At 37.4% G+C, this 56764-nt stretch carries 61 protein-coding genes; 32 read left to right on the forward strand and 29 right to left on the reverse strand.

Annotation, left to right across the window (positions count from 1 at the left end; all coding sequences use genetic code 11):
- Positions 1-169: 169 nt before the first annotated feature.
- A complete protein-coding gene (locus LKL37_RS20985) occupies positions 170-778 on the forward strand; it encodes a master DNA invertase Mpi family serine-type recombinase (protein WP_098971484.1) in 609 nt (202 codons plus the stop codon).
- 44 nt (positions 779-822) lie between these two features.
- On the opposite strand, the gene LKL37_RS20990 is transcribed toward LKL37_RS20985, so the two are convergent.
- Positions 823-1230 (reverse strand): helix-turn-helix domain-containing protein, encoded by a 408-nt coding sequence (locus LKL37_RS20990; RefSeq protein ID WP_431612363.1) that lies wholly within the window; start codon positions 1228-1230, stop codon positions 823-825.
- Positions 1231-1528: 298 nt separating this feature from the next.
- On the opposite strand from LKL37_RS20990, the gene LKL37_RS20995 reads away from it, so the two are divergent.
- From LKL37_RS20995 to LKL37_RS21035, 9 genes are all read left to right on the forward strand, one after another.
- On the forward strand, positions 1529-2026 hold the full coding sequence (locus tag LKL37_RS20995; RefSeq protein ID WP_431612364.1) for a hypothetical protein: 498 nt from the start codon (positions 1529-1531) through the stop codon (positions 2024-2026).
- Positions 2027-2670: 644 nt separating this feature from the next.
- Positions 2671-3420 (forward strand): hypothetical protein, encoded by a 750-nt coding sequence (locus tag LKL37_RS21000; RefSeq protein WP_431612365.1) that lies wholly within the window; start codon positions 2671-2673, stop codon positions 3418-3420.
- Positions 3341-4234: a T9SS type A sorting domain-containing protein gene (locus LKL37_RS21005; RefSeq protein WP_431612366.1), complete on the forward strand. Its 894-nt coding sequence runs from the start codon at positions 3341-3343 to the stop codon at positions 4232-4234. Before LKL37_RS21000 ends, LKL37_RS21005 begins: the two co-directional genes overlap by 80 nt.
- Before the next feature lie 4 nt (positions 4235-4238).
- Positions 4239-7205, forward strand: coding sequence for a hypothetical protein (locus LKL37_RS21010; RefSeq protein WP_431612367.1), 2967 nt, complete (start codon positions 4239-4241; stop codon positions 7203-7205).
- 18 nt (positions 7206-7223) lie between these two features.
- A complete protein-coding gene (locus LKL37_RS21015) occupies positions 7224-10883 on the forward strand; it encodes a DUF6443 domain-containing protein (RefSeq protein ID WP_431612368.1) in 3660 nt (1219 codons plus the stop codon).
- Positions 10884-10885: 2 nt separating this feature from the next.
- Positions 10886-11218 (forward strand): SMI1/KNR4 family protein, encoded by a 333-nt coding sequence (locus tag LKL37_RS21020; RefSeq protein WP_431612369.1) that lies wholly within the window; start codon positions 10886-10888, stop codon positions 11216-11218.
- Positions 11219-11221: 3 nt separating this feature from the next.
- Positions 11222-11638, forward strand: coding sequence for a hypothetical protein (locus LKL37_RS21025; RefSeq protein WP_431612370.1), 417 nt, complete (start codon positions 11222-11224; stop codon positions 11636-11638).
- Positions 11639-11879: 241 nt separating this feature from the next.
- Positions 11880-12473: a suppressor of fused domain protein gene (locus tag LKL37_RS21030; RefSeq protein ID WP_431612371.1), complete on the forward strand. Its 594-nt coding sequence runs from the start codon at positions 11880-11882 to the stop codon at positions 12471-12473.
- Between the two features lie 93 nt (positions 12474-12566).
- Positions 12567-13214 (forward strand): immunity protein Imm33 domain-containing protein, encoded by a 648-nt coding sequence (locus LKL37_RS21035; RefSeq protein WP_431612372.1) that lies wholly within the window; start codon positions 12567-12569, stop codon positions 13212-13214.
- A 234-nt stretch (positions 13215-13448) separates the two neighbouring features.
- Here the strand turns inward: LKL37_RS21035 and LKL37_RS21040 are convergent, their stop codons facing one another.
- Positions 13449-15920 carry a TonB-dependent receptor domain-containing protein gene (locus tag LKL37_RS21040; RefSeq protein WP_431612373.1) on the reverse strand — a complete coding sequence of 824 codons (2472 nt, stop codon included), beginning with the start codon at positions 15918-15920 and terminating at the stop codon, positions 13449-13451.
- Positions 15921-16152: 232 nt separating this feature from the next.
- On the opposite strand from LKL37_RS21040, the gene LKL37_RS21045 reads away from it, so the two are divergent.
- Entirely contained in the window at positions 16153-17292 is a 1140-nt protein-coding gene (locus tag LKL37_RS21045; protein WP_431612374.1) for a 1-acyl-sn-glycerol-3-phosphate acyltransferase, read from the forward strand.
- Between the two features lie 69 nt (positions 17293-17361).
- Here LKL37_RS21045 and LKL37_RS21050 read toward each other — a convergent pair whose 3' ends face one another.
- Together LKL37_RS21050 and LKL37_RS21055 are read right to left on the reverse strand one after the other, a co-directional pair.
- The gene (locus LKL37_RS21050; RefSeq protein WP_431612375.1) at positions 17362-17709 is read right to left on the reverse strand and encodes an NTF2 fold immunity protein; all 348 of its coding nucleotides are present in this window, start codon (positions 17707-17709) and stop codon (positions 17362-17364) included.
- Between the two features lie 110 nt (positions 17710-17819).
- Positions 17820-18869, reverse strand: coding sequence for an alpha/beta fold hydrolase (locus tag LKL37_RS21055; RefSeq protein ID WP_431612376.1), 1050 nt, complete (start codon positions 18867-18869; stop codon positions 17820-17822).
- Between the two features lie 215 nt (positions 18870-19084).
- On the opposite strand from LKL37_RS21055, the gene LKL37_RS21060 reads away from it, so the two are divergent.
- Positions 19085-19630, forward strand: a complete 546-nt coding sequence (locus tag LKL37_RS21060; protein WP_431612377.1) for a hypothetical protein — start codon at positions 19085-19087, stop codon at positions 19628-19630.
- 18 nt (positions 19631-19648) lie between these two features.
- Here the strand turns inward: LKL37_RS21060 and LKL37_RS21065 are convergent, their stop codons facing one another.
- From LKL37_RS21065 to LKL37_RS21075, 3 genes are all read right to left on the reverse strand, one after another.
- Positions 19649-20077 (reverse strand): DUF3592 domain-containing protein, encoded by a 429-nt coding sequence (locus tag LKL37_RS21065; RefSeq protein ID WP_431612378.1) that lies wholly within the window; start codon positions 20075-20077, stop codon positions 19649-19651.
- 112 nt (positions 20078-20189) lie between these two features.
- Entirely contained in the window at positions 20190-21677 is a 1488-nt protein-coding gene (locus tag LKL37_RS21070; RefSeq protein ID WP_431612379.1) for a serine hydrolase, read from the reverse strand.
- 87 nt (positions 21678-21764) lie between these two features.
- A complete protein-coding gene (locus LKL37_RS21075) occupies positions 21765-22340 on the reverse strand; it encodes a helix-turn-helix domain-containing protein (RefSeq protein WP_431612380.1) in 576 nt (191 codons plus the stop codon).
- A gap of 180 nt (positions 22341-22520) precedes the next feature.
- On the opposite strand from LKL37_RS21075, the gene LKL37_RS21080 reads away from it, so the two are divergent.
- Positions 22521-23399 (forward strand): CPBP family glutamic-type intramembrane protease, encoded by an 879-nt coding sequence (locus tag LKL37_RS21080; protein WP_431612381.1) that lies wholly within the window; start codon positions 22521-22523, stop codon positions 23397-23399.
- Between the two features lie 82 nt (positions 23400-23481).
- Here LKL37_RS21080 and LKL37_RS21085 read toward each other — a convergent pair whose 3' ends face one another.
- Positions 23482-24924 carry a hypothetical protein gene (locus LKL37_RS21085; RefSeq protein ID WP_431612382.1) on the reverse strand — a complete coding sequence of 481 codons (1443 nt, stop codon included), beginning with the start codon at positions 24922-24924 and terminating at the stop codon, positions 23482-23484.
- 424 nt (positions 24925-25348) lie between these two features.
- Here LKL37_RS21085 and LKL37_RS21090 point away from each other — a divergent pair, with 424 nt between their 5' ends.
- The 11 genes from LKL37_RS21090 (at position 25349) to LKL37_RS21140 (ending at position 29898) form a co-directional block, all read left to right on the forward strand.
- A complete protein-coding gene (locus tag LKL37_RS21090) occupies positions 25349-25564 on the forward strand; it encodes a RebB family R body protein (RefSeq protein ID WP_047433885.1) in 216 nt (71 codons plus the stop codon).
- Positions 25565-25581: 17 nt separating this feature from the next.
- Positions 25582-26097 carry a hypothetical protein gene (locus tag LKL37_RS21095; protein ID WP_431612383.1) on the forward strand — a complete coding sequence of 172 codons (516 nt, stop codon included), beginning with the start codon at positions 25582-25584 and terminating at the stop codon, positions 26095-26097.
- 38 nt (positions 26098-26135) lie between these two features.
- Positions 26136-26324 (forward strand): hypothetical protein, encoded by a 189-nt coding sequence (locus LKL37_RS21100; RefSeq protein WP_431612384.1) that lies wholly within the window; start codon positions 26136-26138, stop codon positions 26322-26324.
- Positions 26321-27151: a hypothetical protein gene (locus LKL37_RS21105; RefSeq protein ID WP_105703707.1), complete on the forward strand. Its 831-nt coding sequence runs from the start codon at positions 26321-26323 to the stop codon at positions 27149-27151. Before LKL37_RS21100 ends, LKL37_RS21105 begins: the two co-directional genes overlap by 4 nt.
- A gap of 29 nt (positions 27152-27180) precedes the next feature.
- Positions 27181-27564, forward strand: coding sequence for a hypothetical protein (locus tag LKL37_RS21110; protein ID WP_431612385.1), 384 nt, complete (start codon positions 27181-27183; stop codon positions 27562-27564).
- A gap of 22 nt (positions 27565-27586) precedes the next feature.
- A complete protein-coding gene (locus LKL37_RS21115) occupies positions 27587-27814 on the forward strand; it encodes a hypothetical protein (RefSeq protein WP_426479392.1) in 228 nt (75 codons plus the stop codon).
- 461 nt (positions 27815-28275) lie between these two features.
- Positions 28276-28533, forward strand: coding sequence for a RebB family R body protein (locus LKL37_RS21120; protein WP_047378383.1), 258 nt, complete (start codon positions 28276-28278; stop codon positions 28531-28533).
- An 80-nt stretch (positions 28534-28613) separates the two neighbouring features.
- Complete coding sequence (locus LKL37_RS21125; protein WP_164976728.1) at positions 28614-28871, forward strand: RebB family R body protein; 258 nt, start codon at positions 28614-28616, stop codon at positions 28869-28871.
- Between the two features lie 80 nt (positions 28872-28951).
- A complete protein-coding gene (locus LKL37_RS21130) occupies positions 28952-29209 on the forward strand; it encodes a RebB family R body protein (protein WP_047378385.1) in 258 nt (85 codons plus the stop codon).
- A gap of 85 nt (positions 29210-29294) precedes the next feature.
- The gene (locus LKL37_RS21135) at positions 29295-29552 is read left to right on the forward strand and encodes a RebB family R body protein (RefSeq protein ID WP_105703711.1); all 258 of its coding nucleotides are present in this window, start codon (positions 29295-29297) and stop codon (positions 29550-29552) included.
- A gap of 82 nt (positions 29553-29634) precedes the next feature.
- Complete coding sequence (locus tag LKL37_RS21140; RefSeq protein ID WP_047378387.1) at positions 29635-29898, forward strand: RebB family R body protein; 264 nt, start codon at positions 29635-29637, stop codon at positions 29896-29898.
- Positions 29899-29965: 67 nt separating this feature from the next.
- Here the strand turns inward: LKL37_RS21140 and LKL37_RS21145 are convergent, their stop codons facing one another.
- Genes LKL37_RS21145 through LKL37_RS21160 form a run of 4 tightly spaced genes read right to left on the reverse strand, consistent with a single transcriptional unit; the run spans position 29966 to position 32718 of the window.
- Positions 29966-30646, reverse strand: coding sequence for a response regulator transcription factor (locus LKL37_RS21145; RefSeq protein ID WP_431612386.1), 681 nt, complete (start codon positions 30644-30646; stop codon positions 29966-29968).
- 8 nt (positions 30647-30654) lie between these two features.
- On the reverse strand, positions 30655-31404 hold the full coding sequence (locus LKL37_RS21150; RefSeq protein WP_431612387.1) for a sensor histidine kinase: 750 nt from the start codon (positions 31402-31404) through the stop codon (positions 30655-30657).
- The gene (locus LKL37_RS21155; RefSeq protein WP_431612388.1) at positions 31374-32018 is read right to left on the reverse strand and encodes a hypothetical protein; all 645 of its coding nucleotides are present in this window, start codon (positions 32016-32018) and stop codon (positions 31374-31376) included. The genes LKL37_RS21150 and LKL37_RS21155 overlap by 31 nt, the downstream gene beginning before the upstream one ends.
- A complete protein-coding gene (locus tag LKL37_RS21160) occupies positions 32005-32718 on the reverse strand; it encodes a hypothetical protein (RefSeq protein WP_431612389.1) in 714 nt (237 codons plus the stop codon). Before LKL37_RS21160 ends, LKL37_RS21155 begins: the two co-directional genes overlap by 14 nt.
- Before the next feature lie 205 nt (positions 32719-32923).
- On the opposite strand from LKL37_RS21160, the gene LKL37_RS21165 reads away from it, so the two are divergent.
- The 3 genes from LKL37_RS21165 to LKL37_RS21175 all read left to right on the forward strand — a co-directional run bounded on the left by LKL37_RS21165 (position 32924) and on the right by LKL37_RS21175 (position 35411).
- Positions 32924-33559, forward strand: a complete 636-nt coding sequence (locus tag LKL37_RS21165) for a LysE family translocator (RefSeq protein ID WP_431612390.1) — start codon at positions 32924-32926, stop codon at positions 33557-33559.
- A gap of 176 nt (positions 33560-33735) precedes the next feature.
- Positions 33736-34599: a helix-turn-helix domain-containing protein gene (locus LKL37_RS21170; protein ID WP_431612391.1), complete on the forward strand. Its 864-nt coding sequence runs from the start codon at positions 33736-33738 to the stop codon at positions 34597-34599.
- A gap of 89 nt (positions 34600-34688) precedes the next feature.
- The gene (locus LKL37_RS21175; RefSeq protein ID WP_431612392.1) at positions 34689-35411 is read left to right on the forward strand and encodes a siderophore-interacting protein; all 723 of its coding nucleotides are present in this window, start codon (positions 34689-34691) and stop codon (positions 35409-35411) included.
- 112 nt (positions 35412-35523) lie between these two features.
- On the opposite strand, the gene LKL37_RS21180 is transcribed toward LKL37_RS21175, so the two are convergent.
- The 4 genes from LKL37_RS21180 to LKL37_RS21195 form a co-directional block, all read right to left on the reverse strand.
- The gene (locus LKL37_RS21180) at positions 35524-36102 is read right to left on the reverse strand and encodes an NAD(P)H-dependent oxidoreductase (protein WP_431612393.1); all 579 of its coding nucleotides are present in this window, start codon (positions 36100-36102) and stop codon (positions 35524-35526) included.
- Positions 36099-37121: a saccharopine dehydrogenase gene (locus tag LKL37_RS21185; RefSeq protein ID WP_431612394.1), complete on the reverse strand. Its 1023-nt coding sequence runs from the start codon at positions 37119-37121 to the stop codon at positions 36099-36101. The genes LKL37_RS21180 and LKL37_RS21185 overlap by 4 nt, the downstream gene beginning before the upstream one ends.
- A 53-nt stretch (positions 37122-37174) precedes the next feature.
- A complete protein-coding gene (locus LKL37_RS21190) occupies positions 37175-37741 on the reverse strand; it encodes a Crp/Fnr family transcriptional regulator (protein WP_431612395.1) in 567 nt (188 codons plus the stop codon).
- Positions 37742-38274: 533 nt separating this feature from the next.
- Entirely contained in the window at positions 38275-40044 is a 1770-nt protein-coding gene (locus LKL37_RS21195) for an aminopeptidase P family N-terminal domain-containing protein (protein WP_431612396.1), read from the reverse strand.
- Between the two features lie 215 nt (positions 40045-40259).
- On the opposite strand from LKL37_RS21195, the gene LKL37_RS21200 reads away from it, so the two are divergent.
- The 3 genes from LKL37_RS21200 to LKL37_RS21210 are packed head-to-tail and all read left to right on the forward strand — an operon-like array spanning position 40260 to position 42002.
- Positions 40260-40697 (forward strand): DUF6526 family protein, encoded by a 438-nt coding sequence (locus tag LKL37_RS21200; RefSeq protein ID WP_431612397.1) that lies wholly within the window; start codon positions 40260-40262, stop codon positions 40695-40697.
- Between the two features lie 22 nt (positions 40698-40719).
- Positions 40720-40887: a phosphatidate cytidylyltransferase gene (locus LKL37_RS21205; RefSeq protein ID WP_105703723.1), complete on the forward strand. Its 168-nt coding sequence runs from the start codon at positions 40720-40722 to the stop codon at positions 40885-40887.
- Positions 40888-40895: 8 nt separating this feature from the next.
- Positions 40896-42002 carry a DNA topoisomerase IB gene (locus LKL37_RS21210; protein WP_431612398.1) on the forward strand — a complete coding sequence of 369 codons (1107 nt, stop codon included), beginning with the start codon at positions 40896-40898 and terminating at the stop codon, positions 42000-42002.
- A 123-nt stretch (positions 42003-42125) separates the two neighbouring features.
- On the opposite strand, the gene LKL37_RS21215 is transcribed toward LKL37_RS21210, so the two are convergent.
- The 13 genes from LKL37_RS21215 to LKL37_RS21275 all read right to left on the reverse strand — a co-directional run bounded on the left by LKL37_RS21215 (position 42126) and on the right by LKL37_RS21275 (position 54000).
- A complete protein-coding gene (locus LKL37_RS21215) occupies positions 42126-43016 on the reverse strand; it encodes a helix-turn-helix domain-containing protein (protein ID WP_431612399.1) in 891 nt (296 codons plus the stop codon).
- Positions 43017-43174: 158 nt separating this feature from the next.
- Positions 43175-45421 carry a TonB-dependent receptor gene (locus tag LKL37_RS21220; protein ID WP_431612400.1) on the reverse strand — a complete coding sequence of 749 codons (2247 nt, stop codon included), beginning with the start codon at positions 45419-45421 and terminating at the stop codon, positions 43175-43177.
- Positions 45422-45565: 144 nt separating this feature from the next.
- Positions 45566-46453: an urea transporter gene (locus LKL37_RS21225; RefSeq protein WP_431612401.1), complete on the reverse strand. Its 888-nt coding sequence runs from the start codon at positions 46451-46453 to the stop codon at positions 45566-45568.
- A 205-nt stretch (positions 46454-46658) separates the two neighbouring features.
- A complete protein-coding gene (locus LKL37_RS21230) occupies positions 46659-47360 on the reverse strand; it encodes a hypothetical protein (protein ID WP_431612402.1) in 702 nt (233 codons plus the stop codon).
- A 135-nt stretch (positions 47361-47495) separates the two neighbouring features.
- Positions 47496-48284 (reverse strand): urease accessory protein UreD, encoded by a 789-nt coding sequence (locus LKL37_RS21235; RefSeq protein ID WP_431612403.1) that lies wholly within the window; start codon positions 48282-48284, stop codon positions 47496-47498.
- Positions 48285-48923, reverse strand: a complete 639-nt coding sequence (gene ureG / locus LKL37_RS21240; protein ID WP_047094673.1) for an urease accessory protein UreG — start codon at positions 48921-48923, stop codon at positions 48285-48287.
- Between the two features lie 202 nt (positions 48924-49125).
- Positions 49126-49815, reverse strand: a complete 690-nt coding sequence (locus LKL37_RS21245; RefSeq protein WP_431612404.1) for an urease accessory protein UreF — start codon at positions 49813-49815, stop codon at positions 49126-49128.
- Position 49816: 1 nt separating this feature from the next.
- Positions 49817-50326: an urease accessory protein UreE gene (gene ureE, locus LKL37_RS21250; RefSeq protein ID WP_431612405.1), complete on the reverse strand. Its 510-nt coding sequence runs from the start codon at positions 50324-50326 to the stop codon at positions 49817-49819.
- Positions 50316-50963: a hypothetical protein gene (locus tag LKL37_RS21255; protein ID WP_431612406.1), complete on the reverse strand. Its 648-nt coding sequence runs from the start codon at positions 50961-50963 to the stop codon at positions 50316-50318. The genes ureE and LKL37_RS21255 overlap by 11 nt, the downstream gene beginning before the upstream one ends.
- A gap of 110 nt (positions 50964-51073) precedes the next feature.
- A complete protein-coding gene (gene ureC / locus LKL37_RS21260) occupies positions 51074-52795 on the reverse strand; it encodes an urease subunit alpha (protein ID WP_431612407.1) in 1722 nt (573 codons plus the stop codon).
- A gap of 1 nt (position 52796) precedes the next feature.
- Positions 52797-53165 (reverse strand): urease subunit beta, encoded by a 369-nt coding sequence (gene ureB, locus LKL37_RS21265; protein WP_431612408.1) that lies wholly within the window; start codon positions 53163-53165, stop codon positions 52797-52799.
- A gap of 12 nt (positions 53166-53177) precedes the next feature.
- Positions 53178-53480, reverse strand: coding sequence for an urease subunit gamma (ureA, locus tag LKL37_RS21270; protein ID WP_065398656.1), 303 nt, complete (start codon positions 53478-53480; stop codon positions 53178-53180).
- Between the two features lie 154 nt (positions 53481-53634).
- On the reverse strand, positions 53635-54000 hold the full coding sequence (locus tag LKL37_RS21275) for a hypothetical protein (protein ID WP_431612409.1): 366 nt from the start codon (positions 53998-54000) through the stop codon (positions 53635-53637).
- Between the two features lie 407 nt (positions 54001-54407).
- Here LKL37_RS21275 and pruA point away from each other — a divergent pair, with 407 nt between their 5' ends.
- Positions 54408-56033 (forward strand): L-glutamate gamma-semialdehyde dehydrogenase, encoded by a 1626-nt coding sequence (gene pruA, locus LKL37_RS21280; RefSeq protein WP_431612410.1) that lies wholly within the window; start codon positions 54408-54410, stop codon positions 56031-56033.
- A gap of 294 nt (positions 56034-56327) precedes the next feature.
- A complete protein-coding gene (locus LKL37_RS21285; protein ID WP_431612411.1) occupies positions 56328-56549 on the forward strand; it encodes a cytochrome C551 in 222 nt (73 codons plus the stop codon).
- Positions 56550-56764 lie beyond the last annotated feature (215 nt).

Consider the following 56764-nt stretch of genomic DNA (forward strand, 5'->3'; position numbering starts at 1 on the left):
TATATTACTCAGAATAATCCAACTTTCAGAATTTAAAAAAGAAGTATTTACTACAACCTGTCTAAAATAATCGCTCATTTCCTTGTTATTATTATTGCATAGAATTATTTTAGACAGTATAGGTATAAATTAAATCAAAATAGCATAATAATTTTTAACAACAAATACAATGATTTACGGATACATCAGAGTAAGTACAGACAAACAAACAGTAGAGAACCAACGTTTTGAAATCAATCAATTTTGCCAACATCAAGAAACGATAGTAGACAAATGGATTGAAGAAACTATCTCTGGTGCAAAGAATGTGGATGACAGAAAACTTGGTAAGCTCTTAAAAAAGATGAAAAAAGGAGATATCCTTATCTGCTCTGAGCTTTCAAGATTAGGAAGGAATTTATTAATGATTATGGGAATCCTTAATGAATGCATGAATCGGGATATCCAAGTTTGGACGATCAAAGATAATTACCGGTTAGGAAGTGATATCAGCTCTAAGGTGCTAGCCTTTGCTTTCGGACTTTCTGCTGAGATCGAAAGAAATTTAATTTCCCAACGAACTAAAGAAGCTTTAGCAAGAAAACGGGCGGAAGGAGTTATTTTAGGAAGGCCTAAAGGAAGTAAATCTTCAAAAACTAAACTTACAGGTCATGAAAAGAAAATTCAGGAGTTACTTGATAAAAAAGTATCCTATTCTGCAATTGGAAGAATCCTAGGGGTACACAGATTGACTGTAAGCAGCTTTGTAAGCAGACAAGAAAGTCTCCATTTAAATTAAAAATGAAAAGGTTCAGCGTGTGCTGAACCTTTTTTTATCTTAAATTATCTCTTCTCAATCAACCTCTCCAGCCTTCCCATCATCTCATCCTTCTCCTTCAGCATTCTCTCATAAAGTTCCATTTTTTCTTCATGTAACTTCTTTATTTCATCAATTGGACTAAAATTGAAAGTTGAATTTGGATTTCCAACACAAGCATTATCACCAAACGTATTAGAAATAATATTCACCGCCTGCTCCTCATCAAAATTCTGAAACGCTTCCACCGGGATTTTCAATACTTCAGAAATTCTTTTCAGTAGAGGGTCTTCAATAATTTCTTTCTGTTCCAGCAGAGAAACTTTCTTCTGGTTCCAGTCTTCTCCAAGGTCAAGAGCTAATGCCTCCTGCTTGATGCCCAGCATTTCTCTGAATCGTTTTACATTGCGTCCCTGATGTATTGTATGTTCCATGATAAATCAACATTTATGAAGTTTTAAATATAGAAAAATATTTATAAAAACTGTCCTTTAGAAACAGTATAATTACAATGTATATTCATTCTGTTTTTCTTTAGAAACAGAGAATCTACTCTCTTTCACAATTTTCTTTTTTTCACCCTCTTTTTTTCTTCAAAAACCAAGAAAAAATAAACCCCATTATGCCGTTTTCATTTTCTGATGAACACGCCTTAAAAATCTTATAACACCCTATTTTTCTATGATTTACACTCCTTATATTTGATCATACAAACCCAAAAAGCACAATATTATGGCACTAGACAATTTAATCAGTATCAGCTTTACTGCTGAAGAACTTACTCAACTGGATCAGGCATTGCAAACTATTGAAACAGTGTTATCAGGAAAAACCATCAACCTTACTCCGGAAGAAAGACAACAATACGGAAGTATTGCAGAACAGAACAAACTCTTCGTCAACAAAGCTAAAATCTACATGGAGCAATATCCCCAGTATGTTCCAAACTTTTTAGATAAGGTAGAATTCGATAAGGATTATCTGGGAAGAGAACAGGTAGAACAGCGCCTGCAAATCATGGGCTCATTAACAGAACAGCTGTCTGATACTAAAGTTTTACTGGATCACGATAACTATCACAACGCCATCACCTTCTATAGAAACATGAAATTCCTTTCAGGAGAAAATGTTCCGGGAACGAATGTTATTTATGAAGATCTGAAACAGTTTTTCGTAACTACAGCCCCTTCTACCCCTCCGATAACTCCCCCTGATGATGTAAAGAACTAACAACAATTGGTTACACAAGTATCAACAGGTGGTTATAAAGTTCAAACACCTATTTCCATAAGTATCAATACCCCCTTCCCTAAGGGGGTATTATTATTTAAAAACTGCCTGTAGGTATTAAGTGAAATGCCTCCGGCTTATTCTGAAATACCTACCGACACTTAACCAACTTGTTGCAGTTATTTCAAGACCGGTTTTTGATATATTGATAACCTGTTTCAGGGGCTTATCTATCCGGCTGTTGATACTTAAGAAATACTGACTACCACTTTTATACATGTTTAGAGTAATTGTACAAAATTGTGGATTTATCATATCCCAGGTTTTATATATAGCTCAATTTTGGAAGCTTTGTGTTGTATTTTACGGAGTTTCTTTATGTCTCTATGCATGTGATAAATTTTACATGCCTCAAAAAAATAAAATACCTTTTGATTATAATGTGACATGTTCTGTCGCTGTTCTGAGATAGTTTTGCAATATGATAGATTAAGATAATTTAATATAAAAACAAAACATATGAAAAAGGATATTCTATTGAGATAAAATAATATATCATAAAAATCATAGTTGAAATATGGGGTTTTTACGGAGTATATATTTCCCATATTAATAATATTTTTACACGTCAACAACACAAGCCTATGAAGAAAAATTATTTCTGTGCATTTACTTTATGCACAATCTTGAGTTTATCTGCTCAGGAAACGGATGTAATATGGCAAAAAGACATCAAATCCTCTACTCAGGATTTTTTAAGCCAGGTTACCACTACAATAGATCAGCAGTATCTGATCACGGGAAGCTCAATTCAGAGCGACCCTTCGACAGGCTCAGGATTAGCAGGCCAAAAACAAAACAATGGTTATGATTTTCACCTTGTAAAACTCAATCAGCAGGGAGAAGAAGTCTGGGAAAAATATTTCTCGGGGCAAAATCATGATTATTTATCTGCAACAGTTACCACACAGGATGGTGGATTTTTGTTAGCTGGAACCTCTTATTCAGGAAAAGGTCTGGATAAAAGGGATAATTCTAATGGCGGCTCAGACATTTGGTTAATCCGTATCAATGAATTTGGGGATGAATTATGGCAAAAAACGTTGGGAAGTTCTTCAGATGAAGAAGCAAGAGCCGTGATTCAAACAACAGATTTTGGGTTCTTTGTTTCAGGTAATGTACAAAATGCTGCAAAAGGTCACGGCTCAAAAGATATCTTCATTACCAAATTAGATAAAGACGGAAAAGAATCGTCGCAATTGATTTTAGGTGGAAAAGGTTTGGATGAGGTGGAAAAGATGATTCCAACCCGTGATGGAGGTGCACTACTTGGAGCATATTCCCGAAGCAATTGCAGGAGGTACAAAGAATACAGAAAATTATGGAGAAGGTGATTTTTGGGTAGTAAAGCTTTCCAAGGAAAACAAAGTGGAATGGGAAAAGAACTTTGGAGGAAAAGCAGATGATCATATCAGAACCCTGGCTTTGACTTCAAACGGATTCATCATCGGAGGAGAATCCAGATCAGAAAGATCAGGAAATAAAACAGTAGGCATTGAAGAAGGAACAGATCTTTGGCTGATTTCTTTAAATGAAAGAGGGGAAGAGCAATGGCAGAAGTCCTACAATTTTGGGAATCGTGATGTACTTATGGGTATGAATATTCTTCATTCAGCAGATGACAAATCTACAAAAGGAATTCTACTAGGTGGTTATACACAAGCTGAGGGAAGAATAGAACAGGATGATGAAACGTTTTGGCTGCTTTACACTGACCAGCAAGGGAATGAATCCTGGAGAAAATATATCAAGGGAGAATCCAGACAAAAAGAAGAAAGACTTTCAGATTTGAAACTGAACAGAGATGGTTCAATTGTACTAGCCGGAACCAGTGCTACGGAATTAGGAAAAGAAAACTGGAAGATTGTGAAACTGGGTGACAAGCAAGTTGATCAGTTAATTGAAAAATATGACATCAAAATCTACCCCAACCCTGTTTCTGATCATGCCTACGTAGAAATAGGATTCAACGACTTCAAAGAGGCAGATATTGTTTTGTATGATATGAGCGGAAGACAGCTTCAGAATCTGAAAACCAAAAACAAAGTCACAAAAATTAATACTCAGGCTTTAGTGCAAGGAGCTTATCTGGTGGCGATAAAAACTGATACTAATATAACAGCAAATGCTAAGCTTATCAAAAAATAATGTCATGAAAAAAAATATAAAATACAAGCTGTTACACTTTACAGGAATATTGATCGGAATTATAATCTCCAATATGGTAAGAGCTCAAACCCCAGAAATTAATTTTGGGGACTTTGCCCATCCTGTGGCATCTGTATCCAACTTGGCAGCTTATAATAATACCCCAGCTTCAATAGCCAGTGGTACATCAAATATATCTATTCCTTTGCTTGAGATTCCTAGCCGTTCCAAGAATATTTCATTGCCACTGGCACTGGCTTATAATTCTAAGAATGTAAAACCGCTGGAACCTGCCGGAGAAGTTGGTACAGGATGGTCTCTCTTAGCAGGAGGAGTTATTTCGAGAGAAATTATAGGCTCATTAAATGAAGTCCAATACAGTAATAATCCTTCGAGTAATTCCCCGGAAATTTTTAATGATATTTATTATTATAATTTACCGGGAGTTTCAGGAAAATTCAAATTTAACAAAAATGCAACGACTGGTAACATTGATATTCAAAGCCTTTCGCCAAATAAAGTAAAAATAACATATATCAAGGATACTGTAGAAACGCTTTATTTTACAGTATCAAGTTTTACCATTACAAATGAAAGCGGGTATCAGTATATTTTTAAAGATTATAGTGAGAGTAGTAATTCTGATGCTATTACAACTTACAGATCAGCCTTCTTTTTAAGCCAGATCAAATTGCCGGATAATACAATTATTGCAAGTTTTGAGTATAGAAAGGACAGCAAGCATGCTACCGAGGAGTGGACTTCTCCCATTGCATATCGGAGTTGTAAACTTTCAAAGATAAATACTGATGGCTTAGGCTCGGTGAGTATAGATTATCAGTATGATACAACGAAGGAAAAGACAATGAATGATCCCTACAGTATTTCACAAATTCTTTTGAAAGATGTCTGGGGAAGCTTGATTTCTGGATATAAATTCGTTTACAGCTGGACTCAGCTTTATCCATCTACTCCTTCAGATAATACCGAGGAGAAAGGAAAAAGACTGCTTACAAAACTGATAAAGATTGACAAAGACCAAATAGAGTCTGAAAAAACAAGTTTTGTATACAACCCTTATCAGGATGCTCTTAATGAGAAGTTTATTTATCCTTGTTATCCTGAGCCTGTTTCCACACCGGGTAATTTCGAATATTACCAGATGCCTGGACTATTAAAAAAAATTGTTTATCCTATGGGTGGAGTCGTGGAATATGCTTATGAAGCTCATGATTACTTTTTCAATAGAAATACGCCACAATATCTGGAAAATGTATTGGGTTCAGGAATAATAGGTGATCCATATGTCCAGGATTGGGAGCCGGTAGTTCCTGTACTCAATGTAGATACTAATCAAAGCTTAACATATACTTTAACAGTGACAGGAACTCCAGGAGTAACAAAATCAGTAGCATTACAATTTCTTGTCAGTGAATATTATCCGCCGGGAATCTGGGTTCCAGACACCCCTGATCCTAATGATCAGCCTGACCCGGGAGGTGATCCTCAACCCGGAGGACATTATCATTTTGACTTGACCTATACACTGAAAAAAAATAATGAAGTGATGAGTACATTTTGTATTTCCAATCAAGCGTCTATTTATCAATTATTACCAGGTACTTATACGATAAGTGTTTCCGGAACAGGAGGTAAAGCGCAGCTTCTAATGTCTCAGATAAAACTGAAAAACGGTCCTTATCCTAATAAGATCAGTACTTATAAGTATGGTCCGAGACTCAAAAATATCAAATATTACAGCAGCAGTACCGAAACTGTTCCATCGAAAATAGAGCAGTATAATTACGCCTCATTCAGTGACCCTATTAGCTCTAGCGGTTATATTTTCAGAAATGAAGCCGAAAGCACTAATAATTTTTTCCCTGGCTATGTATTGTATAAAAATGTATCGGTAAGTGATGGAGAGAATGGTTTTATACGTTATTATTTCAAAAATCCTGATGATTATTCAAAGACTTCATATACAGTGGAGGGAAACCCTACCAGCTTTTGGCAATACTATCCTATTACAAAATCCGGTGTATTAGAAAAGAAGGAGATATACAATGCCCAAAACCTTTTATTATCCTCTTTAGAATATGAGACAGAATATGAGACCCTTCAAAATCTTCCTGATCTGAAAATAAATGCATATGATGGGAATGCAGAAATCTATACTAAGCCTGCTTACATCAAGAATACAAAAATTATTACAAAAAATTTTTCAGGGAATGTCTTTGCAAAGACTACAAGTGAAACAAGTTTTAATCCTGACAACTTTAAAGCAGGATTTATGAAAGGAATATCTTCTGACGGCATCACAACAGAAAGCTGGATCAGGTATGCAGCAGATAAAAACAAAACACAGATGATGGATGCAAATATTTTTTCTGTACCACTGGAAACAGAGACCAAGATAGATGGAAAAATTTCAGCTAAAACAGAAAATTTCTATACTGACTCGGGAAGATTTGATCCAATATCATTAAAGGTCAGCACTACAGATAACGGAAGTAGTAAAACAGCTATAAAATATGAGGTATATGATACCTATGGGAATTTACGTCAATACATGGTAAATGTTGAGGAGAATTCAGGAAATGGATTTCCTATTGTCTTAATCTGGGGATATAACCAAACCATGCCTATTGCAAAAATAGAAGGTGCCAGACTCACAGATATAGGAACCTTAGCAGATGATATTGTTTTAAAATCCAATGCTGACAAAGATGCCCCATCTGAAACAGAACTTGTTAAAGCATTAGACCTGTTTAGGAGTAATGCTGTTTTGAAAAATTTTCAGATTACAACCTATACCTATGATCCTTTAGTAGGTGTTACCACTACCACTCCTCCTAATGGTATTCGTGAGATCTATCAATATGACAGAAGCGGAAGATTGAAAACAGTGGCCGATGTAAATGGAAATATTCTAAAGGAATATAAATACAATAACAAGCCACAACCTTAACACTTTAAATCTAATAGTATGAAAAATATTATATTGTTTCTCTCTCTGTTTCTTTCTGTTCTGGGAAAAGCACAGAGTTTAACGCAGAGTGAGAACTACGTCTACAGCAGAAACTATATGGAAGCTGTTACCACAGAACAGGCTGGTGCTGCCCAGATCCAGACTGTACAGTATATGGACGGATTGGGAAGACCCATTCAGAATATTGCAATAAAAGGATCCCCATCATCAAAAGACATTGTAGTTCCTATTACTTATGATTCTTCAGGAAGACAGACTAAAACTTATCTCCCACTACCCGCAGATTCACAAAATGGAGCTTATTTACCAGCAACGAATGGAAATACAGTAAACACCTATTATGGTGTTCCCAATGCCTATTCGGAAGCAGCTTATGAAAAATCTCCATTGGGAAGACTGGAGAAACAGGCAATGCCTGGAACAGAATGGCAGATAAACGGAACACACGTTCAAAAAATGGAATATGCCCTTAATACAGATGGGCAGGTAAAAAGATTTCGGGCTGTAACAGTGTGGAATCCGACAACAGGTATCTATGATGTTTCTCTACTATCGGGAACAGATGATGCTTATACTTCCGGAGCCTATTATAAGGCAGGTACATTGTTTAAAACCGTTTCAAAAGATGAGGATGGAAATGAAAGCCAAATATTTACCAATTCACGAGGAGCGAAAATATTGCTCCGCCAGATTAATACTAAAATAGATGGTTCTTCTGAGAATCTTGATACCTACTATGTATATAATGACACTGGAAATATAGCATTTATAATTCCACCCAAGGCAGCCGTATCCAGTACTATAACTCAAGTTCAGGCAGTGTTGAATATATTATGTTACCAATACAAATACGATCAATACAATAGGCTTGCTGAGAAAAAAGTTCCAGGGAAGGACTGGGAATATTTTGTATTTGATAAACAGAATAGGCAGGTACTGGGACAGGATGGAAATTTAAGAACCACTACGAACAATTTCGGACAAAAGGGATGGATGTTTACAAAGTATGATGCATTTGGAAGGTCTTTATACTATGGTTTCTTTCCCTCCACTGCTTCAAGAGCGGATATTCAGACGACATTGAATAATACTTCAGTTAATGTACTTAACAATGAAAAGCCCAGCAGTTCATCATTTACCCAAAATAATCTTAACATATACTACACTCAGGAAGCCTTTCCTGTTGGAAGTGTGACTGTTTTAGGAGTCAACTATTATGATGAATATCCTGTAGGGGTACCAGATAGACCTCAACAAATACAAGGGAACAGTACCCTTGCTCCTACCCCATCCTCTATTACCGTCAATGGTTTATCATCTGTAAGAAGTACTAAAATGCTTCCTACGGCATCCATTACAAGAAATATCGAAAATGAAAAATGGACTTCATCGGTATTGTGGTATGATACTTTGGGAAGGGTAATCGGGACCTATGAAGGTAATCATCTAGGTGGTTTTACCCGTACAGAAGCTTTACTGGATTTTTCAGGGAAAACAAAAGAATCCTATACTTTCCATTCAAAAAACACATCAAATACTGAAATTACAGTAAAAGACAGGTTTGTATATAATTCTCAAAATTTCCTGCTGAAACATTACCAGCAGATTGGATCCAATCCAGAAGAACTTCTTTCTGACTATACTTATAATGATTTGGGACAGATCACCAACAAGAAAACAGGAAGTACACTTCAGAGCATCGATTATTCTTATAACATCCATGGATGGCTTACCGGGATTAATGGTTCCGATATAAACAGCATGGGAACTAAGTTATTTGCCTACAGGGTAAAATATAATACTGTAGAGGGAGCAGAAGTACCAAACAACTCTTTTGACCGCCACAAAGTGAAACAGAAATACAATGGAAGTATTTCAGAAACAGACTGGAAAACAGCTTCCGGTGCTAATGAGCCATTAAGAAGATATGGTTATGTATATGATGGGGCATCAAGATTATTGGCGGGATTCTTCCAAGCTGCAACCAGTCCTTATTCTAAAGAATATAGTGAGGTGATAGGTTATGATACTGGGGGAAATATCATTTCACTGAATAGAACGGGAAGTGCTGTCAATGGAACAGCGGAAGTGATGGATGACCTTACCTATAATTATCTTAGTGGCGGAAACCAACTGGAATATGTGTCAGAGTCAGGAAAAGGAAATGCTTTGAGTGGGTATCCACTTGCCCGTGGAAAAGGAGCTTTAATGAAATATGATGCCAATGGAAATCTCACACAGCATCTGGATAAGAAACTGGAAAAAATTTCTTATAATTTTCTGAATCTTCCTTCCATAATTCCTTCTACATCTCAGACAGAAACGCTGAAATATGTTTATTCTTCTGATGGTACCAAAGTACAGATGACAAGGAATGTGGAGGTTACAGATTATCTTGGAGCTTTTCAGTACACTGCCAACATCTCTACAGGAGCACAGACTTCCTTTGTGCTGGCTAATGAGGAAGGATACTATGACTTTGTGAACAGCAGGTATGTATACCAATATAAAGATCATCTTGGAAATATAAGATTATCTTATACAAAAGGAAACATTGGACAGCCTGTAATTCTGGAGGAAAATAATTATTATCCATTTGGATTAAAACATGCTGGTTACAATACAGGAGATACAAATAATAATAAATTTAAATATCTTTACAATGGTAAAGAGTTGCAGGGTACCGGAAATCTGGATTATGGTTGGAGACAGTACATGCCAGATCTGGGAAGATGGAATGGTATAGATCAGCTGGCAGAAACTTATCACTCCACTAATCCATATGCATATGTAATAAATAATCCTGTATCTTTCACAGATCCTGACGGCCGAGAAATAGAAAGAACTACAGACGGATGGTCTTTTTCGGGAGATGATATTGGATGGGCAATGAGCTATTTCCAGAATGGAGGCAGTGTAAAAGGATTGGACAATGCTCTAGATTCATGGCATACAGGAGGAGGAACTTTTGGTAGCAATAATGATAATTTTTGGGCCAAATTTGAGGGTTTAAGTATAGCATTACCACCAGTAGCGCTTACTGGAAAATTGGGAGTAGTTTGGGCATTACAGCTCCACAATCATGTAAATACATACATGGAGCAATGGAATGAGCAAAATAACTTTTACGGTAGTAGAATTGGTAATAAGGTATTGGATGCCAAAGAATCTATTTTAGGGAAAATATGGTCTTTTATAAATCCTCGTATATGGAAAGGAGGTAATGGACTCTCATATCAGGTAAATGCCGACGGAATAGCAACCAATGTTGCGCCATTGATGGGTGATCTTCCCATAGGGGGGCCAGGAATGAAAGGGCTTATACAAGCAGAATTGGCTACGGAAAAAGGAGCGTTCTCAGTTGCTGACTGGACAAATTATCCATCTGCCATACCGAAACCTACAGGTCCTTTTAGAATACTTGAGGGAGCCGAGTATGAAGCTGCTAGAAAAGCAGCAAATAAAGCTAACCAGGCAATGAGAAAAGCAGATCCTGAGGCATATAAAGGATTGGAGATTCATGAGATTCATCCTGTTAAATATGGAGGAAGTGCTACAGATCCAATGAATAAAATAGCTATACCAAGGGATTATCATAGAAAAATAGTTACACCTTGGTGGAATGATAATATGAGATCAATTAAAAAAATACCTTAATTATGAATAGTAAATTTGAATTTCCAGAAGACTATATTTCTTTTATGAGTAATTTAAATGACAATGAAATTAACTCTGAAAATGGATATATTGAATTGTTTCCAATTGATGAATTAGAAATAATCAATAATGAATATGAAACAAATGAATTAGTTCCAAATTTTATAGCTATTGGAACTAATGGAGGAGGAGTTGGTATATTCATTAATAAAAATAATAATAGTATATATTCAATTCCATTTGTAGGAATGGAGGAAAAAGATGCTGTTTTATTAGCTAATTCATTTTCAGAATTTCTATATCTGTTTGAAAATGACGAATTAGAAATATATTAATTTATGTATAAACTTATAGAACCAGAAGTGGCAGGCAGCTTAGGAGATCAAACACAGTTAGATAATTCTTTTTTCCCTCCCCTTATTAAAAATCTTCATTATGAATTTGAGGGTTGGTTAGGAGATGATATTTTAGAATCTTTTCCATGTTATATAGTAACAGAGAGATTGAGAAAAGGTATAGAATCTGAACAGCTTTCAGGTATTAGTTTTGATCAGGTTTTAGTTTCTAAATCTGAAACTTTTTTAGAACTTTATCCTGATAGAGAACTTCCAAACTTCTTTTGGGCTAAAATAAATGGAGAATCAAATAGAGATGACTTTTTTATTACTGAAAAGAATGGTTTGGCAATATCTGAAAGAGCTTACTCGTTATTGAAGAATTATAATATAAGCCAAGCTGATGTTGACGATTTATAATAAATACTTTTTATAATCGACTCAACAAAAACTTTCTTTATAAAAAATATATGAAGTTTTATATAAAAAGGTTAAGGTAACAATGAAACAGAGCATTAAATTTAATGCTCTGTTTTAAATAAATCACAAAATAGAATTACCAAAGGATATGAAAAAAATGTTAATATGATTGGTTTCTTTTCAATTCTAATGATTTTCAGCGTGGATTAATACAAAATATAAGAATATTTTTTAAAAAAACATGTCTCAACAAGCTTCTGAAGAAAATAAAAAACTTTCTAACTATATAACAAATATTGTTGGTATTAATAAAATGATTGATCGTCATTATGACAAAGACGAAAAGATTTTTTTCGATATTTTCACCTGTGATGACCCTCTCTATCCTAGAATAAAAATTTGTGGTACGATAGGAGTGTCTGATCACCCCAATAAAATTGAAATGAATGATAATAGCTTTAAAAACATTCCAATAGAACTTTTAATTGGTGGTTACAGAGAATTCAGAATGTTGGCTAATATTCTTTCCACATCTGGGTTTTATATTGCTAATAATGGGTGGGAATGTCAACCAGGCTCAGTATTTATGAGAATCGTTGAAATGTACTTTGAAACTTCTGAAATGAAACATATTATGTTTATATCACCATTTTTGTGGGAGGATAAATTACAACCACTAAAACTTGAAACAAAAACTGTACATTGGCTTTTATGCATTCCTATTTCTGATAAAGAACTCGAATATAAAATGGAAAATGGTACATCAGCATTAGAAGACATATTTCAAAAAAAAGATATTGACATCTTTGATTTTAATAGAAAATCGGCTATTTAAGGACTTTATTTTAATAGCAAAATCCCAGCTGCCACACGAATATTTTTGTGTGGCATTTTCCTGAGCTTAGTGACTAAATAATTAACTAAAAATATGATACTATATAAAGAAATTGAAGTAAATGTAAATGATAATATTTATGTGGAAACCAAAGGGTTAAATTCTTATATATCTAAAGAAATTAGAGTTATTATTGGTAATAATCAACCTGAAAATTATATAGAGGTTATTAAGTACATTATAGATTATATTATAGATTATATTGTAGATAGTAAACCAATTATTTCTGAAAACCAAAATATTGGCTATTATTCATGGCTTTTACAATTTAGATTGGATGAAGAGAACTACTATGAGGTATATGAAGCAAACTCTGACGGTAGTGACTTTAATAAAGGTTGTGATACGGCAATTTCAGTTGTTAGAGAGCAAAGTGAAATATGTTGGCAACAAAATCTTATTCCTCTTTTTCCAAACTTCAATCAGTCCGTTGTTATTTCAGATGGCGTTTACGAAGGAAAAGATATCGAAGGAATTAGATATGACTCACCTCATGATGAGAGCGGATGGTACCTTATCACAGATGATTATGATGACAATATTAAGTCATTAAAAATGGTACATTTTTATCATGTTGCCTTTGCTCGGCCTGATATTTTAAAATATTTAGCAATACCTTTTGGCTATAGATTTATTATGAAAGAAGGAAATATTGAAATACATCAGGATGAAGAAGAATAGCCCAGTCATATTTCAGGCATGTTGTTTTCTGAATTTTAAAGCTAAAAATAGAATTTCAACCTCTTCAATCATTTAAACTTTAATCAGTCTGGGAAATCCAATTGAGGCTAAAGACGTCATTGGAAAGTTAGATGGTGTTTAATATTTTACCTGTCTAACAAAATAAAAAACACCTCTTTCATTTTATAAAGAGGTGTTTTTATATCTAATCCAACAGGCAATTATTGCTTTAATCTAACTCCCAGTGCCCGGCCCGTTCAAATATTCATTGCTGATATCTTTCTCCTTTTTAAAATCCATCTTCCCGAATTTATAGCTAAAGCTGATTCCGAAAGAGCGGTATGGCAGATCTCTTACAGAATAGGACTGATAATCTCCCGTATCTACGGTAGTAACCTGTCGGATATACTTATTGAACGGATTCGTAATGGTAAAGCCTATGCTTGCTTTTTTGTTCCAGAACTCTTTTCTGCCTGCTAAGGTGTAGGTAATGGATTGTGGATTTTTACCCTGTATATTTTTAGCCGCTGAGTTGTAATTTCCGAATACTTCCAGTACAAAATTCTTTGGAAACTGGTAATTAAGATTCAGATTGGCACGGTAACGCATTCCCATATCCAGATTACCCACATACGTATGGCTTACAATATACCGGTGAAATACCATGATATTACTTCTCAGGTTCATGGCATTATGAAAAAACGGCAAAGAAAGAGAGATGATTCCTCCGGAATTGTATTCCTTACCGATATTATCCCTTGCAGTAACCGATACATTGGTGTATTCTGTTCCATTAGCTGTGAATGTGGGATAAAATGTAGTAATCTGTTTTAAATCCTGACTGTTGATCCGCTCAACCAATGATAGGGAAATATTCCCACCATTCATAAAATTCTTTGTGTAGCCCAGTTCCATATTATCTCCTATTTCCGGCTTCAATACGGGATTTCCTGTGGTAATATTATGAGGATCATTAAAGTTCAGGAAAGGATTAAGCTCTGTATATTCAGGACGCTCTACCCTTCTTGTATAGGAGAGTTTCAGCGTTTCTCCGCTATCAAATTTATGGGATAAAATGAATGACGGAACCAATAAACCGTATGACGGGATATTGGTATTGGGAAAATCTATTTTAAGAGAGGTATATTCATATCTCAGCCCTGCTCTTACATCCAGCCAGTTTAATAATTTAAGCTTCGAAGAGAAGTAAGCAGCATAGATTCCCATATCATAATTCAAATGGTAAGACTGCAGCGGATCTGTTTCATACTGACCCGATAAAGCGTTCAGAACATGTACATCTGTGGCATTGGTAATATGCTGCTGCACGGTTTTAGCACCCATTTCAAAGGTAACATTGTCATTCAGAGGATGCACATAGTCAATTGACAGGTTATGACTGTTATCTGTTCCGGGGTTGTTCCCTGAAATTCCATTATAAGGAGAAGCGGCTCCGGACAAACTCTGTGTCTGGAAATAGCTGGTGGTAGGAGAACCATAACTGAACACATAGTCTGCTGTAAGCTCCTGCCCTTCTTTTTTAAAGGTTTTTCTGAAGCTCAGACTTCCATCGATGGAACTAACAGAAGACTGATTATCAGATGTTCTGGACCCTATGATGGATTGTACATTGGAAGTGTTATAATCCGTTATATATTGCTGCTGGCCGATCAGCCCGGTACTTTTATTGGAAAAGCTGTTAAAGGATAAAGAGCCACTTAAAGCAGATGATGTACTCATCGACCAGTCAAATCCCAATCCAGTTCTGTATCCATGTCTCTCAAAATCAGTATACCCATCCTGTAATAGATGAGTCCCTGTATTGGAGGCTGCATCTTTGGAAGTTCTGTCCTGAGAAAATGGAGTTTTTGCTTTCAATTGGGCATTTCCGCTGAAAAAGGCATTCATGCTGAAATTGTTGTTTTTATAACTCAGATTCAATGATCCGGTTTCGAATAAAGTTCCGCCAGTTGCGTTCACTATTCCATTAATTCCCTTTATTTTATTATCCTTTAAAACAATATTAATAATTCCTCCCGTACCCTGTGCATCATATTTTGCTCCCGGGCTGGAAACCACTTCAATACTTTTAATCTGACTCGCAGGAATAGATGCCAGGGCATCTGCCAGACTGTTTCCAAATATACCTGAAGGTTTCCCGTTGATCAAAAACCGGATATTTGAATTCCCCTGAAGTTCCACATTTCCATCCGCATCTACGGTTACCTGGGGAACTTTTCTCAAGACATCAATGGCTGCTCCATTCTGAGAAGTCACATCATTGGCAGCATTAAATACAATTTTATCAACTTTATTTTCAATCACTGCTTTTTTACCCACAATTGTTACTCCCTCCAGTGCTGTTTCCCCGTTGATCAATTGAATATCACCCAATGAAACAGTCATATTACCGTTACCGATCTGAATATCAGAGGTTGTTTTGTTTTTGTACCCCGCATAAAAAACAGCTATTTTGTAGGTTCCCAAAGCAATATGATCTATGGAGAATTCTCCTTTTTCATTAGAGGTAGCTCCGTTCACTTCTTTGTTATCCTGATTCAGCAGGCCAATACTGGCATGATCTATTGTATTTCCTGTTTTGGAATCTACAATTCTTCCGCTTATTTTCCCCTGATCATCCGCTTGTTGTGCATTGGCCATTCCTACAGAAAAAAATAGAGCCAATAAAATTGATACTTGTTTCACTATGATTATAGAATTATTACGGTGCAATAATGGGGATCAATTTAGTATAAATTCTGAATTTTCAATTAAAAGGGTTTAAATAAAATATAAGAGATTCCTACAACTGGCTAAGATAAAAGAGAGCTATTAAGCCTGAACTCCTACGCCCTTCATAATACTTTAACACCCATTATGCCCATTCCCCAGATAAATTTTCGTTCTTTTGCAAAAAGTTTTAATTTTAAATAATTGCATGTCGAAGTTTGATGAAATCCGGTATTTCTATGATCAGGAAGTGAATGAAAAATTAGAGAGCATTGCCCGCGATCCTATGATGAAAGCGCTGATGAGCTTTACTTTTCCTGATACTGATGAGCAGGTATGGCTGGAACAGTTTAAAGATGTTCACTCCATCAGTGATTTTCAGCATCAGTTTGTAGCTTATGCTGTACGTCAGATTCTTGCAAAAAGTTCTGAAGGATTAACGACTTCAGGCTTCGATAAATTGGATAAAAATACCTCTTACCTTTTCATATCGAACCACAGGGATATCGTTTTAGATACTTCCCTGCTTAATCTGGTATTGCTGGAAAGTGGTCTTATCATGACCGCTTCTGCCATTGGTGATAATCTGGTGCGCAAAAACTTTCTAAATGTTCTGGCTAAACTAAACCGTAATTTTCTGGTACAAAGAGGTTTGTCTCTGCGTGATCAGCTTACCAGTTCACAGAGCATGTCCGAATACATCAAAGAACAATTACTTCAGGATAACCGTTCTGTCTGGATTGCCCAGCGTGAAGGCCGTACCAAAAACGGAAATGATGCTACCCAGCAGGGTGTTTTGAAAATGCTTGCTATGGCTGCCGGAGACCACCAGTCTCTGACCGATTATTTTAAAGCATTAAAGATTGTTCCTATTTCTATATCATACGAATACGATCCTACCGATTCTTTAAAAATGCCTCAACTGCTTGCCCAGCATAGAGATGAGGAATATATTAAAGGAAAAAATGAAGATTTTACCACAATGCTCAGCGGAATACTGGGACAAAAGAAACGTATTCATCTGCATGCCGGTGACGTTATTGATGCGGAACTGGATGATATCGCAGCCACTATTGACAATAAAAATAAACAGCTGCAGGCGATTGCACAGGTGATTGACCGCTCAATCATCAGCAACTACAAGCTTTGGCCTACTAAGTATATCGCTTACGATCTCCTTCACAATACCGATACCTACGCCTCCGAATATACGGAACAGGAAAAACAGTTATTCATCCGCAGACTTGAAATGCGTATTGATCCGTCTGATCCTGTTTCCAAAGAGTATTTCTTAGCCATGTATGCCAATCCTTTGGTGAATAAGCTGAAGCTGGAAGAAGGTTTATAAGAAGAATTGACTACCAAATAATAAAAAACCACTGCTGCTGAGTAGTGGTTTTTTATTATTTAAAGGGTTTTATTCTCCATGGGTATACTCAATCACTTTTTCTGTTTTTACATTTACTTCGGCATAAGCAACACCTCCAATTGCCGGTGGTGTTGGAGAGTTTCCATGCACAAGCCAAATACTATCATTTTTCTTTTCTGCAACGAATGGCTTTTGCTTATTTATTGTTGATTTACCATACACTTCGTTCCATTTTTTTTCAGCTATGGAAATTGCAATTTCTTTATCGGTTTTACTCTTTTCACAACTTAAAAGTGAAGCTAATAATATGAAGATAAAATATTTCATTTTAAATAAATTATGAGTGATGTCTAAAGCTTCTTCATCATTTTTTATAAAACTTACTCTAGTACTCAAATATAATTATTTTAAGAATACAACCGAAACGATTACGCTGGCAGGGAAATGGAAAAATACTTAAATTTTACTTTTCAACATCCAGATCATCTATTTGATTTGGAAGATTTTTATTTGGTTTGTGACATAGAATCTACCTCTATAATCGCATCTGCAAAAGCTTTGGGAGCTTCCTGTGGTAAATTGTGTCCAATTCCGCCTGTAATCGTATGGTGTACATATTTGCCTGTATATTTGGACGCATAATTTTCAGGGGCAGGAAATGCCGCTCCGTTGGCATCACCTTCCAGGGTAACTGTAGGAACTGTAATAGCAGGAGATTTTGCCAATTTGGCTTCAAGCACATCGTATTGTTTTTCTCCTTTAGCTAATCCTAAACGCCAACGGTAATTGTGAATCACGATATCAACATGATCAGGATTATCAAATGATTGGGCAGAGCGTTCGTAAGTCTGGTCATCAAAAGCCCATTTGGGTGAAGCATTTTTCCATATTAATTTATTAAATGCTGCGGTGTTGGCTTGATACCCCTTATACCCTCTTTCCGTGGAAAAATAATACTGATACCACCATAAAAACTCAGCAGTGGGTGACAGAGGTTTTTCATTGGCCTTCGGACTTCCTATTAAATATCCGCTTACCGCAACCAGGCCAGTGCAACGCTCAGGCCACAGTGCTGCCATAATATCTGCTGTTCTTGCACCCCAGTCGAAACCGCCAATAATGGCTTTATTAATTTTCAAGGCATCCATAAATGCAATAATATCCAACGCCACAACACTCTGCTGACCATTACGTTTTGTATTGGGCGACACGAAAGTAGTTGTTCCATACCCTCTTAAATAAGGGACTAAAATGCGGTAACCTTTTTCTGCAAGTATAGCAGAGGACTGTTCAAAACTATGGATATCATAAGGCCATCCATGAAGAAGAATGACAGGTTTTCCGTTTTCAGGTCCTATTTCTGCGTAACCTACCTCCAACAATCCGGCTTTGATTTTCTTTGTATTCTGGAAAGCTGATCTTACAGCTGCGTTTTCCAGCTCTTTTTCGCCAGTGGCATAAGTCTGTGCTTTTAGAGACCATAATCCCATTCCCATAAAAATGATGAAGAATATAATGGATGATAATTTTTTACTGAAATTCAATGGAATATTCATAATGATGATGTTTTGTTAGGGTAAAATTATTTCAAAACAGAAACCCAGGTAAGGGGAAATAGTTCGAACAGGTCATATTGAACGGCGAAAGCTTATTTTCGGACGTTAAACCAGACAGAAGAATACAATAAAATGACTCAAATTATGCAAAACAGCATTCATTATCTATCAGTTTTTCCAAAAGCATTATCTTCGTAATTGAAAAAATTGACAAAATGAAAAAAATAGTATTGCTGGCTTCGGTTGTTCTCGTTCTCAACTCATGTGTGGTAAGAACTGCTACAAAAGTAGTATCAGGAGCAGTAAGCTTAAGTTATAAAGCGGTAAAAGGAACCGTAAACGGTATCAGCTGGGCTGTAAGCAAAGCCAAAGGGAAGATAGACGAAGACCGTCTGGACGGAACCTGGAAGGTGGTAGGTGTTTATCGTGGTTCTTTCGAGGATTTTTCAAAAGATCAGAATCCGGATGGCACTTTTACCTCAGAATGTACGGAAGGTTTTGATCAGATCGTTTTCAAAGCTAAAAAATCTAAATTCAAGCCGGTACACTGCAGTTCTCAGGATGAAGACTGGGTGAAATATTCTATGGAGTTCGGAAAGAATCCTTCAACAAAAGAAAAAGAGAATTATATAGAGTACAATTCCAACAATTATATTTCTGTGGTTGATGTGAATAATAAGACGATGGTTCTGGAAGGAAATCTGATGCCTAAGCTGGCATTTTCCGGTGCTAAATTATATCTTCTTGAAAAGGTAAAATAGAAATATAGCGGGAGCAGGTTATTTTAAAAACTTGTTGGCAATAAAATAACCTCCTCCTATCACCAGCAATGGCAAAGCTATAGAAATCAGGATTAAAGGCCATGCAAAGATCCTGAAATAAGTATACAACGTTACAGAAGACGGGTCTGCAGGGTCATAAATAACCGTTTCAGTTTCACCTACAGACCGGGCTGAAGGATTGGTGCCTTCCGGCAGTTCATAAGTATATTCAATATTATTCCGGGTACGGAAGGTAAAGAGAGGACTAAATACTTCTCCGTCCGATTCAAACACCCGTAGAGAGGTAACGGTAGCTGTTGTTTTTTCTGCATTTTTTAAGAAAAAAAGAGTGTTTTTAAGGCTCAGCAATGCTGCTACAAACAGAATTACTCCTGCTCCAAGGATGATATAATATTGCCACATCGTTTTGTTTTTATTTCCGTTCATAACCTTTCATCCTGAAAACAGATCTTTCGACTATCTCACTTATTTCCAGATTGATACCCTAAATATACAAAGATTTATCATTTCATCATTAAAGCCTGAAAAAGTCTTCTTTCTATTTGCTTTCTATATCAACTATTTTCTGCCCCTCTTTGCCCAGATAATGGAGAACCAGTTTTTCATATACCTTGTAACCATCATCAATATTGGTAAAAATTATAATTCCTTTGCCGGATTCCGGCACTACTAAAGCAATACATCTTGTTCCCTGATCTGCCCCACCATGAGATAATACATATTCACCATTTCCCAGGTCGTAGATTTCAAAACCCAGCCCGAAATACTTATTCTCTTTAACCTTCACCTGCTTTTTTATCATTTCCCGGAATACTTCAGGCTTCAGATTTTTTCCTTTCATGACACTGACCATAAAATTTCCGTAATCTTCTACCGTAGTATGCAGATCATCGGCAGCATTAGCTGTTTTAATTTTCTCTATTGGATAAGCAACTCCTTTTTCATTGTAACCTGTTACAAATCTTGATTCATCCACGTTCTGATCCCAGATATAATTTGTATTGTTCATTTTGAAAGGTTTAAAAATCAATTCTGTGGCAAGTTCATCAAGCGTTTTTTCAAACTTTTTTTCCAGTGCTTTTCGTAAGTATTCAAACCCTTCTCCTGAATATTGATATTTTGTACCGGGATCAAACTGAAAGTTCAGCTTTTTATCCGTATTCATCCATCTCCAGTTGGGAAAACCGCTCTGATGGCTCAGAATAATCCTTGTCGTCAGTTTTTGATGTCTTGGATCATTGATGATATCAGGATCTGTCCAGTAAGCATCTAAAGGCTCATCCAGCTTCCATTTTCCAAGACTCACCAAACGCAGGGCTACCATTGCTGTCACAGGTTTGGTGAGAGATGCTACATTAAAACAGGCATTAAGTGGGGCTGAAACTCCTTTCTTAACCTCTCCAAAAACTTTTACCTGCTGTAGCTTTCCTCCTTCGATAATTCCTAATCCAAGGGTAGGAATGTTATTTTCTTTCAGCCAGCTTTGCATTGACTGATCGTTATCAAACATTGTTTCACTATCGGTGGTTTGCTTCGGATAGTGGTTAAAACTCAATGAATTCTTAAGTTTCCACTCCGCATTGTCCAGTATCCAAAGGTGGGTAAACTTTGCTTCCCCGACTAATTTCTCAGCCTGATCTCCTGCTTTTTCATAAAAAAGATGGTCACCATTCTGAATGGCAGCATATATTTTTCCATCTTTATACATGGGATAAATCTCAGTACTTTTCTTCACCAGAACTCTTTTTAACTGATAGGTTTCCGGAGATTTACACAATCCGTTTTTAAAATCAATGATGAATTTTTCTTTATTCTCAAAACCGCCTTTATCGTGATAAAATTCAAATGTATCACTTAACATGCTTTCCATCTTTCCGATGTTGCAGGTATTATAGCCTGCAGAAAAAAACAGACTGTCTTTGGACATAATTGTTTTGTAAAGCGGATCTGTATTTTTGACTTGTGCCTGTGTTATGCTAAAGAATAAGGAGCAAAAAGAAAGGAGAAGCTGTGAAGATTTTGTCATTGTTATTTTTTTGACAAAGATTATCATTCCATCAGATTTTTTATTAAAAATGAACCCGACAAAAACCCGACAAAGCTGTGACAGGTTTTATATCATACTGAATTTCAGCCTGAAATACAACTTTTTATTACGGTCTATTTCAGAGGCATTTCGAAGGATGATAAAGATATTGGAGAGGACAATAATGATCATAAGGATCAGGGTAAACTGTTTTCCAAGCTTTAAAAAGATCCCGAGCATGAATATAACAGGTGCCATCACCGTCCACATGATCTGAACTGAAATAATTTGTTTTACGAGACTATTTCGCTGTTTCATCGTAAACATCAACAACAATGGAACGAGAATATTCAATGGAGGTAAAAGGGTAAATAATAATGATGAAAGATTAATGATTTTAATATAAGAATAATTGACCGGAATTGGAATTGGTTCTTCTACTCTTGTTTCCACCTCATCTGCTTCTGGAATTTCCTGAGGGGTGTCCTGCAACAATGCAGATTCTTCTATTTCCAAAGCCTGCGCAAGAGTTCTGAGGGTATATCCTTTAGGTTCTGTTCCAGCTTCTATCCTTTGAATGGTTCTTACAGAAATCTTTGATTTTTCTGATAATTCTTCCTGAGTCAGATTTTTTTGTTCTCTTATGGCTTTTAGCTTGGACATGTTGTAGGATTCGAAAAGTATGTTTTGCTTGGGCTAATTTACATTTTTCCATCATTAAAAAACAAAAGAGCACTTTTTAAAATTCAGGATGAGATCAAAATAATTCTTTGTATAAAAAATAAGTGTATTTTTAATATTCTATTTTTCAACAGTTTATAAACTTCAACACCAGATCAGTTTATGGAAAATACCATCTCTAAATCCGAAATCAGGAAGAATATTGCCACTTACCTGAGTCTTACCTTACTTTTTTGCCTTCCGGTTTATTATATGTGCATTGTTACCGGGAAGCTCGGTGGCGGCATTATATCATATGCCACGATTGTCATGTGGTGTCCCGCTATTGCTGCTCTTCTTACCTGCCGTATTCGGAAAATTCCTATTTATTCCCTCGGCTGGAAATGGGGACTTACGAAATACCAGATCATGGCTTACTGTATTCCTATTCTTTACAGTTTGGTTCCTTATCTCATCATTTGGATCAGTGGAGCCGGTGGTTTCTATAATCATGAGTTTGTAGCAGAAGCAGGCAAAGGAATGGGATGGAATCTTCCTGATGGTCTAACCATTATTCTGTATATTATTCTGATGAGCAGTTTTGGGATGGTACGCTCAGTAGGATCTGCATTGGGTGAGGAAATAGGCTGGCGCGGTCTTCTTACTCCGCAATTGGCTAAAATCAATTCTTACACGGGCACTTCTCTGTGGATGGGCGTCATATGGTCTATCTATCATTATCCTCTTTTACTTTTTTCCAATTACAATACCGGAGGTCCCAAATGGCTGGCTCTTCTATGCTTTACGATGATGATATTTGCATCTTGTTTCATCTTTACATGGCTAAGGTTAAAATCCGGGAGTTTATGGACAGGGGCCATCTTACATGCCAGTCATAATCTATTTATCCAGTCTATTTTCACACCGCTTACTGTAGATACGGGGAATACGAATTATTATATTGATGAGTTTGGGATCGCTTTACCTATCGCGACAGCTGTTGTTGCTTATTTCTTCTGGAGAAAAAGAAAAGAACTGCCGGAAGATGAAAGTAAGGTTTAAAACTTTTTATATTTGAATGAAACAAAAACAGCATTCTGAATCATGTCAGAATGCTGTTTTTTTGGAGTATCATATGTTTATTTTAACCTGTTTTTTCAGAGCTCTCCAATAGTCTTTCATAACTTTTATTTCGTTGCCCGATAATCCGTTGATATCCTGTTTCTCTTTCTACCCAGTCTGAAGGTTGTAAATAGCTGAGAATAGTATCCATATCACGTTCGCTAAATCCTTCTGAAAAACTTTCTTTGCCTTTTCTCGGGATGGGAGTCGGAGAAATTTGATCTTTACGGGAAGGAGCCATTTCGGGACCTGCAAATATTTTCTTTCTGACCTCACCCTCATCCTCTATTGCTTTTATCTCTTTTTCAATTTTTTTTACATCCAGATTCCCTGAACTCTCATAACTCTCTTTCAATCTTTTAATGCTGTCCTGGGTTTCTCTGTTTATTTCCTGAATCCGATACTGAATAAACTTACCGGATCTTGTAGGTGGTTCTGCCAATATAAGCCTTTCATATCCAGTTGCTCTCCCCCCTAGCGCTGTTTCACCACTTCCCGTTTCAAACCATGTGGTCATTCTGCCTCCACTTTCACTTCCTTTTTCTTCCATATACCGAACCTTATATCCCAGCATAGCCATCACTTCCAGATTACCGCTTCTGAAGCCAAGGTGTTTTACATTCTTAAAGTGTGTATCAAAATACTCGTAGAGCTTAAACTGTCCCATACGGGTGTTTCCTCCCCATGCTTTCAGTGCGGGAGAGTTTCCTTTCCAGAATTCTGTAATATTGAATACTTTTTTGGATTGATAGTGTACATTAATCTCATTGGCTGTTTCATCATATTTCTTTGCTCTTTCTTTCACATATCCTTTATCTCCGGTAATGATGACGGCATCATACATATCCGCCACTCTGTGTACAATCTGTTTGATTCCCCAATAACTGGTATCATGTTCTATATGAATATCTCCGCCTTTTCCGCTGAAACGGGACCATAAAATCAGTAGATTATTTCCACTTGTGGGTATGCCTTGTTCTTCCAGCCATATTTTTATCGCATCATTCTGGCTTCCATTGATTTCCCATGCAACTTTTAATTGATTCCTCATTTCCTCAGAAAAATTTTTGGCGATGTATTGGGTTCCCTCTCCTACAGGCTTGTAGTATTTATTTTCAAATGCTCTTTTTGATAAATCATTTTTATATTGCTCTCTTATGATATTGAATGCTTCCATTTTCAGCTGACTTGCCAACCCGGGAGCTCTCACTTCATTCACATTATGAGTATGTATCCTGTATTCTTCTATTCCTGAGCTTCTGTAGAACTCTCTAATTGATTTACTGTTGTCATATGGATCTCTCACATTTTCATGTTCATCCATCGTTGTAGATATTAATACATGATATTGTTGATTGTTGATCAATGTTGCAGCAATAGCAAACATGTCTCCTGTGGCGTACCCAGGCTGCACTATTATAAAGGGAATTACCTCCTCCGAATTTGTGTTGTTCTGATTATTCATATTATGATTTTAAAGGTTAGAATAGGTTATCAGACAAATTTCAAGGTAAAGCAGTGGCTGGTATGGAGGGGATTTACCCATTTTCAGAAACTAGGGGTTTACCCGTATTCACTGATAAGATATTGGTGTATTCATGTATTTGATTCAATAAGCTTATGAATTATTTTCTGACTTTTATTATTCTAAAACAGAACTCATGCTTTCAAAATTTCACTCATGAGAGAATTCCCTTATTTTTTAAAATTCAGTTTTTTCCCTTAATAAAGATTTATTCCGTTTGATGAAATTTGTATCAGACAAAAGAGATCAACAATCTCACAGTGAAGACTTAATCAAAAAATAATAGTAAGGTTGAGTTGAAAGAAAAGTCTTTGAAAAAAGAGGCTTGAAAATAAAAATAATAGTAACCCATTAAAACCAGAATATGGCAGATACAGTAAACACCCAGACTACAGATGCAGTAACGCAGACCAATGTTACCGTACTTGGTGAGTCTCCCGCACAGGCTATGAGTATGCTTTACCAGATGGCCACGCATGCCAGTGGAATTTCCATTCAGAATTCTGTGACAAACCAGCAGAACTTGAACCAGCTCAACCCTGCGATTGTTGCAGATGCCATTAAAATTTTAAAAGGATAATCTAAAACCTTCCCATCATGAGTGAAAACAACAGTGAAACCCAACAATCCCAGGCAGCCAATGCTACCACTCCGGCGGAGAAAGCTGTAGTATTTGTGAACAGTGAGGTATTGGCTCCGCCTAAGGCTTCTCCAATGACCGGAGTAACGAAAGTAATGATAGAACAGTCTACAGGAATGATGGTTCAGGATTTACAGTCTTTTTTAAAAGGATTCGAGCAGGTAGGTCTTATTGCATTAAGCAGATTAGCCAATAATTTATTGACGTATGGAACCACTTTCGGACCCGCTCCGGGAAGTAAAGAAACCTCTGTTCAGATGGCCGAGAACCTTCAGGGTCAGGATGCAGGAAAAGGAAATGAAATGATGAAAGACTTATTCAAAATGGTAAGTGAATATGCTGAAGTAAAGGCGAAGATTTCCAATACTATTTATAATGTCAACACGCTTCCTGTCTCAGAAGCACCTCCTTCTCCCCCATCTTATACGGAAGTAATTCCTGAGACTGAAGATCCTGAAAAAAAAAACGAGTAGATCCGGTTCCGGAAGAAGTCTCATCAGAAAACGAAGGTATGAGAAAGAGCTTTATCACGGCTGATCATGGGGGAAAATTAGTATTAAAGTCAGTAAAACTGGCACAGCCACTCGTAAAACCAGAGATTAAAGAAGCAGTAATCCCTTCAGAAGAATCTGAAGTATATCCAAAGAGAAAAACAATAATCGCCCAACTCATTGAAAAAATTAAAATAAATAAGAGATGAATTATTCCTCAGTAACCAAACCCGCCAAAATTTTAAATCTGGAAAGTTTAAATGATTTAAATGAACGACTTTATCTGATCAAAAACAGTGAAATCAATTATCTGGACACCAAAAGTGCAGAACCTAAAAAGACGGAACACAATTCGGAACGTTTTGTATTTAATCTTCAGACCTCTGATATTAATATTCAGCCGTCGATAAGACTGGTGAACTGCCTCAACAGAGGAGGTAAAAGATACAATCACTTCCAGTCTTTTGTAGTGGAACCTAAAGATAAATCCACAGGAATTGCCGTGATCATGGTCAAGCTGGATGATCCAAAAGTTTTTTACTGTAATGTAAGAATCCTGCCTCTTACCACTCTGAACGAAATTGCCGTCCCGGATTATGATTCAAAGCTTCTTACAATCAATCTTGAAAAATCGAAATGGACGCTGAAGACAGATATTACGATTACTCCGTCAGACACCGGGGAAGCCCAATATTCTGTACATGATGTGGATGTAAGTGCTATTTCAGAACTGGTCACTCAGGATGAAGTCGTCGCATTAAAAAGAGAACTGGAGTTTCAGGCCTCAAAGCTGATTGCCCATTATTTTCAGGAAATCCTGAGTATTGTCGTGAATGAAACTCCACCATCCGGCACCAAGTCGCTTATTATTCCGGATGATTATATCCTTACTCTTCCTCCGCATCAGTTAAAAGAAATGTTGTCTGCCAGTGCGATTTCAGCATGTATCGCTTTGGAGATTACGGGATATAATGTGGTTAAAGATCTCAACCGGGACTGGAAATCTGCGTCTGCATTTATCAATTATCTGCTGTAATCGTTGTATAATATTCTAAAACAAGATGTATGCGCAGAAGAATCCGCAAGAAAGCTCCCGTTCCTAAAACTCCGGTACCCGTAACGGAACCAGAAATGGTAGAAAAAGAAATCATGCCTTTTGTGTTAAGACATGAAGATGAAATCGTGAACTATATCAAAGAAAAAGCTGTTAAAGAGACGATGAAGTCGCTTGCTCCTCTCCTTGAAAAACTGGAAGAAGCCGTAAAGCAGCAGGAATCTGCCCAGATTCAGGTTGCTGCACCAGCTCCTCCTGATACTCCTGTAATGAACTATGAAGAACAGCTGAAAAAGCTTCAGGAAGCCTCATCAGCAAAGGTAAAAGAGAAGGAGCTCAAGATCATGGACCGAATGAATAAGCTGAATGCCAGGTTCGGCAATATCCGACCTTAGAACCATAAAAACAAAAATTAATATGAACGAAATTGATGTAATCATTACAGGAATGTCTACGGCTGTACCTCAGGCTATTTCCACACAGGTAAGTGCCCATTCTACCGGACAAATGCAGATCAATTCTGCACTGAATCAACAACGGAATACGATGACCGGCATCAGCAACTATGTCATGGGCTTAAAAAAGATGAGTCCAAAAAATATAAAGCTCAGGCAACTCGAGACATTTAAAAAAGAACGTTTTTAACCCAAGTCTCTAAAAACTACGGATGCGGTTTTAGTTCTCTGCAAAGATGAAATCCGGAGCCCTCAACATATACAATCAGGTCAACATTTATTTTGCACCGCTTTTCAGATGCTGCCAATGTACAAAAGCAATTATTCAGAATCCATATTTAGCCCAAAGGAATCCGACATTGCCAGCATACCTGCAGGAATTTATTTTTAAGACAGATATTAAAAATAGAAACCGCATCCTTTTACAAAAAAAAATATGCTTTAAACTCGCGCAGATTTTACAGATAGGGTTTCAACCATTGTATTCAGAGCCACCCTTCAAGTCTAATTTATTCATAACCTGTCAATACCAATGTCTTTGAAATTTTTTCATCTGGAGGATCTGTGGTGAGTTTAAAAAATACAACATAAAACTAGTTTACCTTAAATAATTATTAACCGAGATCAAATCTCAAAAAAACAATTACAATTATGCCAGTTAATGAACAAATCACAGATGCAGTAACGCAATCTAACGTGAAAGTAGTAGGAGAATCTCCTGCAATGGCTCTAGCCAACGTGTACCAGTCTGCTGCACATTCTACAGGAATTATGTTTGAAAATGCAGTGAATGCACAAAACCAACAGAACATTTTAGGTCAGGCAGCTACCACTCAGGGTATTCTGCAGATCTACAGCCTGGATACGGTAGCAGATGCGGTTTCTATCGCTAAGATTCTTAAGCCGTAATTTTTTAATTTCTTTGAGAAAAAGTCATTTCTCCGCCGGAAAATCCGGTCGTTTTTTAACCTTAATAAACAATAATCATTATGCCAGTTAACGAACAAATCACAGATGCAGTAACGCAGTCGAATGTAAAGGTAGTAGCAGAATCTCCAGCAATGGCGATAGCTAACGTTTACCAATCTGCTGCACATTCTACGGGAATCATGTTTGAAAATGCGATGAACAATCAAAATCAGCACAACATCGTGACACAAGCAGCAACCACGCAGGGTATCACTCAAATTTACAGTAAAGATACCATTGCTGATGCCATCTCAATTGCTAAAATTCTTAAACCTTAATCCATTTTGCATAACGCAGAATATAACCAATTTTAGAGCCGGAACCCCGGTTATTTTAACCCCAATAAACAATAATCATTATGCCAGTAAACGAAAAAATCACAGACGCAGTAACACAATCCAACGTAAAAGTAGTAGCAGAATCGCCTGCAATGGCTTTAGCTAACGTGTATCAATCTGCTGCACATTCTACAGGAATCATGTTTGAAAATGCAGTGAATACACAAAACCAACAGAATATTGTCTCTCAGGCAGCTACTACACAGGGTATCACTCAGATCTACAGTCTGGATACCATTGCTGATGCTGTTTCTATGGCGAAAATCCTTAATCCGTAATTCATTTTTGCGAACAGCTTAAATTCCTTATCCAAACAACCGGAAAATCCGGTTGTTTTTTAAACCTAAATAAACAATAATCATTATGCCAGTAAACGAACAAATCACAGACGCGGTAACACAGTCGAACGTAAAAGTAGTTGCAGAATCTCCTGCAATGGCTATAGCCAACGTATATCAGACAGCAGCCCATTCTACAGGAATCATGTTTGAAAACGCAGTGAGCGCACAAAACCAACAGAACGTTGTCACTCAGGCAGCTACTACACAGGGTATCGCACAGATCTACAGTCTGGATACCATTGCAGATGCTGTTTCTATGGCTAAAATCCTTAATCCATAATCCATTTGCGGACCTCTTTAAAACTATTATCCAAACCGCCGGAAAATCCGGTTAACCTTTAACCCAATAAACAATAATCATTATGCCAGTAAACGAACAAATCACAGACGCAGTAACGCAATCGAACGTAAAAGTAGTAGCAGAATCTCCTGCAATGGCTTTAAGTAACGTATATCAATCTGCTGCACATTCTACAGGAATCATGTTTGAAAATGCAGTGAATGCACAAAACCAGCAAAACATTCTGGGTCAGGCAGCAACTACTCAGGGTATTCTGCAGATCTATAGCCTGGACACTGTAGCAGATGCAGTTTCTATTGCTAAAGTATTGAATCCTAAATTATAGTGTGTTTTTAAATTTCTTGTTATCAGGGAGTACAGTCATGTGCTCCCTGATTCTTTTTGGATAGAAACTATTTATCAAATAATACAATTTCGTTGGGATCTATCACCTTGTTTTGTACGGCGTAAATAACAAGCCCGGCCATATTTTTCACCCCGGTTTTAATCATAAGATTGGTCTTATGGGTTTCTACTGTTTTAGGTGAGATAAAAAGAGAATCTGCAATTTCCTTAGTACTCAGCTGCTGGCACACCAGTCTTAAAACATCTATTTCTCTCTCGGTGAGCTCATTTCTTGAAAAAGCATGAAATTCCGGAAGTTTATTGGAAAGCTGGGTTCTCATGACATCAATCTGATCATTGGAAAAATAATGTCCGGTATGGTGAACGGTTTTGATGACCGCCAGAAGTTCCTCCAGTTCAATTTCTTTGGACAAAAAAGCATGGGCTCCCATTTTCAGCATTTGCCCCATGAATGAACGGCGGTAGAAGCTGGAAAGAACAATAATTTTCGTTTCTGTTTCTTTTTTACCGAGTTCGGCCATTACTTCAAGGCCGTCACCATCCGTCATTCTCAGATCCAGAATCAGAACATCTAAAGCCACGGAATCCTGCTCCGTGAGAAACTGATGTCCGCCTGTAGTAGTAAGGACAACCTGATAGTCGCCACTATTTTCGATATAATTTTTCAAAAGCTGCACAAACAGCAGATCATCATCTACAATTCCGATTTTAATTTTTGAGTGTTCCATGTTTATTTTTATTGTATTGCCATACAGGCAATGAATTTGGTGCCTTTTTCAGGCTGGGTTTTAAGTTTATAAATTGCTTTAATTTTTTGTGCTCTTGACTGAATATTCCTCAGACCAATACCTCCGGAATGAGTTTCTACGATAAAACCCCGCCCGTTATCTTCTATCGTCAGCATCAGATAGTTCAGGGATATCCTTAGGGATACATCCACTCTCGTAGCTTCAGCATGTTTCAGAATATTGGTGATCAGTTCCTGTACAATTCTGAAGAGATTTAGTTTCACAGGGCTGCTGATGGGTATTTGTATAGTGATATGCCGGAAAATTACCTCTACATTTTTATTAACCTGTTCAAGATAATCTGCAATTAAATCTGCCAGTTCAATCTCATCAAGATCAGGTGGTGTAAGATTATGGGATAATTCCCGTATCAGCTGCATCGATTTTTTTAAATCACGATTAAGCTCTTCGGGATTTTTATCATTAAGATTCAGACGGATGAGATTCAGCTGTGAGATGATATTATCATGAAGTTCTTCTGCCAGGCGTTCCCTATCCTGTTCCTGTAAAAGCAGCATATTCTCCCAATGTTCATTTTTTGAATTCCGGACCAGCCGGGAGACTTTCTGTTTGTTTTTTCTGATGTTTTTTAAATAACTAATAACCAATAACGTAATGAATAAAGTTGTTAAAGAAAATAGCCCAATACCGATCCATATCCATACAACTATCTGATCCTGATTTTCCCAACGCCACATCCCAGATTAATAAAAGAAATATAAAAAGACAAGAGCAGGATGCCTCTGAAAAGCCAGATAGGGGCTACCCAATTCAGGTGGTTGCTGATTAAAAAATTAAAGGTAGTGGATATGAGACATTCAATAGAAAAAAACAGGAAAACAATGATGTTCACAATAAACATATCTCTATCTGCCCTGCCTTCCCTAATGATTTTCATAAAATAGGAAGCCGCATAACTACAAATAATAATGCTGGTAATAATATTGGAATAAAAGGTAACCTGCATATCATTTTGTACATACAGCACGTTCGTAATCAGGGTTAATATTGCATAGCAATAGATCATCCATTTTACCTCACGGGAAAGCTGGATATAGTAATTGCTATAGATCACCGTAAGAATCATCAAACCAAAAAACTGGCTCAATGTATAATTGTAGATATTGAATGTATTTAATTTCATCAGCCGTCCGGCCAAATCAGACAACTCCAGCATGAATTCTCCTGAAAGAAGCACAACCACAGGAAGTTTTGATTTTATCCCTTCTTTTACCAATATAATCAGCCCTGTACATAAAACGAGATTAATAATAATCTGCAGATACAGGGATAAACTGTTATACGAAAACACTGGTGCTTTGCTTCAGAAGTTGATAATCATTAAGAGTATCAATAATGGTAAAAGGAGGTCTTGGGGTAGAATAATTTTCTGCGGTCTCACTCATATGATTAATGGCAAGGCTTTTCACCGTAATAATTTCAATATGATAAGGGAAATCCGGATCTTTTTTTTCCAGATCATCTGTAAGTCCGAAGAAACTGGTACAAGTCTGCGCTCCTGTAATCTCCATATTTTTATAATCTGAAAACGGTATGGAAATCAACTGAAAGATATCTTCTGTTTTCTGAGACTGCAGCCATGAAGTCCCAAACATATTCCATCTGAAATTGCGGTTAATGGCAGATTCTGCAGTAATGGGAGGAACATCTATCACAATATCATTGCTGCTTTCTATTTTTGATTCACTAAAATCACGTAAAAAATCTTTGATAAGGATGGTATTGAAGTTGGCATCTTTATCACTTTTAGAATCAATCAGGAAAAATTTCAGCTGCCCTTCATGAATACCTACATAAGCATGAATCATTTTGGGTTCTGCGGTTTCAAGATTTTTTTTCCATTGTTCAATTTCTTCACCTGAAACGCTGAAGTGAGTTCCCTGATTCAAATAATTCAAAATTTCTGCTCCATTCCTGTCAATTCCGTTTTTGTAAGAATCAATAAGATTTTTCCATTTTCTGATAGCTTCAAAGATGTTTTCAGTAGTCATGATAATATTTATTTGTGAATGATAATTATTTTATGTGTTGAAATTTACAAAAAAAACAGACTGGTATTTATTTTTAAATCACATTCAGGTGGAAAATAAAATTTAATTGAATAAAAATGAATTTTTCTTCTGTTTCTGATAAAATTAAACCAGAAACACCCCGTATCTTTGCACCGGAAACCTTCTCATTTAAATAAGTACTGTCATGATTCCATTCCACGAGCTTATATTTTTCATTCTGGCTGCACTCATTTTAGTCATCAGCCCTGGCCCCAATATGATTTATCTGATTTCAAAATCCATTACACAGGGGAAAAAGTCTGGATTTATCTCATTAGCCGGAGTCGTATGCGGATTTTTATTCCATATCATCATGGTTTCCTTTGGTCTTACAGCCGTCTTACTGGCTGTTCCACTCGCCTATACTGTTCTTAAAACATTGGGAACTGTTTATCTCTTATATCTGGCGTATCAGGCTATAAAACCGAAAAGCAGAAATATTTTTGACGTTGACAAAAATGCGGCTCACGACAGTCCCAAAAAGCTTTTCACCATTGGTTTTTTAACAAATGTATTGAATCCGAAAGTAGCAGTCTTCTACTTGTCTTTCTTTCCTCAGTTCATCAAACCTGAGTACGGTTCCGTATTCACCCAAAGCCTGGAACTTGGGGTCATTCAGGTTCTGATCAGCTTCAGCATCAACTTTATCATTGTATTAACAGCTGCAAGAGTTGCCTTATTCTTTTCTAATAATCCGGTCTGGATAAAAGTTCAGAAATGGTTTATGGCCAGCGTGTTAACCTATTTAGCAATAAAAATGGCATTTTCAAAAGCAAAATAAAATCCGGAACAGGTTTCTTTCTGTTCCGAATTCCGGTGTATATTCATATAAAATCTGACTTGAAGAAAGCATCATGGTTATGCACCGCGAATTTGAGATTAATATTCCGGATGTAAAACCGTGAAAATACGTAATTTTACCGTTGCGTATTATCCTCATCACAACAGGCTTAAAAGATGAAACAGACAATTCCCACGTATGATTTAAATGGTATTACCCATCATCAGTTCCATATCAAAAGAATGGATAAGCGGACTGAAGGTGCAGAGGATATCCTTTTGGACAAAGGAATACACCGGGACAGTCATTATATTTTCACCTGTATGGAAAGCGGTCATGTAAGAATGATGGTCGATTTTAAAACAATTGAAGCCAAAGATTCCACTATTTTCTGTGTATTGCCGGGGCAGGTACATCAGGGACTTTTAATGAAAGAGGTGTGCGGATGGTTTGTTGCTGTGAAAGCAGAACTTGTTCCTGATTCGGTACGTTCTTTTTTTGATGAATCTTTGGGTGAGATACAGCCACTTCCGATGGATAAAAGCCTTGTCAAAAAACTCAATACAACAGCAAGTATCCTTCACGCTTCCTATACTAACGAAATGCTTTCCACTAAAGAAGGATTTCTGGTTGTACAGTCACTGCTTAATGCCTTCCTCGGAATGTTTGCCCTGACGTATTCTCAGAAAAACATTTCTCCACCTTCGGGTGAAAGCCGTGCTCTACAACTGTCAAGAGCATTCAGAATCTTGGTTCGAAAAGATTTTAAAACCATGAAAAGTCCATCTGAATATGCAGAAGTTTTAAATATCACCAGAGGATATCTGACTGAAGCCGTTCGTGAAATAACTGGAAAGCCTGCACAGCATTGGATTCATCAGGAAATTTTAATTGAAGCCAAAAGATTACTGGTTTTTACCAATTTGAGTGTAAAAGAAGTGGCTTATGAACTGGGATACAGTGACCACACCTATTTCAGTCGTTTATTTTCAAAACTGGAAGATCAATCTCCCTCGGAATTCAGGAATCAACACCAATAGACACCCAACCACGAATAGTCCAATTAATTCCCCGAAACCGCTATCGGTATTTTCTGATTTTGCAACGTCCTTTGCAATAAAAATGATTTATGCCAAGCCTGCCAAAATGGATCAATGACACTGTAGAAAATGTTTGGTCCTCAAAATTTAAAGAATGTACCGTTAGCCATATAGAAAAAATCACAGATGATCTTTGCCGCATACGTTTCGAAACGGATTTACAGGATGTTCAGTATGAACCTGCCTACGCCATAGGAATAAGAATCAATGACCGGGATTTCAGGAATTATTCTCCTTTCAATTTCAACAGGGATGCCGGAACTTTTGATGTTTTATTTCATCTTCATGACGCGTCTGCTGCCGGAAGTCATTTTGTAACTCAACTGACTAAGGGAGATTCCATCAAACTTTTAATGCCCAGAGGAAAACAATTCTTTACTCCTGATGCCAGAATTCATTTTTCTGTGGGAGATGAAACTTCTTTAGGAAGTTCTATTTCGATTAAAGAAGCAGTAGAGGAATCCGGCTCCTCATTCATCTGTCTTCATGAATTAGAGGAATGTTCTGCGTTAGAAAAGCTGAATTTATATGGTTACTACAGCCCTAAAAACAATACCATGAGAATGATTGAAGCTTTGAATGATTTTCTGAAAGAAGAAAAAGAGACCATCTCTGATGATGAAGTGGTTTTTTATCTTACCGGAAACGGGGAACGGATGTCATTGATCAGAAAATTCCTTAAAGCCAGAGGGGTTTCGCCAAAGCGTATAAAATCACAAGCGTATTGGATTGAGGGTAAAAAAGGACTGTAAAAATGGAGAAAAAAAAGTTTTTCCCTTGAATAATGAAACTTTATCAGGTAATAGAAACCCATTATTACCGGATAAAGTTATCATTATTCTGTATCCTAAAATGCCATACAGATTATTTCAGTTTCTTTCCTAATTCCCTTACTTTTCTCAGCCATTGAGTCCGCTGTTCATCCTTAGAATTCCGGATAATACCTATGTAAGTAACCTTAACGGGCTTTACACCACAATATTCCAATATGGATTTTCTAAGCTGATTCACACTGGGCCTGCCAAAAAAAAGACGGTAATACCATCCCGGCTGATCTAAAGTCGTAATGATATGGGCTGTTTTCCCTTTTAAAAGTTTATCCCACCATACAGAATTTTCACGGTATTTATAAGCCATTCCGGGTAAAAAAAGCCGGTCTATGAATCCTTTCATCAGGGCTGGAAACCCTCCCCACCAAACAGGATGCACCCACACCAAATGATCTGCCCACTGAATAATTTCCCAAGCTTTCATCAAATCCGGCCCAAGTTCCATTCTTTTCTGGTATCCAAACTGTAAGTTGGGATTGAAATTTAAATCCCTTATCACAATTTCTTTTACTTCTGTTCCTGCTTCCACTGCACCCAGTCTGTAAGCTTCTACTATCCCAAAATTGAAGGAATCTTTATTGGGATGTCCGTTGATAATGGCTATTTTTTTCATTGTGTGATATTGATGTTTATGGAATCATAAGCATTAAGCTGCGCCATTAATGATAAAGGCTCATGCAGCTGATGACTGAAATACACCTGATTTTCGTGAGGAGTTCTCAGGAGTTCTTCGGTGTGCAGAACGGCAGATAAAGCGGTGAGTTCTGCCTGTCCTTTTAAACTCTGCAGACTCAGTTTCTTTTGCCCGGACTGATCATCAACTACTATTTCAAAGACAGCCTGATCACCGTTTCCACTGGATCCAAAAATCATTTTTCTTTCTTTTAAAGATAAAATATTGTAGATTCTCAGATATTGAAATGATCCGAGCAGCCAGGTAATGAATTTTGAATTGTAGGTCATTTTCACACTCACATCAGAAATTCTTTCTACTTTGTTGAGAATATACAGATCGGGCACATCAAAATTATAAGCACTTCTCTTCCCGATTCCATAAGAAAAATTAAAGGTTTCGGTATCCAGGAAATGCCTGATAGAAACAGGTTTGTCATTCTTATAATGCACAAAAGGAACCGCCACGTTTTCTGCCATAAAATGGGCAGAGCTCTCTCCTGCCTGATCTTTCACAGAATAATAGACAAAGAGTTTTGCTTCATTAATATCCCCTGAATCAGACAAGGTATTAACTAAGCCGGGGACGATTCCGCCCATCCAACCTGAACTGAAGACAATTCTGCTGTTTACTTCTAATTTTCCGGCAATATCATAGGCTTTAACCAAAGCGGGGGTAGGTTTTGTAATATCCAGATAATCTATCTGATGATCAATAGCAAAGCGAAGTACATGGTCTTCTTTATCATTCACAGAAAGAATGATAAGATGTATTTTTTTGTCTGAGATAATTTTAAAAGAAGAAGGATCTGTAACATCAATCTTCAGGTCTTTATCCGTTTTCCCTCCTTTTCTTCCTCCGATAAAAACAGTAAGATGAGGATTTCTTGATTTCAGGATGCGGGAAATTGTTTTTCCAACTAATCCGTTTCCTCCAATAATTAAAATATTTTGCTCCATAACTTTTTTTGACAAAAGTAGAGCCCTCTTATTTCAATGAGCAGGACAAATGTCTAAAAAGAAATTTCCTTTCTGATACGGCTTAAGTGACGTTGTGTGATTCCCAGATAAGATGATAAATACTGCAGTGGAATTTTCTGAATATAATCCGGATAATTTTTAATAAGTGCAGCATATCGTTGAGTGGCTGTGTCCCTTTGAAGCTGAAAAAACCTATTTTCAAGTTCAAGATATTCCTGTTCTGCAATGATTTTTAAAAATTGAGTCCAGTTCAAAGCATCCTGAACAAGAATATCCATTTTTTCTTTTTTGAGGATCAGCAGTTCTACATCGGTGATCGCCTGAATGCTTTCTTTACTGAGACATCCTGAAATAAATGATGAATAAGCAGCAATCATAGTGTTCGGAAACTTAAAACAATAGGTCATATCTTTCCCATCATCCGAGGTATAGAAAGACCGGAAAATCCCGGAGTTGATAAACGCTACTTCTCTGCAGCGTTCACCTTCCTGTACGAAATAGTCGTTTTTATTCAGCTTTCGGATTTCAAAAAGCTGTAGAAAATCTTCAATTTCATCTTCTGAAAACAGATTAAAGCTTCGAAAATAGTCACGTTCCATGATATCAAATAAGTTTCAGCGAAAATAAATAAAATACTTCTTTGTAAACACAGAGTTTTCATTTTTATAGAATTCTAACTTGGTTTTTGTCATTCTGACGAAGGAAGAATCTCATAAATAACCAGAATTATAAGATTCTTCACTACATTATGAACTACGTTCGCAGACTTTTAGTCTGTGTTCAGAATGACACTTTTGGGGCAACCACTTTTTAAGTAGGAGCATATTGATAAATTTCAATTGAAAACAAAAAAAATCATCTCAGGACGAGATGATCTACCGTTTTGAATTTACTTGAGTTATTTATGAAGATATGAATGATGTTTTGTTGTAACAAAGATAGGTCAACCCTGTTTTTTATGCATCAGTGGAATCCCTAGAATTATATCCGTAAAAATACGGTTGTATAAAAAGAAAAGCCCTGAAGGAAATTACCTTACAGGACTTTGGTTTATCTAACAATATTCAGTTTACTATTTAAAGTTCAAGGTTTAAAGTTATGATTATCATTTACTTTTACCTTTGAATTTTTATTAAAGAGGGCTTACCAATTGCAGGAACCATTCTTTAACTTCTCCGTCCAAATGAGGAGCAAGTTTTTCTTCACAGGTTTTGTGGTAACCGTTCAGCCATGCGATTTCGCTTTCTGAAAGGATTTCTTTTACCACAGTATCTTTAAAGAACGGGCAGAATGTCAATGTTTCAAATTCATAGAATGTTCCATGAATTGTTTTTTCTGATTCTTTTACAGCAATCAGGTTTTCATGACGAATTCCATAATGCCCTTCAAGATAGTATCCAGGTTCGTTGGAACATACCATTCCCGGAAGAAGTTCCTGAGGGTTCAGATCTTTCCTGATGTTTTGCGGCCCTTCATGTACATTCATGAAACTTCCTACACCATGTCCTGTTCCGTGATTGAAATCTTTACCTTCCATCCATAGCGGAAGTCTTGCAATAGCGTCAAGGTGTACACCTTTTGTTCCTTTCGGGAATTTCACCATTGATAAACGGATCAATCCCTGTAATACCAATGTTGAGTTTCTTTTAAACTCTTCCGAAGGTGTTCCTAGAGCAAAAGTTCTTGTAATATCTGTAGTTCCTTCAAGGTACTGACCTCCTGAATCTACCAGGATTGTTTCCTCATTGGTCACTTCTTTGCTTCCTTCTTTTTTGGCAGAATAGTGCATAATAGCACCGTTATCTTTATATCCTACGATGGATCCGAAACTTTCCCCCACAAAATTTTCACCCTCTGCACGGAATCCTTTCAGTTTTTGTCCGATAGAATATTCATTCATGGCTTCTTTTCCTGCATTGTGCGTTAACCAATAAAGGAATTTTACCATCGCAACTCCGTCTCTTACCATTACGGTTCTGAAACCTTCCAGCTCAGCTCCATTTTTCTGGGCTTTCATCAGGTTACCCGGCACCGGAGCTTTGATAAACTCGTTGTCTGCTTTTAAGGTTTCAAAAATCTGTTGGTTGCTGTTTGGAGAAACGAGTACTTTTTCGTTTTTGAAGGTCTTCAGGTAGTTGTAGAATTCTTCGTAAGGCATCATTTTTACAAAGGAATCATCCATTTGTTTTCTTGCTCCTACTTCCATTTTTTCTAATCCCGTGAATAGGACAGCATCATTTTTAGTAATTACAATATATCCTAAAAATACAGGATTACTTTCTACATCACTTCCTCTCAGGTTCAGTGTCCATGCCACATCATCCAGACTTGATATAATGTGTACGGTAGCTTCCTGCTCTTCCATTTTCTGACGGATCGCAGCAATTTTATCAGATACAGATTTACCTGCTCTTTCTACAGGGTGTACGAAAATAGGATTAGCAGATGGAGTTCCTCTGTCTTTCCAGACTTCTTTTAAAAGCGGAACATCTGCCAGCGTAATATTTTTTGAATTAAATTTTTGAGAAAGCAGTTCCCAATTGGCATTAGATGCGGCAACAGCATTCACTGCCACTTTACCGCCTGAAGGAATTTCTGAAATAATCCAGTCGATATAATTAGGAGTTCCTTCCATTCCATCCTTGAAAAGGTCGATTCCGGAACCATCCAGTTCGATAGCAGCTTGTGTAAAGTATCTTCCGTCTGTCCAAAGTCCGGCTTTGCCTTTGGTTACTACCACAAAACCGGCAGAACCTAAGAAACCTGACAGCCAGGCTCTCTCCTGCCATTCTTCAGGAAGGTATTCGCTCATATGCGGGTCTGCAGAATATACTATAAATGCATCAACATTATTTTTCTGCATTTCTTCACGAAGCGCAGCCACTTTTTCCTTTGAAGTCATTCTTTTTATTTTTAACCACCGAAAGTTACAAAAAATTTGATGTCTGAAGCCTAAATTTACCTGCAATTTTGCTCAATATTCCGTTATTTTTAAAGGAACCTTAAAAAATCAAACCTTTAAACATATTTCACAAAACAAACCATTTTATAGTATAAAAAACTACCACATTATCAAAATAATAAATTTTTGGAAAGATTATTGCTACATTTTACTTCATGAAACAGCAAAACTACAATAACCACAGAAAATTTTATCCGCCACATCATTTTGTCTATCTTCCTTTGCTCATCATCTTGGAGATTTTAGGAGTTTATAAAATCTGGGGTGACCCGGAAAATCAGTTGGCCTGGATCCTGTTTTCTATTGTTATTTTCTTGCTTTTTTATCTGGCATTTATGACAAGGCAGCATTATGCTCTGGGACTTCAAAACCGGATGGTTGTCCTGGAATTTAAACAGCGTTATTTCGAGATTTTCAATAAAAGATCTGATGAAGTTGCTGAAAAACTGAAATTCGATCAGATTGCTGCATTGAGATTTACCTATGATGATGAGTTCAAAGAGCTTTTATACAGAGCACTTCATGAAAACATCTCAGGAGATGAAATTAAAAGGTCTATCAAAAAATGGAGAGCTGACCGTCTCAGAATCTAACACACCAACAAAATACATACCTATGAAAAAGTGGACCTTTTACAGTATTGCAATATTCAGTTTATTGACACTAACAAGTTGTGAAGCAGTAGAAACGATTTTTAAAGCAGGGATGTGGTGGGGAATTATCTTAGTCTGTGTAATAGTAGGGATTCTTTTACTGATATTTTCGAAGGGTAAAAACTCTTAACCATGCTTATGGAGAAGAATACAGATTTGGAAATCATTTCTCACCTTAAGCCTTCAAAAATTGTTAAAATAATGAAGGATCCGGAAGCTTCTGCAAAGGCGGTACATCTCGTATATACCACCGATGCAGAAACCAACGGAATTACCCGTAAAAAAACAGGAAAGAACTATTCCTATTATAAAGACGGTGAAAAAATAAAAGATAAGGAAGAAATTACAAGAATCAACAGCCTGGTACTTCCGCCTGCCTGGGAAAATGTATGGATCTGTGCTCTTGACAACGGGCATCTTCAGGCTACGGGTTTTGATGTAAAACAAAGAAAGCAGTATCGTTATCACCCTCTCTGGACTGCTTTAAGAAATCACACAAAATTTTACAGAATGCTTCAGTTCGGGTACGCGTTACCGGAAATGCGGCTGCATATAGAACAGGATCTTGCATTAAGAAATTTCGAGAAGCGAAAAATTCTGGCCTTAATTGTAAGCCTCATGCAAAGAACCAACATCCGTATTGGTAATTCTATTTACGAAAAACTGTACGGTTCTTTTGGCTTAACGACTTTGAAGGATAAACATGTAAAAGTAAAAGGACAAAAAATAACGTTCTCTTTTAAAGGTAAAAAAGGGGTTATGCATCATGTTGATCTTAGAAGCCAAAGGCTGGCCAGGCTGGTTCAGAAATGTAAGGATATTCCGGGAAAAGAGCTTTTTCAGTATCTTGATGATGAAGGCAACCGACATTCTATAGATTCGGGGATGGTAAATGATTATATTAAAGAAATAAGCGGTGAAGATTTTACGGCCAAGGATTTCAGAACATGGTCCGGAACTGTGGGTGCCCTGATTGCTTTTAAAGAAATCGGGTATGCCGAAAATGATACTCAGAGTAAAAAGAAAATAAAAGAGGCTCTTGACATCGTTGCCGAAAACCTGGGAAATACTACGGCTGTATGTAGAAAGTATTACGTTCATCCTTTAGTTATTAATCTTTATGAAAACAATACCATCAAAAAATACCTTGACGAACTGGAAGTCATAGAAGAAAATGACGGAAAAGCTGATCTTACAAAAGAAGAAAAGCTGGTGCTGAATATTCTGGAAAATGAGAGGATGTAAGAGAATGGAAGCTGGGAGATGGAAGTTCTGAAACTCTTAAAAACAACTTCTGAACTTTCAACTCATTTTGTTTAACCTGTTTCAAGACCTCCAGCATCTGACATCCCGCCTCCAGCCTTATTACTACACAGATATTCTACTATTATTCAAAAACTGCGTTCTGTATTCCTTTGGGGTAATTCCTGCAATTTTTTTGAAAAGCTGGGTAAAATGGGAGGCCGTATGAAAATTCAGTTCGTAAGCAATCTCTGCAATATCTTTACTGGAATGAAGTAATGCTTTGCTGTAATTGATATCAATTTCATTGATCCACTGTTTTGGCGACTTCTGAGTTACACCTTTTACACATTTATTCAGATAGCTTTCTGTTACGGACAGTTTATCCGCATAAAAAGCCACCCTTTTTTCCACCACATGGTATTTAAACAAAAGATCCCGAAACTGAAGAGACAGTTCCATAGGCCGTGTCGCAGACTTGTGATGGGCATCCGAGTCTGTGCTCAGCATTTTGATTAAAATAAGATGAAGCATCGTAACTACTATATCATTGATATTCAAATTATTCAACCACAATTCCTGCTCCATTATCGGGAGAAGCTGTGTAATGGTTCCGTAGGTCAGGCTGTCAAGATTCAGGAATGGAGTCATGAAAAAGATACTGCTTTTATGTTTTGGCAGTTCTTGTTCAGACAGGATATTATTCTCATAAGCGAGGAAGAAGCCTTCAATATCATCTGATAACTCAACGGTTGCAGTGATTGTGCCTTGTTTTATAAAGATTACGCCTCCTTTTTCAGCATGATATTCTTTATTTTCAAGATACTGTCTGATATGGCCGTTGGTAACGAAAATAATAAAATTGAACGTTGTACGATATGGAATCACCGGCATCAGAATGCCTTTAAGATAATTTTCTATCCGATACAGCTGTATATCAGCATTGTTGGCTAATGTCTTATCCGTAATATTCGGAAGAAAAAGCTTTTTATATTGAAAATTGGATAGTACTTCCATATCCTTGTTATGATTATTTAAAGTTATACAAAATATTTTTAAAGCAAAAAGTAAGGAAGGAAAAAGGTGAAAGACTAGTCACGAAACCAGAATCTCGTTTATCCTCCAACCCTTATACTCTCCCACTCTCTCACCCTTTTACTCTCTTACTCTCCTACTTAGAACTTATAATACACACCTACTCTCACTCCAAAAGGACTTCCCGGTGTATACGTAAGATCTGTAATAGGTTCTGCTTCTCCTTTTAACTGCGTTTCTGTTGCAAACTGGGCTTCATTCCATTTTACATTGAAAAGGTTATTCAGCTGAACATTTGCTCCCCATTTCTGACGGTTATAGGAAAGCATAAGATCATTTACAAAATAGGCTTTGGTTCTGATGCTGTTATCTTCTACAGCAGGTCTTGCTCCCAGATATCTGTACTGAAGGCCTAAAGAAAAGCCATTCAGGAAATCCCAGTTTACAGATCCTGTGCTGGTGACTACCGGAGCCAGCGGAACATAGTCCTGTCCTTTTTCTTCTCCGGTAAATCTTGCATGGGAATAATTGATATCTGCATTCAGATAAAAGTTTTCCAATGGCTGGAAGCGAACTCCAAGATCCGCCCCGAAACGTCTTGATTTCCCGGAAGGCTCTACCACTGCATCATCTCCTACATACACAAATTCCTGCTGAAGATCCATATACCATAATGCCGGAGTAATAATCAAGGATTTGAATGGATGTAATCGTACCCCGAAATCCGCGCCAATAGAGTATGGAAGCGTATTTTCATTTTTATTGGGAACTACTACTCTCAGGTCATTGGAATGGAAGCCCATCCCTGTTTTCAGGAACCACATTACATTGTCATTCTGAGCGTAGGAGAAATTCAATTTTGGACTCAGTCTTGTTGCTTCTTTTGACTGTCCGGATGGCAGTTGTTCCACATCCAGCAGATTGTGCATATTAAAAATAAAATGATCCACCCTCAAAGCAGGATTGATGGTCCATTTTCCTATTTTCCATATCAGGCCTGAATAGGCATGAAGATTCGTTTCCGTTCCCGTAACATCTGATAATCTGTCAAGCAGAAGGTCTCTGTGATAAACGTGATTAAGCTGTAAAGTATTGATGTCATCATTTCTTAATCCAATTCCTGAAGTCCAGTTTAAGGAACTGTTAGCAAAGGAAAAAGTCTTTGCATATTTCACTTCGGCTCCATAGATATTTCTTCCGTCAGTCTGCTGAATTTCATCACCATGATCCTTATCTTTTAAATTAAAGGTAAAATCAGAATACAGGTTGAAATTGTATCTTGAATAGAAAGCCATGGCATCAATCTGCTCGGAAGGAGAAATAATATGCTTGAAGTTCATCTGCAGATTTGTTCTGGAAGTTTTTCCGCCTTCTGTAGGATCTATGCTTCCCCATCTGCCAATGATTCCTTCGTCTACGGCACGTTCCGGAATCTGTCCGGAAGCATTCCATGAAGAATTGAATGTTGAAAACTGGATGTTGAAATAATCTTTATCAGTAAGCCATTGATTGTATTTTCCAAAGATATTGACTCTGTTAAAATTCTGTTTTACATCGAAAGGTCCGTCTGTATAGTTGTATTCTGCGGCTATATAGGCATTTTTCCGCCCCAGATCATCATGCAGAATATTGAACATTCCCAAGACTCTTTTTGAATTGAATGAACCTCCTTCCAGCTTAATCATACTGTTTTTTAAACCATTATACGTCTGAAAATCTACATATCCTGCGGTGTTAAAGTCTCCACGATCCATATAATAGACCCCTTTTCCAAAATCTATATTATTAACAGTTTCAGGAATTACAAAGTGTAGATCAGAATATCCCTGACCATGGGCGTGAGAAACGATGTTCACTGGCATTCCGTCTACATTTACGCTTACATCAGTACCGTGATCGGCATCAAATCCTCTTAAAAAAAGCTGTTCTGCTTTTCCTCCTCCCGCATGCTGTGCAATAAATAATCCCGGAACTTTTCTCAACAGATCCTGCGCTGAGCTGACCGGAAATTTATTCAGATCAACCTTTGTAATGGCTGATAAAAACGAGCTGTGATTGATGGCTACTTCAGAAATCTGAAAGGGCTTATGCTGTAAAAAAATAACTTTATTTTTATCTTCATCATTGGTCACCACCCATTTTACCTCATCATATCCCTGACGGCTGATCACAAGGGTATCAGGAAGGGATTTTACAGGAATGGCAAATGTACCGTCTGTTCCTGTATGGGTATGGCTGTTTCCGTGGTCGTATTTCACCAAAACATCTGCAATGGGGAATTTGTCATCTGCATCTTTTATCAGCAACTGTTTTTCTGCTTCCTGTGCCATTGTTTTTCCACTGAATGTCATGACCAGAAATACAGCCGCTATTCTTGTTATTTTCATTTTTTGTTTAGTTATATTTTAATTTAATATGTATTTTCGAGGTTAGAAGCGAGAAGTTAGTTAAGGGAATTATCAATCATTTGTGGAAAAACTTTAAGATTCAAATCTTAAACATTGGACTATTCTATCTTCTCACTTAAAACGCTATACTTTTGCTTTAAGAAATGCTTTCTGAATTAAAAGGGTAATCCACGTTCCGGCTACAAATGGGAAAGTAAATACTCCACCCACAATATCCAGGCAATGATTGTCTATTAAAAAATCATCAATAGCAATAGTGATAAGAACTGCGATCAGTACCCATAAACCGTCTGTTTTTTTGACACCGGAAAAAACGATAGCTGAAAGCACCGCATTAAAGCCAAATAACCCCATGTGGATTTCTTTGATGGGTTCTCCGTTCAATTGTGATAATCCTGCACCCAAAATAGAGGCTGCTAATCCATATAAAGCGGCTACCGGAGAGCTGATGAAAACAGCCAGGAAGAAAATAATTCCTGAAACTATCCCTCCCTGAAATATTACTTCCCCAAAACCATTGGTACAGGTAAGAAAGTCATCATATTCTGAAGGAACCACTTCACTGCTCAACATCACAGAAGGCGGAATATGGGTAAAATGATGCAGTGTAAATACTAATACCCATGTAATAATGATGAAAGGAAAAGTAAACACCGGAATTTTCTTCTGGATAAAGAAATGCTGAATAACAGCTGCCAATGCTCCGCCTAATAGTATTAAAATCCAGATCAATGCCGTAGTTTCGAAAAGAAATGCCAATGCTACTCCTACAAGAGCTGCACTGAAACCGTAAAGCCCGGCATTGATTTCAGATTTGTCATAATTAAGCTTCATTGCAGTAAAAGTTCCGGCTGCTGTTGAAAGCAGTACAGCAACTCCACACTGCCAGCTTCCCATAAAGATTCCTATAAGAAACAAAAGCCCGGTCCATCTGTTTTCCTGAAGCATGATCTGCCCGATTCCTTTTAAAACATTGTCTATAAAGGGTAGCTTTTTGAAAAATTCGTCCATAGTTTTTTTAATTTATTAATGATGTAAGGTGAAATATTGTACTAGATGCAAAATGCGGGTTTCGGGTTTCGAGATGCAAGTTTCGGAGTGCGAGGTACAAGGATTAGATACGAGATGGAAAATTCATCATTTTTCAGCTTCAATTCTTTCTTCAACCTTCAAACTCTCAAACTCTCCCTCTCGAATCTCGAAACCGGAAACTCGTTTACCAGCCAAGAAAGACCATTCCGACACCGCAAACAGTTACCACTGCTCCGCTTACCACACCCATATATCTTTCCAGTTTTTCTGTATTGAATAATGTTGAATATCCGTAACGTCCCAGAAGTACCATTCCGAGCATTGTCAGCACTGTAGTTATAGTGAACGAAGTTACCAGTACTGCAATTTCAGACATGGAATGTTTCACTCCTGAATAAAATAGTAAAGGTATCAAAGGTTCACTCGGCCCCATTACGAAAATCATGAAAAGTACAAGCGGCGTTACTTTTATTCTTTTTTGAGGCATTACCACTTCACTGTGATTATGTTCATATACATACACATCATCACCCATTACATCAAAATGCTTATGCGGTTTGTTTCTGATTGCCTGAATAAGACCATATATCAGGTAAACTCCTCCAAAGATCAGCAGAGCCCATCCTGAAAAATTTCCTCTGATATCCTGAAACCAGGAGATTTTATTCAGCTGCCATCCGAGAAAAACCCCGATAAAACCTAAGATCAGGGAACTGAACACATGTCCAAATCCGCAGACAACCGTTAATATAGCTGTTTTCATTCCGCTCCATTTTTTGGATTTTGAGATCACAATAAATGGCAGATAATGATCTGGCCCTGAAGCGGTATGTATAAAACTTATTGAAACGGCACTCAAAAGAAGCGCCCAAACTGTACTGTCCATTTTCTATTTATCTATTGTTGTTCTCTATTAAGTTTTGGCTAAAGCCAATGGAAGCGTATCTTTTAGTATTGCGGGCTAAAGCCCGCCTCTATTGAATATTTTCTCTGTAACTTAAATAAAGAATCATTTTAATTTTTATTCTAAAGACCAAAGGATTTCCTGAATATGCAGGAAGAAATTGTACATCATTTCTCCTCCATGCCCCAAAGCTCTTACTACAAAACCATTGTCTTCCATGGCAGAAACTCCTACTTCTATTTCTTCATGATGTTGCGTTGCAGCCTCAACGATCTCTTCTATCAATCCGTTTTTGTCTACATTTTCCTTTGTACTGTAGAAAATCAGGGTTCCCTGATGGGTATACTGCTCCAGGTTTCCAATGCTGCTGATCGGAATCATGTCAGGCTGAATCAGAACGTTATCTTTCACAACTAGTTTGTTGTTATGATAGATTTCCATCACATTCTGAAAACGTTTTAATTTAAAAACCTCGCCATAATGTTTTCGCCCGCAGGTAATGATCTCACTGATGATGATCTGACTGTTTTTCCCGATATGAATATTCGCTTTGCTCTTAAAATTGGAATCTTCATGGGGAACTATAGGATGAGGAACATAGGCGAAAGAAGTTTCGTCTTCCATAGAGACATTCAGCTCCTGAAGCGCTTTATCTTTCATATTGAAAAGCCTCTGATAAGATTGTGACTGCAGCTGAAGGGCAGATCCTTTTTCGAGGGTAACATCCAAATGGTAATGGTCTCCATCCAGAATTCCCGGAGAGGAGCTCATCACCATCTGATAGAGCTTTTTGTCACTTTTCCGCTGTCCTACAGAAACTACTCTGAAAGGAAGCGAGACATAAAGGTCTTTCACATAGGATTCTCCTCCCTTGAATCCTGCAATTATATTTAAACGACTATCCATTTATCTTACTAAGTTCGGTTCTTCAATCTCTTCCAGAAGGGCATATTTTTTAATCCAACCTATTACTTTATCCAGTCCTTCATCTGTTTTAAGGTTTGTGAACACGAAAGGATTTCCTTTTCTCATTCTTCTGGCATCATTTTCCATTACTTCAAGGCTGGCTCCAACGTAAGGAGCAAGGTCAATTTTATTGATGATCAATAAATCTGACCTTGTAATACCGGGACCTCCTTTTCTAGGAATTTTTTCTCCTTCTGCTACGTCGATGATGAAAATGGTAACATCTGCAAGGTCCGGACTGAATGTCGCAGAAAGATTATCTCCTCCACTTTCGATAAGAACCAGTTCGATCTCCGGGAAACGGGCTGCCAGCTCATCTACTGCTTCAAGGTTCATACTTGCATCTTCACGAATAGCGGTGTGAGGGCATCCTCCTGTTTCTACCCCGATAATTCTGTCGTGGGGAAGAAGGCTGTTTTTTGCCATAAATTCAGCATCTTCTTTGGTATAAATATCATTAGTAATTACTCCAAGATCATAGGTTCCAAATAATTTTCTGCTTAACCGTTCCAGTAATGCCGTTTTCCCGGAACCTACAGGTCCTGCTACTCCTACTTTTATATACTTTCTATTTTCCATTTTTTTAAATTTTAATTGATTTTTTAAACGCGATGGGCGTTGTTTTTTTATTAACTGAGAATAATGTAAGGGATGCAAAGGCATTTCATTCGGCTAATAAGCATTCATATTCATTGAGTCTTACGCTTCTTTACTTCCTTAGCTTTTCCAATCTTCTTTTATCATTTTGCCTTTCCTCCCTTTTGTCTTTTATTTTTATTTTTTATGACATATAAAGTCTTGAATAGAGTCTTTCATGCTGCATACATCTAATATCAAAGGCAGTATTACAAAGCCCCACCATATCTCTGTCCAGTTCCATGGTTTCCCATACTGTTTTTTCCATTACGGGATAGAGTGAGAATAGAATATCCTGTCCATCCAGCTGCCCAAGAGGAACCAGCTTTACTGCATTCGTGATCATTCCGGCAACCGAAGTATAATAGAACCCTAAAAGAGCTTCATACAAAGGAATTTTCATTAGATAAGCATACACTCCGAATACGATACAGTAATGAGAATTGGCTTCTTTATTCTGAACTGCCTTTTCAAAAGCTTCCATAAAAGGGAAACTGTCTCTTCTTTTGAAGATTTTGATCAGTCTGAGCCCCAGTTTCTGGCTGGCCTGGCGGATTTCTTTCGGACATTTTATCGCATTACATTCATTATCAAGAAGTATCAATGCCTCTAAGTCTCCTTTTTCGGCTGCTTTATAAGCCAGTTTTACAAAAGCACCATCATTGAATTTAAGATTGTACTGAAGCATATTCTGCACAAATTCTTTTGCAGTTGCCAGATTATGTACAATTCTTTCCTGAACATATGTTTCAAGTCCGTTGGAATGGGTATATCCTCCGATAGGAAGTGTAGGATCTGCAAGATGAAGCAGTCCCGACAGGAAGTTAATGTTCATATTATTCATCTTTTGGGGCGGCCATTTTTAAGATTTTTGTAAAGATTGTTGATCCCAGACTTCCATGTCCGTGAGGCTCTACATTAGATTTAAGAAGATTCAGCAGTTTCACAGATTGTTTTTCCGGTTTGAAACCGCTTGCTTCCAGCCATCTGAACATCGGCATTTCGAAAGGGAGCAATACTTTATCATTCTGAATGAAAAGCGGAATATGTTTGTTTCCGATCTCATAACATACAGTACCCATTTCCAACAGTGAAGCGGGTGACATCACGATAGCTTCTGTTTCCAGAACATTTACCGCAATTATTTTTTCTGCATCCTCAAAAAGAATATCTCCTTCACGCAAACGCTGCCCTTCTCTGAGAAATTTGATGGCAACATCAGTTCCCTGTCTGGTCTTTTTACGCTGGATTCTTTTGGTGGTTTCAAACCATTCCAGATCAAGATAGTCTATGGTTTTCTCCGAAGGATTTTCAGCGAGATTGCCTATGATTTGATTAATTATCATTTTTAGATTTTTTTCTGAAGTCTAAGTTTTTGGAGATACCTACCCCGAAAGTGGAACCACTGATTCCTGCTACATAGCTTTTTGTCCAGCCTTCTTCTTTTGTTTTGGTCTGAAGCATGGATAGCTCTGCAAATTTGAATTTCAGCGCCCAGCCTCCTCCTAGTAATATCCCGATCAAAGGATAGGCACGAAGACGGAATCCGTTAAAATTCTGCATGGCATCTGCTGCTGTTGAAAGCTGCTGCCCCCAAACATAGTGAGCATCCACCTGGCCAATCAATACAAAGTATTTCCCAAGCATTACTGAAGGGCTGTACCAGATACCGGCTTCATTTTGTTTATAAACCACGTTATGGTCAACCGTATTCTGCGAATAAGCATAATTGACTCCGACAAGATCATTATTATTAATGAAATACCCTACTCCAAGCGGTGCGCTGGAAACGGTACTGCTGCTGCTTGACGGTGTTGTAATTTTAGAATAATCTAATGAACCATACACCATAAACTGCCCTTTTGGCCCATCTTCATCACTTTTCAGCCTGTGCCCGCCCAGAAATTGAGCACTCAGATTTCCTGAAAGCATTGAGATACCGGCCATGACAAGAGAAAAAACTGCTTTATTTAAATATTTCATTCTATACTTAGTTCTATAATTGTTTTAAATTGTATTGAATAAGCTTTGATTAAACCTTATAGGTTTCAAAAACCTATAAGGTTTGTATTCATTATTGCTTAAGTTTATCCTTAGAACAAGTAATAAAGCTGTGTTAAAGGAAGGGTTTCCGCTGGTTCACAAGTGATGTATTCACCATCTACCGTTACTTTGTAATTTTCAGGATTCACTTCAATTAAAGGAGTCTTATCATTATGGATAAGGTCTTTTTTACCAATATTTCTGCAGTTTTTCACCGGAAGAATCATTTTTTCCAGTTTGTAAGAAGCAATTGTTCCGTTGTCTATAGAGATCTGAGAAACAAAATTCGCACAAGTACCAAACTTCGCTTTTCCGTGAGCTCCGAACATATTTCTGTAAATAACAGGCTGAGGCGTTGGGATAGATGCATTAGGATCTCCCATTTTAGCAGCAATTACAAATCCTCCTTTTACAATCATTTCCGGTTTTACTCCGAATAATGCAGGTTTCCAAATCACCAAATCCGCTAATTTTCCTTCTTCAATAGATCCTACATATTCTGAAATACCGTGTGCAATAGCTGGATTGATGGTATATTTAGCCACATATCTTTTTGCACGGTAGTTATCGTTTCCAGTATCTTTATCTTCAGTGAGATCACCTCTCTGCTCCTTCATTTTACTTGCTGTCTGCCATGTTCTGGTGATCACTTCTCCTGGTCTTCCCATCGCCTGAGAATCTGAACTCATGATACTGAAAACTCCCATATCATGAAGGATATCTTCTGCTGCAATGGTTTCAGGACGGATACGCGAATCTGCGAACGCTACATCTTCAGGGATGTTTTTGCTCAGGTGGTGGCAAACCATCAGCATATCTAAATGCTCATCGATTGTATTGACCGTGTAAGGGCGTGTAGGGTTGGTAGATGCTGGCAACACGTTTGGATACATTGCTGCTTTAATAATATCTGGTGCGTGGCCTCCGCCTGCTCCTTCTGTGTGGAAGGTGTGAATTACTCTTCCGTTGATCGCTCTCATTGTATCTTCCAGGAATCCTCCTTCATTCAGAGTATCGGTGTGGATGGCCACCTGAACATCATATTTATCAGCTACTTTCAGCGCAGCATCAATCGTTGCGGGAGTTGCTCCCCAGTCTTCATGAATTTTTACTCCCAAAGCACCTGCTTCCACCTGTTCTTCGATAGGTTCTTCTGCCGAGCAGTTTCCTTTTCCAAAGAAACCAAGGTTCATAGGATATTCTTCTGCAGCTTCAAGCATTTTCTGCATGTTGAATCTCCCCGGCGTAACCGTTGTAGCATTGGTCCCGTCATTAGGACCTGTACCTCCTCCGATCATTGTTGTAATTCCACTGTAAAGCGATGTTTCAATCTGCTGAGGACAGATATAGTGAATGTGGGTATCAATTCCTCCGGCAGTTACGATATAGCCTTTTCCTCCGTGAACCTCCGTTGAAGCACCAATGATCATATTAGGCGTTACCCCATCCATTGTATCAGGATTCCCTGCTTTTCCGATTCCTACAATCTTGCCGTCTTTGATTCCTATATCTCCTTTTACAATTCCCCAGTGATCAATGATTACGGCTCCTGTGATACAAAGATCCAGAACACCTTCGTCTCTTTTAGCGGTAACATTCTGTCCCATACCATCACGTACGGTTTTTCCTCCTCCGAAAACGGCTTCGTCTCCGTAATGAGTGAAATCTTTTTCAATTTCAATAATAATTTCGGTGTCTCCCAGTCTGATTTTATCTCCGGCTGTAGGCCCCAATATATTGGCGTATTGTTTTCTGTCTACGTGTAAGCTCATCTTAGTGATTTTTAAAGTTTAATTCTTCAACTTTTGCAAGGCTTGCTTTTTTCTGTTCTTCAGAATCTACCTGTCCGTCAACAAGGTTGTTGAAGCCCATTGCTTTTTTGGCTCCTCCTATTTCTACCAGTTCCACTTCTTTTTCTTCTCCCGGTTCGAAACGTACTGCAGTACTTGCTACAATATTCAGTCTCTTTCCGAAAGCTTTTTCGCGGTCAAAGCTCATTGCTTTATTAACTTCAAAAAAATGGAAGTGTGAACCTACCTGAATAGGGCGGTCTCCGGTGTTTGTTACTTTTATTTTTACAGTTTCTCTGCCTTCATTGCAGATAATTGTACCTTCTTTTACAAAAATTTCTCCTGGTATCATAATCAGTAGGTATTAACGGATTGGGTTGTGTACGGTTACCAACTTCGTCCCATCCGGGAAAGTTGCTTCTATTTGAACATCGTGGATCATGTCTGCCACGCCAGGCATTACATCCTCTTTAGTAAGAAGATTAGCACCTTCCTGCATCAGTTCAGCTACCTTTTTCCCGTCTCTTGCGCCTTCAAGCAAAAAATGACTGATGAGTGCTATTGATTCAGGATAGTTTAATTTTAGGCCTCTTGCTTTTCTTTTCAGAGCGAGTTCGCCTGCCAGAAACAGCATAAGCTTTTCCGTTTCTCTCGGTGTTAAATGCATAATATTTTTATTTAAAATTGGACAAACATTATCTGGTCCACCTCTCCATAAAGGCAAATAGACATGTTCAAAAATGTAAAATGGGAATGATTCTTACGGATCTGTATTAACGAGAATACAAACCATGACAGATCATTAAAATGTTAAAAAGAGATTAGCAGCCAGCTATCTGCAAGCAATGATACAGAATGTATCTTGGCGCGGTAATATAAGTACGGCTTTGAATGGCCGCAACCTGTGTATTGTAAGTATAGCCTGCAAAGAAATAGTATAACCACTGCTGTGCAAGTATTGAGTAATCAAATTTCACTTTCTCCCAGTCATTGGAATCCTGTACATCCTGTACATCTGAAAAGCTGTACATTTCAGGTTGAGTCTGCTGATCAGATTTCTGCTGAAGAAGATGAATTTTTGAAAGGATATCAGAGTATGGTTGAGTTTTCCCTTTATGTGCAAAAAGACCTGCACACAACGCTGAGAAAAATATCACAAAAGAGAAAAATAAGACTCTTTTTTTCATACCTGTTAATAATGGTGTAAAATTAGAACAATCCTCAGTCCCCGGCTATCAAAAAAATTATTTAAAATGTTCAAAATCGCAACAAATGTGAATTTATACAATTTTAACATTACACTACAAATCCCTTATTTACAGTGGTTAATAGCTATTTTTAAAGTATGACAAATATTTTATTGTCCCATTTCCTATAATTATAGCAAATCAGCGTATTTTTTTCTCAAACCTAAAAAAAAGACCAAATATGTTAACATTTCACAAAGTTTACAGTCAAAATAAGTTGATATATTATTAGCTGGTCTATTTTAGAGTTTATCTGTCAAAAACGGGCGGTATTTTTTCTTTCTTTATAATTATTGTAAATTTGTATACGCATCTTATTTAAATTTAATAAAATAATAAAACGTAATATGTCAAAAGCAATTTCGCAAGTACCATTAGCGGTAAACGAGCCGGTAAATTCATACGAACCGGGATCTCCGGAAGTTAAAAGCCTTATCGACACTTATAAGAAAATGTGGGCTGAAAAGGTAGAAATCCCAATGATCATCAACGGAAAAGAAGTAAAAACTGATACAAAAGTACAGCTTCAGTCTCCACAGGATCATGCACATGATTTCGGATTTTACTATCAAGGTGGTATGCAGCATGTGGATGACGCTATCAATGCGGCATTGGCAGCTAAAAATGAATGGAATGAACTAGGCTGGGAACAGCGTGCAGCAATTTTCTTAAAGGCAGCTGATCTTTTGGCTGGTCCTTACAGAGATGTAATCAACGCTGCAACAATGATCGGGCAGTCTAAAAATGTACACCAGGCTGAAATTGACGCAGCGTGTGAGTTCATCGACTTCTTAAGATTCAATGTAGAGTTCATGACAGAAATGTATTCTGAACAGCCAGTTTCTGACAACGGAATCTGGAACCGTGTTGAGTACAGACCATTAGAAGGATTCTGCTTTGCGGTAACTCCATTCAACTTTACTGCTATTTCCGGTAACCTTCCAACTTGTATGGCGATGCTAGGAAACGTAGTGGTTTGGAAGCCTTCTGACAAGCAGGTATATTCTGCAAAAGTAATCATGGATGTATTGACAGAAGCGGGTCTTCCTGCAGGGGTTATCAACATGATCTTTACAGATGGAAAAGAAACAGCTGAAAAAGTATTGGCTCACCGTGATTTTGCAGGTCTTCACTTTACAGGGTCTACAAAAGTATTCCAGGGAATGTGGAAAATGGTCGGTGATAATATCCATAACTACAGAACATATCCAAGAATTGTTGGAGAAACAGGTGGTAAAGACTTTGTAATCGCTCACCCGTCTGCTAACGTAGAAGCTGTAGCGACTGCATTGGTAAGAGGTGCTTTCGAATATCAGGGACAGAAATGTTCTGCGGCTTCAAGAGCTTATGTACCAAAGTCTCTTTGGGCTGATGTGAAAAAAGTAATGGAAGCTCAGATGAGCACCATTAAAGTAGGTTCTCCTGAAGATACTTCTAATTTCGTAAATGCTGTAATCGACAAAAATTCTTTCGAGAAATGTAAAGGATATATCGACAGAGCAAATGCTTCCGGTGAAGCTACTGTAGCAATCGGAGGAAAAGTGGATGATTCTAAAGGATGGTTTGTACACCCAACAGTAATTGAAACTACGAATCCTCAATACGAAAGTATGGTAGAAGAAATCTTTGGCCCAATCCTTTCTGTATTTGTGTATGAAGATCAAGACTGGAAAGAGACCCTTAAATTAGTAGATTCATCTTCTCCATATTCATTGACTGGTTCTGTATTCTCACAAGACCGTTATGCTATCAATGAAGCTTACAAAGCTTTGGAAAATGCATCTGGTAACTTCTACATCAATGATAAGCCAACTGGTGCCGTAGTAGGTCAACAGCCTTTCGGTGGTGGTAGAGCTTCAGGAACCAACGATAAAGCAGGTTCTAAAATGAATCTTCTAAGATGGACGTCCGTAAGAAGCGTAAAAGAAACGTTTGTTTCTCCAAAAAACTACAAATATCCATACCTAGGATAATAAAAGATAAATGATCATTGATAAATGATTTAACAGCCTCGGAATTTCGGTTTCGGGGCTTTTTTGTGGGATGAATTTCGGGTACGAGACGCGGATATGAGGTTTAAAATATAAGGCTACGGATAATTAGAAAGGCTATTTTATCCACTCTAACTCCCAAACTCTCCCACCCTAATCCCTGCTACCTGCCACCTAACATCTTTTAACAAATTTTACCTATACTTTACGACTTCCTTTACCCTGTTAGGAATAATTGTTGATTTTTTATACATAACACCCCAAAATAAAAATAGTATGAAAAAGTTATTGCTAGCAGTCGTTGGAATAGGAATATTTGCAGTGAGCTGTGGAACCAAAGAATCGACCATGTCAACAAGCAGCAGGGATTCAGCAAAGGTAGACAATGCGCGAAAAAGCGTAACGCCTACAACTACTGATACCATGGCTACCAAGATGACGAATCCTGACAGTATCAAGATCAAAAAGGATTCTGTGGTGAAACCTCCTGCCAAATAGTAATTATAAACATTCAATCTAAAAATGGAAATCTGCAGATGAAAGCTCTGCAGATTTTTTATTAGATAGCCACAAATGTTGGATCTATAATGAAGTTTTGGCTTGAAAAGACTCTTATCTTAGGTTTTGGCTAAAGCCGATGATTATATATTATTTTAAAGGCGGGCTAAAGCCCAGCCCTATTGAATTATTGAATCCAGACATTTAAAGCAACA

The sequence above is a fragment of the Chryseobacterium sp. 'Rf worker isolate 10' genome, from assembly GCF_050753305.1.
GTDB lineage: Bacteria > Bacteroidota > Bacteroidia > Flavobacteriales > Weeksellaceae > Chryseobacterium.

Bases quoted from the DNA above. Each gene is read 5' to 3' on its own strand.
- LKL37_RS20985 (WP_098971484.1), top strand. From the start codon at position 170: ATGATTTACGGATACATCAGAGTAAGTACAGACAAACAAACAGTAGAG.
- LKL37_RS20990 (WP_431612363.1), bottom strand. From the start codon at position 1,230: ATGGAACATACAATACATCAGGGACGCAATGTAAAACGATTCAGAGAA.
- LKL37_RS20995 (WP_431612364.1), top strand. From the start codon at position 1,529: ATGGCACTAGACAATTTAATCAGTATCAGCTTTACTGCTGAAGAACTT.
- LKL37_RS21000 (WP_431612365.1), top strand. From the start codon at position 2,671: ATGAAGAAAAATTATTTCTGTGCATTTACTTTATGCACAATCTTGAGT.
- LKL37_RS21005 (WP_431612366.1), top strand. From the start codon at position 3,341: ATGGAGGTGCACTACTTGGAGCATATTCCCGAAGCAATTGCAGGAGGT.
- LKL37_RS21010 (WP_431612367.1), top strand. From the start codon at position 4,239: ATGAAAAAAAATATAAAATACAAGCTGTTACACTTTACAGGAATATTG.
- LKL37_RS21015 (WP_431612368.1), top strand. From the start codon at position 7,224: ATGAAAAATATTATATTGTTTCTCTCTCTGTTTCTTTCTGTTCTGGGA.
- LKL37_RS21020 (WP_431612369.1), top strand. From the start codon at position 10,886: ATGAATAGTAAATTTGAATTTCCAGAAGACTATATTTCTTTTATGAGT.
- LKL37_RS21025 (WP_431612370.1), top strand. From the start codon at position 11,222: ATGTATAAACTTATAGAACCAGAAGTGGCAGGCAGCTTAGGAGATCAA.
- LKL37_RS21030 (WP_431612371.1), top strand. From the start codon at position 11,880: ATGTCTCAACAAGCTTCTGAAGAAAATAAAAAACTTTCTAACTATATA.
- LKL37_RS21035 (WP_431612372.1), top strand. From the start codon at position 12,567: ATGATACTATATAAAGAAATTGAAGTAAATGTAAATGATAATATTTAT.
- LKL37_RS21045 (WP_431612374.1), top strand. From the start codon at position 16,153: ATGTCGAAGTTTGATGAAATCCGGTATTTCTATGATCAGGAAGTGAAT.
- LKL37_RS21055 (WP_431612376.1), bottom strand. From the start codon at position 18,869: ATGAATATTCCATTGAATTTCAGTAAAAAATTATCATCCATTATATTC.
- LKL37_RS21060 (WP_431612377.1), top strand. From the start codon at position 19,085: ATGAAAAAAATAGTATTGCTGGCTTCGGTTGTTCTCGTTCTCAACTCA.
- LKL37_RS21065 (WP_431612378.1), bottom strand. From the start codon at position 20,077: ATGAACGGAAATAAAAACAAAACGATGTGGCAATATTATATCATCCTT.
- LKL37_RS21070 (WP_431612379.1), bottom strand. From the start codon at position 21,677: ATGACAAAATCTTCACAGCTTCTCCTTTCTTTTTGCTCCTTATTCTTT.
- LKL37_RS21075 (WP_431612380.1), bottom strand. From the start codon at position 22,340: ATGTCCAAGCTAAAAGCCATAAGAGAACAAAAAAATCTGACTCAGGAA.
- LKL37_RS21080 (WP_431612381.1), top strand. From the start codon at position 22,521: ATGGAAAATACCATCTCTAAATCCGAAATCAGGAAGAATATTGCCACT.
- LKL37_RS21085 (WP_431612382.1), bottom strand. From the start codon at position 24,924: ATGAATAATCAGAACAACACAAATTCGGAGGAGGTAATTCCCTTTATA.
- LKL37_RS21090 (WP_047433885.1), top strand. From the start codon at position 25,349: ATGGCAGATACAGTAAACACCCAGACTACAGATGCAGTAACGCAGACC.
- LKL37_RS21095 (WP_431612383.1), top strand. From the start codon at position 25,582: ATGAGTGAAAACAACAGTGAAACCCAACAATCCCAGGCAGCCAATGCT.
- LKL37_RS21100 (WP_431612384.1), top strand. From the start codon at position 26,136: ATGAGAAAGAGCTTTATCACGGCTGATCATGGGGGAAAATTAGTATTA.
- LKL37_RS21105 (WP_105703707.1), top strand. From the start codon at position 26,321: ATGAATTATTCCTCAGTAACCAAACCCGCCAAAATTTTAAATCTGGAA.
- LKL37_RS21110 (WP_431612385.1), top strand. From the start codon at position 27,181: ATGCGCAGAAGAATCCGCAAGAAAGCTCCCGTTCCTAAAACTCCGGTA.
- LKL37_RS21115 (WP_426479392.1), top strand. From the start codon at position 27,587: ATGAACGAAATTGATGTAATCATTACAGGAATGTCTACGGCTGTACCT.
- LKL37_RS21120 (WP_047378383.1), top strand. From the start codon at position 28,276: ATGCCAGTTAATGAACAAATCACAGATGCAGTAACGCAATCTAACGTG.
- LKL37_RS21125 (WP_164976728.1), top strand. From the start codon at position 28,614: ATGCCAGTTAACGAACAAATCACAGATGCAGTAACGCAGTCGAATGTA.
- LKL37_RS21130 (WP_047378385.1), top strand. From the start codon at position 28,952: ATGCCAGTAAACGAAAAAATCACAGACGCAGTAACACAATCCAACGTA.
- LKL37_RS21135 (WP_105703711.1), top strand. From the start codon at position 29,295: ATGCCAGTAAACGAACAAATCACAGACGCGGTAACACAGTCGAACGTA.
- LKL37_RS21140 (WP_047378387.1), top strand. From the start codon at position 29,635: ATGCCAGTAAACGAACAAATCACAGACGCAGTAACGCAATCGAACGTA.
- LKL37_RS21145 (WP_431612386.1), bottom strand. From the start codon at position 30,646: ATGGAACACTCAAAAATTAAAATCGGAATTGTAGATGATGATCTGCTG.
- LKL37_RS21150 (WP_431612387.1), bottom strand. From the start codon at position 31,404: ATGTGGCGTTGGGAAAATCAGGATCAGATAGTTGTATGGATATGGATC.
- LKL37_RS21160 (WP_431612389.1), bottom strand. From the start codon at position 32,718: ATGACTACTGAAAACATCTTTGAAGCTATCAGAAAATGGAAAAATCTT.
- LKL37_RS21165 (WP_431612390.1), top strand. From the start codon at position 32,924: ATGATTCCATTCCACGAGCTTATATTTTTCATTCTGGCTGCACTCATT.
- LKL37_RS21170 (WP_431612391.1), top strand. From the start codon at position 33,736: ATGAAACAGACAATTCCCACGTATGATTTAAATGGTATTACCCATCAT.
- LKL37_RS21175 (WP_431612392.1), top strand. From the start codon at position 34,689: ATGCCAAGCCTGCCAAAATGGATCAATGACACTGTAGAAAATGTTTGG.
- LKL37_RS21180 (WP_431612393.1), bottom strand. From the start codon at position 36,102: ATGAAAAAAATAGCCATTATCAACGGACATCCCAATAAAGATTCCTTC.
- LKL37_RS21185 (WP_431612394.1), bottom strand. From the start codon at position 37,121: ATGGAGCAAAATATTTTAATTATTGGAGGAAACGGATTAGTTGGAAAA.
- LKL37_RS21190 (WP_431612395.1), bottom strand. From the start codon at position 37,741: ATGGAACGTGACTATTTTCGAAGCTTTAATCTGTTTTCAGAAGATGAA.
- LKL37_RS21195 (WP_431612396.1), bottom strand. From the start codon at position 40,044: ATGACTTCAAAGGAAAAAGTGGCTGCGCTTCGTGAAGAAATGCAGAAA.
- LKL37_RS21200 (WP_431612397.1), top strand. From the start codon at position 40,260: ATGAAACAGCAAAACTACAATAACCACAGAAAATTTTATCCGCCACAT.
- LKL37_RS21205 (WP_105703723.1), top strand. From the start codon at position 40,720: ATGAAAAAGTGGACCTTTTACAGTATTGCAATATTCAGTTTATTGACA.
- LKL37_RS21210 (WP_431612398.1), top strand. From the start codon at position 40,896: ATGGAGAAGAATACAGATTTGGAAATCATTTCTCACCTTAAGCCTTCA.
- LKL37_RS21215 (WP_431612399.1), bottom strand. From the start codon at position 43,016: ATGGAAGTACTATCCAATTTTCAATATAAAAAGCTTTTTCTTCCGAAT.
- LKL37_RS21220 (WP_431612400.1), bottom strand. From the start codon at position 45,421: ATGAAAATAACAAGAATAGCGGCTGTATTTCTGGTCATGACATTCAGT.
- LKL37_RS21225 (WP_431612401.1), bottom strand. From the start codon at position 46,453: ATGGACGAATTTTTCAAAAAGCTACCCTTTATAGACAATGTTTTAAAA.
- LKL37_RS21230 (WP_431612402.1), bottom strand. From the start codon at position 47,360: ATGGACAGTACAGTTTGGGCGCTTCTTTTGAGTGCCGTTTCAATAAGT.
- LKL37_RS21235 (WP_431612403.1), bottom strand. From the start codon at position 48,284: ATGGATAGTCGTTTAAATATAATTGCAGGATTCAAGGGAGGAGAATCC.
- ureG (WP_047094673.1), bottom strand. From the start codon at position 48,923: ATGGAAAATAGAAAGTATATAAAAGTAGGAGTAGCAGGACCTGTAGGT.
- LKL37_RS21245 (WP_431612404.1), bottom strand. From the start codon at position 49,815: ATGAACATTAACTTCCTGTCGGGACTGCTTCATCTTGCAGATCCTACA.
- ureE (WP_431612405.1), bottom strand. From the start codon at position 50,326: ATGATAATTAATCAAATCATAGGCAATCTCGCTGAAAATCCTTCGGAG.
- LKL37_RS21255 (WP_431612406.1), bottom strand. From the start codon at position 50,963: ATGAAATATTTAAATAAAGCAGTTTTTTCTCTTGTCATGGCCGGTATC.
- ureC (WP_431612407.1), bottom strand. From the start codon at position 52,795: ATGAGCTTACACGTAGACAGAAAACAATACGCCAATATATTGGGGCCT.
- ureB (WP_431612408.1), bottom strand. From the start codon at position 53,165: ATGATACCAGGAGAAATTTTTGTAAAAGAAGGTACAATTATCTGCAAT.
- ureA (WP_065398656.1), bottom strand. From the start codon at position 53,480: ATGCATTTAACACCGAGAGAAACGGAAAAGCTTATGCTGTTTCTGGCA.
- LKL37_RS21275 (WP_431612409.1), bottom strand. From the start codon at position 54,000: ATGAAAAAAAGAGTCTTATTTTTCTCTTTTGTGATATTTTTCTCAGCG.
- pruA (WP_431612410.1), top strand. From the start codon at position 54,408: ATGTCAAAAGCAATTTCGCAAGTACCATTAGCGGTAAACGAGCCGGTA.
- LKL37_RS21285 (WP_431612411.1), top strand. From the start codon at position 56,328: ATGAAAAAGTTATTGCTAGCAGTCGTTGGAATAGGAATATTTGCAGTG.